This window comes from Mammaliicoccus sp. C-M13, from assembly GCF_022386845.1.
Lineage (GTDB): Bacteria > Bacillota > Bacilli > Staphylococcales > Staphylococcaceae > Mammaliicoccus > Mammaliicoccus lentus.
Map to the genome: position 1 here is coordinate 1 of NZ_JAJNHQ010000018.1, position 46022 is coordinate 46022.

The 46022-nt window shown below is 30.9% G+C and carries 53 protein-coding genes, 1 pseudogene and 1 riboswitch; of the genes and pseudogenes, 7 read left to right on the top strand and 47 right to left on the bottom strand.

Annotated features, from left to right (window positions below):
* Window positions 1-400 precede the first annotated feature (400 nt).
* Together gndA and LQ615_RS12160 are read right to left on the bottom strand one after the other, a co-directional pair.
* Complete coding sequence (gndA, locus tag LQ615_RS12155) at window positions 401-1804, bottom strand: NADP-dependent phosphogluconate dehydrogenase (RefSeq protein ID WP_017000276.1); 1404 nt, start codon at window positions 1802-1804, stop codon at window positions 401-403.
* Window positions 1805-1924: 120 nt separating this feature from the next.
* Window positions 1925-3040: a M20/M25/M40 family metallo-hydrolase gene (locus LQ615_RS12160; protein WP_239704124.1), complete on the bottom strand. Its 1116-nt coding sequence runs from the start codon at window positions 3038-3040 to the stop codon at window positions 1925-1927.
* A 95-nt stretch (window positions 3041-3135) separates the two neighbouring features.
* Here LQ615_RS12160 and prli42 point away from each other — a divergent pair, with 95 nt between their 5' ends.
* The gene (prli42, locus tag LQ615_RS12165) at window positions 3136-3237 is read left to right on the top strand and encodes a stressosome-associated protein Prli42 (RefSeq protein ID WP_017000274.1); all 102 of its coding nucleotides are present in this window, start codon (window positions 3136-3138) and stop codon (window positions 3235-3237) included.
* A 108-nt stretch (window positions 3238-3345) separates the two neighbouring features.
* Here prli42 and LQ615_RS12170 read toward each other — a convergent pair whose 3' ends face one another.
* From LQ615_RS12170 to LQ615_RS12210, 9 genes are all read right to left on the bottom strand, one after another.
* A complete protein-coding gene (locus LQ615_RS12170; RefSeq protein WP_017000273.1) occupies window positions 3346-4311 on the bottom strand; it encodes an aromatic acid exporter family protein in 966 nt (321 codons plus the stop codon).
* A gap of 17 nt (window positions 4312-4328) precedes the next feature.
* Window positions 4329-4766 (bottom strand): BrxA/BrxB family bacilliredoxin, encoded by a 438-nt coding sequence (locus LQ615_RS12175; protein ID WP_017000272.1) that lies wholly within the window; start codon window positions 4764-4766, stop codon window positions 4329-4331.
* 74 nt (window positions 4767-4840) lie between these two features.
* On the bottom strand, window positions 4841-6118 hold the full coding sequence (locus tag LQ615_RS12180) for a dihydrolipoamide acetyltransferase family protein (RefSeq protein ID WP_239704125.1): 1278 nt from the start codon (window positions 6116-6118) through the stop codon (window positions 4841-4843).
* 11 nt (window positions 6119-6129) lie between these two features.
* Window positions 6130-7113, bottom strand: a complete 984-nt coding sequence (locus tag LQ615_RS12185; protein ID WP_017000270.1) for an alpha-ketoacid dehydrogenase subunit beta — start codon at window positions 7111-7113, stop codon at window positions 6130-6132.
* On the bottom strand, window positions 7106-8104 hold the full coding sequence (locus LQ615_RS12190) for a thiamine pyrophosphate-dependent dehydrogenase E1 component subunit alpha (RefSeq protein ID WP_017000269.1): 999 nt from the start codon (window positions 8102-8104) through the stop codon (window positions 7106-7108). The genes LQ615_RS12185 and LQ615_RS12190 overlap by 8 nt, the downstream gene beginning before the upstream one ends.
* A gap of 15 nt (window positions 8105-8119) precedes the next feature.
* Window positions 8120-9532 (bottom strand): dihydrolipoyl dehydrogenase, encoded by a 1413-nt coding sequence (gene lpdA, locus LQ615_RS12195; protein WP_064211253.1) that lies wholly within the window; start codon window positions 9530-9532, stop codon window positions 8120-8122.
* A gap of 11 nt (window positions 9533-9543) precedes the next feature.
* Complete coding sequence (gene buk, locus LQ615_RS12200) at window positions 9544-10605, bottom strand: butyrate kinase (RefSeq protein ID WP_064211252.1); 1062 nt, start codon at window positions 10603-10605, stop codon at window positions 9544-9546.
* Entirely contained in the window at window positions 10605-11705 is a 1101-nt protein-coding gene (locus LQ615_RS12205) for a Glu/Leu/Phe/Val dehydrogenase dimerization domain-containing protein (protein ID WP_017000266.1), read from the bottom strand. Before LQ615_RS12205 ends, buk begins: the two co-directional genes overlap by 1 nt.
* 215 nt (window positions 11706-11920) lie before the next feature.
* The gene (locus LQ615_RS12210; protein WP_239704126.1) at window positions 11921-12811 is read right to left on the bottom strand and encodes a phosphate acyltransferase; all 891 of its coding nucleotides are present in this window, start codon (window positions 12809-12811) and stop codon (window positions 11921-11923) included.
* Between the two features lie 121 nt (window positions 12812-12932).
* Here LQ615_RS12210 and LQ615_RS12215 point away from each other — a divergent pair, with 121 nt between their 5' ends.
* Window positions 12933-13208, top strand: coding sequence for a DUF2627 domain-containing protein (locus LQ615_RS12215; protein WP_017000264.1), 276 nt, complete (start codon window positions 12933-12935; stop codon window positions 13206-13208).
* 9 nt (window positions 13209-13217) lie between these two features.
* On the opposite strand, the gene LQ615_RS12220 is transcribed toward LQ615_RS12215, so the two are convergent.
* From LQ615_RS12220 to LQ615_RS12280, 13 genes are all read right to left on the bottom strand, one after another.
* Complete coding sequence (locus LQ615_RS12220) at window positions 13218-13931, bottom strand: sporulation initiation factor Spo0A C-terminal domain-containing protein (RefSeq protein ID WP_070045399.1); 714 nt, start codon at window positions 13929-13931, stop codon at window positions 13218-13220.
* A gap of 28 nt (window positions 13932-13959) precedes the next feature.
* Window positions 13960-15630 carry a DNA repair protein RecN gene (gene recN, locus LQ615_RS12225; RefSeq protein ID WP_239704127.1) on the bottom strand — a complete coding sequence of 557 codons (1671 nt, stop codon included), beginning with the start codon at window positions 15628-15630 and terminating at the stop codon, window positions 13960-13962.
* Window positions 15631-15647: 17 nt separating this feature from the next.
* Complete coding sequence (ahrC, locus tag LQ615_RS12230) at window positions 15648-16100, bottom strand: transcriptional regulator AhrC/ArgR (protein ID WP_017000261.1); 453 nt, start codon at window positions 16098-16100, stop codon at window positions 15648-15650.
* Window positions 16101-16246: 146 nt separating this feature from the next.
* Window positions 16247-18118 (bottom strand): 1-deoxy-D-xylulose-5-phosphate synthase, encoded by a 1872-nt coding sequence (gene dxs, locus LQ615_RS12235; protein WP_017000260.1) that lies wholly within the window; start codon window positions 18116-18118, stop codon window positions 16247-16249.
* 43 nt (window positions 18119-18161) lie between these two features.
* Window positions 18162-19040 (bottom strand): polyprenyl synthetase family protein, encoded by an 879-nt coding sequence (locus tag LQ615_RS12240; RefSeq protein ID WP_239705535.1) that lies wholly within the window; start codon window positions 19038-19040, stop codon window positions 18162-18164.
* Window positions 19021-19239 carry an exodeoxyribonuclease VII small subunit gene (locus LQ615_RS12245; RefSeq protein ID WP_017000258.1) on the bottom strand — a complete coding sequence of 73 codons (219 nt, stop codon included), beginning with the start codon at window positions 19237-19239 and terminating at the stop codon, window positions 19021-19023. Before LQ615_RS12245 ends, LQ615_RS12240 begins: the two co-directional genes overlap by 20 nt.
* Window positions 19240-19244: 5 nt before the next feature.
* Window positions 19245-20570: an exodeoxyribonuclease VII large subunit gene (gene xseA, locus LQ615_RS12250; protein ID WP_064211058.1), complete on the bottom strand. Its 1326-nt coding sequence runs from the start codon at window positions 20568-20570 to the stop codon at window positions 19245-19247.
* Window positions 20571-20587: 17 nt separating this feature from the next.
* A complete protein-coding gene (nusB, locus tag LQ615_RS12255; protein ID WP_017000256.1) occupies window positions 20588-20977 on the bottom strand; it encodes a transcription antitermination factor NusB in 390 nt (129 codons plus the stop codon).
* A 58-nt stretch (window positions 20978-21035) separates the two neighbouring features.
* Window positions 21036-21395: an Asp23/Gls24 family envelope stress response protein gene (locus tag LQ615_RS12260; protein WP_017000255.1), complete on the bottom strand. Its 360-nt coding sequence runs from the start codon at window positions 21393-21395 to the stop codon at window positions 21036-21038.
* A 12-nt stretch (window positions 21396-21407) separates the two neighbouring features.
* Window positions 21408-22766, bottom strand: a complete 1359-nt coding sequence (gene accC, locus LQ615_RS12265) for an acetyl-CoA carboxylase biotin carboxylase subunit (protein ID WP_017000254.1) — start codon at window positions 22764-22766, stop codon at window positions 21408-21410.
* 1 nt (window position 22767) lies between these two features.
* Window positions 22768-23214: an acetyl-CoA carboxylase biotin carboxyl carrier protein gene (accB, locus tag LQ615_RS12270; RefSeq protein WP_017000253.1), complete on the bottom strand. Its 447-nt coding sequence runs from the start codon at window positions 23212-23214 to the stop codon at window positions 22768-22770.
* 227 nt (window positions 23215-23441) lie between these two features.
* Window positions 23442-23999 (bottom strand): elongation factor P, encoded by a 558-nt coding sequence (gene efp / locus LQ615_RS12275; protein WP_017000252.1) that lies wholly within the window; start codon window positions 23997-23999, stop codon window positions 23442-23444.
* Between the two features lie 24 nt (window positions 24000-24023).
* Window positions 24024-25079, bottom strand: coding sequence for a M24 family metallopeptidase (locus LQ615_RS12280; protein WP_239704129.1), 1056 nt, complete (start codon window positions 25077-25079; stop codon window positions 24024-24026).
* Window positions 25080-25178: 99 nt separating this feature from the next.
* Here LQ615_RS12280 and LQ615_RS12285 point away from each other — a divergent pair, with 99 nt between their 5' ends.
* Entirely contained in the window at window positions 25179-25769 is a 591-nt protein-coding gene (locus LQ615_RS12285; protein WP_017000250.1) for a hypothetical protein, read from the top strand.
* Between the two features lie 55 nt (window positions 25770-25824).
* Window positions 25825-26037, top strand: a complete 213-nt coding sequence (locus LQ615_RS12290) for an SA1362 family protein (protein WP_017000249.1) — start codon at window positions 25825-25827, stop codon at window positions 26035-26037.
* A gap of 80 nt (window positions 26038-26117) precedes the next feature.
* Here LQ615_RS12290 and LQ615_RS12295 read toward each other — a convergent pair whose 3' ends face one another.
* Window positions 26118-26948, bottom strand: a complete 831-nt coding sequence (locus LQ615_RS12295) for a lipoate--protein ligase family protein (protein WP_239704130.1) — start codon at window positions 26946-26948, stop codon at window positions 26118-26120.
* A 120-nt stretch (window positions 26949-27068) separates the two neighbouring features.
* On the opposite strand from LQ615_RS12295, the gene LQ615_RS12300 reads away from it, so the two are divergent.
* Window positions 27069-27449 carry a rhodanese-like domain-containing protein gene (locus LQ615_RS12300; RefSeq protein ID WP_064205408.1) on the top strand — a complete coding sequence of 127 codons (381 nt, stop codon included), beginning with the start codon at window positions 27069-27071 and terminating at the stop codon, window positions 27447-27449.
* Window positions 27450-27545: 96 nt separating this feature from the next.
* Here the strand turns inward: LQ615_RS12300 and gcvPB are convergent, their stop codons facing one another.
* The 10 genes and pseudogenes from gcvPB to LQ615_RS12350 form a co-directional block, all read right to left on the bottom strand.
* Window positions 27546-29021, bottom strand: a complete 1476-nt coding sequence (gene gcvPB / locus LQ615_RS12305; RefSeq protein WP_239704131.1) for an aminomethyl-transferring glycine dehydrogenase subunit GcvPB — start codon at window positions 29019-29021, stop codon at window positions 27546-27548.
* Window positions 29014-30357 (bottom strand): aminomethyl-transferring glycine dehydrogenase subunit GcvPA, encoded by a 1344-nt coding sequence (gcvPA, locus tag LQ615_RS12310; protein ID WP_064205406.1) that lies wholly within the window; start codon window positions 30355-30357, stop codon window positions 29014-29016. The genes gcvPB and gcvPA overlap by 8 nt, the downstream gene beginning before the upstream one ends.
* Window positions 30358-30368: 11 nt before the next feature.
* Window positions 30369-31457 carry a glycine cleavage system aminomethyltransferase GcvT gene (gene gcvT / locus LQ615_RS12315; RefSeq protein ID WP_070045389.1) on the bottom strand — a complete coding sequence of 363 codons (1089 nt, stop codon included), beginning with the start codon at window positions 31455-31457 and terminating at the stop codon, window positions 30369-30371.
* 80 nt (window positions 31458-31537) lie between these two features.
* Window positions 31538-31633: riboswitch (glycine riboswitch) on the bottom strand.
* On the bottom strand, window positions 31620-32138 hold the full coding sequence (locus LQ615_RS12320; RefSeq protein WP_064205405.1) for a shikimate kinase: 519 nt from the start codon (window positions 32136-32138) through the stop codon (window positions 31620-31622). It overlaps the preceding riboswitch by 14 nt.
* 235 nt (window positions 32139-32373) lie before the next feature.
* Window positions 32374-32769, bottom strand: coding sequence for a competence type IV pilus minor pilin ComGF (gene comGF / locus LQ615_RS12325; protein ID WP_237687866.1), 396 nt, complete (start codon window positions 32767-32769; stop codon window positions 32374-32376).
* A 13-nt stretch (window positions 32770-32782) separates the two neighbouring features.
* Window positions 32783-33058: a competence type IV pilus minor pilin ComGE gene (gene comGE, locus LQ615_RS12330; RefSeq protein WP_017000240.1), complete on the bottom strand. Its 276-nt coding sequence runs from the start codon at window positions 33056-33058 to the stop codon at window positions 32783-32785.
* Window positions 33042-33470, bottom strand: a complete 429-nt coding sequence (comGD, locus tag LQ615_RS12335; RefSeq protein WP_064211052.1) for a competence type IV pilus minor pilin ComGD — start codon at window positions 33468-33470, stop codon at window positions 33042-33044. The genes comGE and comGD overlap by 17 nt, the downstream gene beginning before the upstream one ends.
* A complete protein-coding gene (comGC, locus tag LQ615_RS12340; protein WP_070045385.1) occupies window positions 33470-33787 on the bottom strand; it encodes a competence type IV pilus major pilin ComGC in 318 nt (105 codons plus the stop codon). Before comGC ends, comGD begins: the two co-directional genes overlap by 1 nt.
* Window positions 33788-33800: 13 nt before the next feature.
* Window positions 33801-34841, bottom strand: coding sequence for a competence type IV pilus assembly protein ComGB (gene comGB / locus LQ615_RS12345; RefSeq protein ID WP_228064610.1), 1041 nt, complete (start codon window positions 34839-34841; stop codon window positions 33801-33803).
* Window positions 34838-35721: pseudogene (locus LQ615_RS12350) on the bottom strand (ATPase, T2SS/T4P/T4SS family). The gene comGB and the pseudogene LQ615_RS12350 overlap by 4 nt, the downstream one beginning before the upstream one ends.
* Window positions 35722-35873: 152 nt before the next feature.
* On the opposite strand from LQ615_RS12350, the gene LQ615_RS12355 reads away from it, so the two are divergent.
* Window positions 35874-36122, top strand: a complete 249-nt coding sequence (locus LQ615_RS12355) for a DUF2626 family protein (RefSeq protein ID WP_017000234.1) — start codon at window positions 35874-35876, stop codon at window positions 36120-36122.
* 64 nt (window positions 36123-36186) lie between these two features.
* Here the strand turns inward: LQ615_RS12355 and LQ615_RS12360 are convergent, their stop codons facing one another.
* A complete protein-coding gene (locus LQ615_RS12360) occupies window positions 36187-36819 on the bottom strand; it encodes an MBL fold metallo-hydrolase (protein WP_017000233.1) in 633 nt (210 codons plus the stop codon).
* Between the two features lie 97 nt (window positions 36820-36916).
* On the opposite strand from LQ615_RS12360, the gene LQ615_RS12365 reads away from it, so the two are divergent.
* A complete protein-coding gene (locus tag LQ615_RS12365; protein ID WP_017000232.1) occupies window positions 36917-37156 on the top strand; it encodes a DUF2759 domain-containing protein in 240 nt (79 codons plus the stop codon).
* A 28-nt stretch (window positions 37157-37184) separates the two neighbouring features.
* Here the strand turns inward: LQ615_RS12365 and LQ615_RS12370 are convergent, their stop codons facing one another.
* The 11 genes from LQ615_RS12370 to LQ615_RS12420 form a co-directional block, all read right to left on the bottom strand.
* The gene (locus LQ615_RS12370) at window positions 37185-37499 is read right to left on the bottom strand and encodes an MTH1187 family thiamine-binding protein (RefSeq protein ID WP_017000231.1); all 315 of its coding nucleotides are present in this window, start codon (window positions 37497-37499) and stop codon (window positions 37185-37187) included.
* Window positions 37499-38470, bottom strand: a complete 972-nt coding sequence (locus LQ615_RS12375; protein WP_017000230.1) for an ROK family glucokinase — start codon at window positions 38468-38470, stop codon at window positions 37499-37501. The genes LQ615_RS12370 and LQ615_RS12375 overlap by 1 nt, the downstream gene beginning before the upstream one ends.
* Window positions 38467-38658, bottom strand: a complete 192-nt coding sequence (locus tag LQ615_RS12380; protein WP_017000229.1) for a YqgQ family protein — start codon at window positions 38656-38658, stop codon at window positions 38467-38469. Before LQ615_RS12380 ends, LQ615_RS12375 begins: the two co-directional genes overlap by 4 nt.
* 2 nt (window positions 38659-38660) lie before the next feature.
* On the bottom strand, window positions 38661-40109 hold the full coding sequence (locus LQ615_RS12385; protein WP_239704132.1) for a rhomboid family intramembrane serine protease: 1449 nt from the start codon (window positions 40107-40109) through the stop codon (window positions 38661-38663).
* Window positions 40110-40664: a 5-formyltetrahydrofolate cyclo-ligase gene (locus tag LQ615_RS12390; RefSeq protein ID WP_064204534.1), complete on the bottom strand. Its 555-nt coding sequence runs from the start codon at window positions 40662-40664 to the stop codon at window positions 40110-40112.
* Window positions 40665-40832: 168 nt separating this feature from the next.
* The gene (rpmG, locus tag LQ615_RS12395; RefSeq protein ID WP_016911879.1) at window positions 40833-40982 is read right to left on the bottom strand and encodes a 50S ribosomal protein L33; all 150 of its coding nucleotides are present in this window, start codon (window positions 40980-40982) and stop codon (window positions 40833-40835) included.
* 76 nt (window positions 40983-41058) lie between these two features.
* Window positions 41059-41706, bottom strand: coding sequence for a phosphate signaling complex protein PhoU (phoU, locus tag LQ615_RS12400; RefSeq protein ID WP_064211048.1), 648 nt, complete (start codon window positions 41704-41706; stop codon window positions 41059-41061).
* Between the two features lies 1 nt (window position 41707).
* On the bottom strand, window positions 41708-42550 hold the full coding sequence (pstB, locus tag LQ615_RS12405; protein ID WP_017000224.1) for a phosphate ABC transporter ATP-binding protein PstB: 843 nt from the start codon (window positions 42548-42550) through the stop codon (window positions 41708-41710).
* Between the two features lie 22 nt (window positions 42551-42572).
* Window positions 42573-43475 (bottom strand): phosphate ABC transporter permease PstA, encoded by a 903-nt coding sequence (gene pstA, locus LQ615_RS12410; RefSeq protein ID WP_064211047.1) that lies wholly within the window; start codon window positions 43473-43475, stop codon window positions 42573-42575.
* Between the two features lies 1 nt (window position 43476).
* Window positions 43477-44406, bottom strand: a complete 930-nt coding sequence (pstC, locus tag LQ615_RS12415) for a phosphate ABC transporter permease subunit PstC (protein ID WP_017000222.1) — start codon at window positions 44404-44406, stop codon at window positions 43477-43479.
* A 66-nt stretch (window positions 44407-44472) separates the two neighbouring features.
* Complete coding sequence (locus LQ615_RS12420) at window positions 44473-45426, bottom strand: PstS family phosphate ABC transporter substrate-binding protein (protein ID WP_017000221.1); 954 nt, start codon at window positions 45424-45426, stop codon at window positions 44473-44475.
* Between the last annotated feature and the right edge of the window lie 596 nt (window positions 45427-46022).

Here is a 46022-nt window from a genome sequence, read left to right on the forward strand (position 1 = left end):
ACCTCTACAATATTTTCTTAGTCGATTACATTGTACTAAAGTGAGCTATATTTGGCTCTTTTTTTATTACACAATTATATGGACATATTCCGCTTTTATTGGATTTTCTACCTCGTTAATCCAAGTAGACACAACTTTATTGGATTTTCTAACTCATTAATCCAAATAGACACGCTTTTATTGGATTTTCTTTCTCATTAATCCAACTACAGACACCTTTAAGGAACAAGTATGTGTGAGAGACTACAAAATCGAACCATATCATAGACAAGCATGCACGAACAAAATCATAGATTATATAAAAATAACATCTCATTTCTAACTGAATAAATCAGTGAAATGAGATGTTATTTATTTTGAGTTGGGATTTATGTCCTAGTCTCTTGACTATAACTCTTAATTACTTAGTCCATTCTGTATGGAAAATACCTTCTTGATCTTTACGTTCATATGTGTGAGCACCGAAGTAGTCACGTTGTGCTTGGATTAAGTTTGCAGGTAGGTTTTCTGATCTATAACTATCGAAATAGTTAATTGCTGATGAGAAACCAGGTGTAGCAATACCAGCTTTAATAGCTGTAGCTGCAACTTCTCTTAATGAACCTTGGTATTTAGAAACGATATCGTTGAAGTATGGATCTAATAAAAGGTTTGTTAATTCTTTATCATTATCATAAGCTTCTTTAATTTTTTGTAAGAATTGTGCACGGATGATACAGCCTTCTCTCCAAATCATAGCAAGTTCGCCTAATTTTAGGTTCCAATTATTAGTTTCACTAGCTGTCTTCATTTGAGCAAAGCCTTGTGCATAACTACAAATTTTACTCATATAAAGCGCCTGTCTAATTTGTTCTAAGAAAGCTTCTTTATCTCCATCAAATTCTGTAACTTCAGGATTAAATGCTTGGCTTGCTTTCACTCTTTCATCTTTAAATGAAGATATGAATCTAGCAAATACTGATTCTGTGATAATAGTTAATGGGATACCTAATTCTAAAGCATTAATAGATGTCCATTTACCAGTACCTTTTTGACCAGCTTTGTCCATGATTTTTTCTACTAATGGAACACCATCTTCATCCAATTTTTTAAAGATCTCGCCAGTGATTTCGATTAAGTAACTTTCTAATTCACCAACGTTCCAAGATTTGAATGTTTCTGCGATTTCATTATGGTCCATGTGAAGAACACGTTTCATTAAGTCGTAACTTTCAGCAATTAGTTGCATGTCAGCATATTCTATACCGTTATGTACCATTTTCACATAGTGTCCAGCACCATCTGGTCCTACATACGTTACGCAAGGTGCGCCATCTTTTGCTTTAGCAGAAATACTTTCCAATATAGGTGCTACAAGTTTGTAAGCTTCTTCTTGTCCACCTGGCATGATAGATGGTCCAGTTAATGCACCTTCTTCTCCACCAGATACACCTGTACCGATAAAGTTAATGCCACTCTCATCTAGATATTGATTTCTACGAATAGTATCTAAATAGTTAGTGTTACCACCATCGATTAAAATATCACCTTTATCTAATAACGGTAATAAACTATCGATTGTTTTATCAGTTGCTTCACCAGCTTTAACCATTAATAAAATTTTTCTTGGTTTTTCTAATGAATCTACAAATTCTTCTATAGAATAATTCGGATATATATTTTTACCTTTTGACTCTTCAACCATTTGTTCTGTCTTTTCTTTAGAACGGTTAAATACTGATACTGAGTATCCACGTGATTCAATATTCCAAGCTAAGTTTTTACCCATTACAGCTAAACCGACTACACCTATTTGTTGTGTCATGAAATTTACCTCACTTTTTATCGTTTTCATATATATTTTAACATAATTCACAACTGTTTCGCGTCTATGAAAGCTTAATTTTCTTGAAAAACGAAATGAATACGTTTACAATTTATAAAATTACGCTAATTCTGAAATTGCTATAATTTGTTCTGTAATTTTTTGTAATTCTTCAATTGGCATACGCTCATTTTTAGTATGGATATATTCATAACCAACTCCTAAAATAACTGTAGGAATACCGAAACCACTAATTACGTTTCCGTCTGAGCCACCACCTAATTTAACTAATTCTGATGTTCTACCTATTTTTTCAGTTGCTTTTACAGCTAACTTAACAACATCATCTTCTTCACTTAAATTAAAGCTAGGGTACATTATATTGACTTCTACATCAGCGGTACAACCAAATTCTTCAGCAGTTTTTTCGAAAGCTTCTTTCATATGTTCAACTTGTTGTTTCATTTTTTCATCATTTAAAGAACGCGCTTCAGCTAAAATATATACATGGTCACTCACGATATTTGTAGCAGTACCACCTTCAAATCTACCGATGTTAGCTGTAGTTTCTTCATCGATTCTACCTAAACTCATATGACTTATTGCTTTAGCAGCGATATTTATAGCTGAAACACCTTTTTCAGGTTCAAGCCCAGCATGTGCAGTCTTACCTTTAATTGTAGCTTCGATTTTAGCTTGTGTAGGCGCTGCTACAACTGTCGTTCCAACTTTACCAGGAGCATCTATCGCATATCCAAATTTAGCTTTAATATCATCAGGATTTAATGCTTTCGCTCCAACAAGACCTGTTTCTTCCCCTACTGTAATAATGAATTCAATATCTCCATGCTGAATTTCATCTTCTTTCATTACTTCAATTGCTTCTAAAATAGCTGCAAGACCAGCTTTATCATCAGAACCTAAAATTGTTTCACCGTTAGAATAAATATATCCATCATCACGTATTTCTGGTTGAATATTATTACCTGGTGTTACAGTGTCCATATGACTCGTAAAATAAATAGGTGTCTTACTTGTATCTTGTGCGTGTAACGTACAAATTAAATTTCCAGCACCGTATCCCGTTTCATCTTGAGAGTCATCTTCTTTAACATCTACACCTAGTTGAGTGAATTTTTGTTTCAATAAATCTGCAATCTTTCTCTCATTAGAAGATTCAGAGTCGACTTTTACTAATTCTAAAAATGTGTTAATTAAGCGTTCTTCATTGATCATGCTTGTCCCTCGTTTCATTTATTTAATTATCTCACTTTCTAGTGTATAATAGTTGATAAATATATACAAAACTAATGTTCAAAGCGAGGGTAATCATGTTAAACAAAAATGTACGAAAAATTATTATTATTGTAATGTTAGTTGCTATCGTAGCTTCATTAATATTATCGGGCGTATTGCCATTCTTATTATCATAATAAAATAACTTAATAATAATATTTCATAGCAATGGACAAGAAAGTCCTAGAAGCAAAAAGCCGGAGAAAAAATCTTTCTAAAAAGAATTTTCTCCGGCTTTTATTATATTATTTTTTCAAACTTCCGAATTCAGATTTAATATGCAAGTATTCTTCAATTTCATTTAATAATTGGAATACAGAGGCTACACTTTCTAATTCTATATGGTCTTTAGGCAAATCAATCGTTTGTAGTTTAATTCTAATCGCATATAAATCATGTAGTCTCATTAATGAATAATCATTACTTTGAACATGTTGCGATACATCTAAAAGTAATTTGCTGCAGAGTTGATGTGCATGCTGACTATGTTGCATAGATTCTATTAGTTTCTTCATCCGTATAAGTAAGGTTAATTGTTCTTGTCTCATATCAAAATAATGATAATAGGAATTTTCATTTCTTACAAAATGATTTTTTACATCTCTAAAAGCAAGAGATTTTGCTTTCTTAATATTATCTTCAACTTTATCAAAAGAAGGAATATTAAGTTCTTTATTGGGATCTAATAACGCTTGGCTAAAGACAAAAGTTATTAAAATAAAGTCATCTTCAATTTTACGTTTATAATGATTAAGTTTTGTATCTAGACTTGGCATAAACATATTCATAATAAGCGCGATGCCTATACCAATTATCAATAATAATACTTCATTAATAATTAAGTCTAAATCAATTTTAGGTGCTAAAAATAAATGTAATATAATAACACAACTCGTTACAATACCTTCTTGAACACCTATCATGACAGTAATAGGGATGAATAATAATACCATAATCCCAAGAACTACAGGATTAGTACCTAAGAATGTAAAGAATAATGATGCTACTAGAATTGCAATTAAACATGCTATAAATCTGTACATAGCCGCTTCAACTGATTTCACTCTTGTATCTTTAGTACATAACACTACTAAAATAGCGCTTGAAGCATAATTATCAAGTCCTATTAACTTAGAAAGGATGACAGCTAATGTCATCCCTAATGCGGTCTTTAATGTTCTATACCCTATTCTATACGGTCTTATTTGCATGCCTCTATACCAATCCTTTAGATTTCATCACAATGTTCTTCGAATAGAGCTTGAATATTTGTGATAACACTCATAGGGTCATGCCCTTCGATTTCATGTCTTTCTATCATTTTTACAATTTTACCGTCTTTAAGGAAAGCAAATGACGGACTTGAAGGTGGATAACCTTCAAAATAATCTCTTGCTGTTTCTGTTGCTTCTTTATCTTGCCCAGCAAATACTGTAACTAATTGATCTGGTAATTTATCATAATGTAAAGCATGTTGCGCAGCTGGTCTTGCGATTCCACCAGCACAGCCACAAACTGAATTGACCATAACAAATGTTGTACCTGGTTTATTAAAAGTTTCTTCTACTTCTTCTTTTGTTGTTAATTGTTTATATCCTGCTGCTTCAATTTCATTTCTTGCAGAGCTTACAACGTCATTCATATATAAATTGAAATCCATTTCCATAAGAAAAGCCTCCTGTAATAATAGTTATCTTTATTTTACAGGAGATTTCTAGTTAAAACAATGCGTAGGTGTTATTAATATATAGATGTATTTTCAATCGTCATACTTTGTATACGTTCTTTAACAAAGTTTAAAAACTCGCCTGCTAATAAGCCATCTAATATTCTATGATCAATAGATAAAGATAAATTAACCATATCACGAATGCCTATCATGTCATCAATTACTACAGGTCGTTTAACAATAGATTCAATTTGTAATATAGCTGCCTGTGGATGATTGATAATACCCATAGATGATACTGAACCAAATGAACCTGTATTATTAACAGTAAAAGTACCATCTTGCATATCTTGAGATGTTAGTTGATGTTTTCTACCTCTTGTAGCTAAATCATTAATTTCTTTTGCAATTCCTTTAATTGATTTATCATCAGCATTTTTAATAACAGGTACATATAATTTATCTTCACTTGCTACAGCTATAGATATATTAATATCTTTATTAATTTTGATTTCATCTTCATGCCAACTACTATTTAGCATTGGATACTTTTTCAACCCTTCTGCTACTGCTTTTACAAAAAATGCAAAGAAAGTAAGATTGTATCCTTCATTTTGTTTAAACGATGTTTTATGATGTTGTCTTGTTTTTACTAAATCAGTTGCATCAACTTCAACTTGCATCCATGCATGAGGTATTTCATGTACACTTTGTAACATCTTATTTGCAATTGCTCTTCTAACACCATTAACTGGTATTGTATCGCTATTTGAATTTGAACTAGACGCTAAATCTGTACTGTCAGATTGAGTGTTTTGTTTTGTAGAAGCATTTACAATCGGCTCGCTTGTTTCTGTATTCCCTTTATTTTCTATTGCTTTTACAATATCTTTTTTAGTTACTCTTCCCAGATTACCAGTGCCTTCAACATGTTCTAAATTAATCCCGTTTTCACTTGCTAATTTAAATACTACTGGTGAATATTGTCCATTGTTTTTAGGTTTGTTATTAGGTTCATTTACAGACTGGTTCTCATTTTTTTGATGCTCTGATGTGTCTTCGGTAGATTTTTTATTCTCTTGTTTATTATTTGAATCATTTTCTTCCCTAACTTCACCTTCTACTTCCATAGTACATATAACAGTACCTACATCAATCGTTTCTCCCGCTTCTATTTTAATTTCTTTAATTACACCCGCATAAGAAGAAGGAACCTCTGCTGTGACTTTATCTGTAATAACTTCACAAAGTGCGTCATATTCTTCGACATGATCGCCAGGTTTAACTAGCCACTGTTCAATTGTGCCTTCGTGGACGCTCTCCCCGAGTTTCGGCATTTTTACTTCCATTTTTTTACCTCCTAAAATTCAGCTAATGTTCTCATTTTTTGTTCTATCTTTTCTGGATTCATCATAAAGAAATCTTCCATTGGTGGTGAAAATGGCATAGCTGGAACATCAGGCCCTGCTAATCTAGCAATCGGAGCATCTAAATCAAATAAGCAATGCTCTGCTATAATAGCTGATACTTCACTCATAACACTACCTTCAAGGTTGTCTTCTGTAACAAGTAATACTTTACCTGTTTTCTTAGCACAGTTAATTATCGTTTCTTTATCTAATGGATATAAAGTTCGTAAATCTACTACTTCTACATCTATATCTTCAGTAGATAGGATTTCTGCAGCTTGTAATGCATAATTCACGCATAGTCCATAAGTAAACACTGTAATGTCTGAACCTTCACGTTTTACGTCTGCTTTGTCGATTGGTACCGTATAATATTCTTCAGGTACTTCTTCTTTCAATAAGCGATAAGCTTTTTTATGTTCAAAATATAATACAGGGTCATTCTCTTCAATAGACGCTAGTAATAAACCTTTTGCATCATAAGGTGTTGATGGAATAACAACACGTAGACCTGGTGTGGAACAAAAAATACTTTCAATACTTTGCGAATGATATAAAGCGCCATGTATTCCTCCACCAAAAGGACTGCGTATTGTCATCGGACAATCCCAATCATTATTTGAACGGTAACGAATTTTTGCTGCTTCATTAATAATTTGATTTGTAGCAGGCACGATATATTCTGCAAATTGAATTTCTGCAACTGGTCTTTTCCCTAACATTGCTGCACCTATAGAAGCACCTACAATATTTGATTCAGCTAATGGTGAATCTAGAACACGACTTGCACCATATTTATTAAACAGATTTTTTGTTGCTCCGAATACGCCGCCTTTAAGACCAACATCTTCGCCGATAACAAAGACATTATTATCTTTTTCCATAGCTTGATCCATCGCTTGATTAATAGCGTCTAGATAAGATAATTTAGGCATTTGATTCGCCTCCTTGATCATATACATGTGTTAAAGCTTCTTCAGGTCGTGGATAAGGTGCTTTTTCTGCATTTTTTGTCGCCGTATTAATTTCTTGTTTAATTTCTTCTTCTATCTGATTAAACCACTCTTCATCTGCAACTTCATTTTCAATCAAATATTCTTTGAATTTGATATTACAATCATTTTCTTTTTCTTCTTTTAATTCTTCGGCTGGACGATAGTTATCATTATCATCTGAAGAATGTGGTGTTAAACGGCTACAAATTGCTTCAATTAAAGTTGGACCTTCTCCATTTATTGCACGTTCTCTCGCTTTTTTAACAGCTTTATATACTGCTATTGGGTCATTCCCATCTACTTGTTCACCAAAAGCGCCATATCCTTCAGCTCTTTTAGATAAATCATCTGTCGCAAACTGTAATTCAGTTGGAACTGATATAGCATATTTATTATTTTCTATTATGCAAATATAAGGTAGTTTATGTACACCAGCAAAGTTCATCGCTTCATGGAAATCACCTTGACTCGTACTACCTTCACCTAGAGTTGCAAGTGCTATGTTCTTTTTATTATCCATTTTTAAAGATAAGCTTGCTCCAGCTGCGTGTAATACTTGTGTAGTTACACATGAACCCTGAGTTAATATATTTAAGTCTTTCTTGCTGAAATGTGAAGGCATTTGCTTACCACCACTTGAAGTGTCTCCTTCTTTTGCAAAAGCAGCTAGCATCGATTCTTCTGCAGTTATGCCTCTAGCTGTAACTAAAGCTAAATCTCGATAATATGGTGCTAATACATCATCATCTTGTAATGCATAATAAGTACCGATTTGGGTTGCTTCTTGACCTTGGCAACTAATAACAAACGGAAGTTTACCCGCTCTATTCAAAAGCCACATTCTTTCGTCGATTTTTCTACCGAGCAACATCCATTTATATATTTCTTTTAAATCTTCATGTGTTAAACCAACAGTTTTGTAATCTAACATTTCGTCACTCCTTTTTTAGACGTGAATTGCACGGTTTTCTGATTTTAATCCTAATTCCATTAATACTTCTCCAATTGAAGGATGAGCATGTACTGCTGTTGCTAATTCTTCAGTAGAACCATTCATAAAAGTAAATAAAGACACTTCATTAATTAACTCAGTTACTTTAGCACCAACCATATGAATGCCTAACACACGGTCATTTTCCATGTCTTTTATTAATATGCATTCTCCTAATCCATTGTTTTCTATAACAGATTTACCTATGGCTTTAAAAGGTACTTTGAATTTCTTATAATTTATATTTTCATTTTTAGCATCTTGTTCTGTCATACCAATTGAAGCTACTTCAGGATTTGTATAAATACATCTAGGCACCGTTAAGTAATCTAACTGAATTGGATTTTGATCAAACATGTTTTCCACAGATATGGTTCCTTCTTTAGTTGCAACATGAGCTAATTGATAATTACCTATTACATCACCTACTGCATATATATGTTTGTCTTCTGTTTGATATACATTGTTTGTAACGATATAGCCTTTATCATCTGTTTTAATCTTTGTATTTTGAATTCCAATATCTTCAGTATTTGGCTTTCTGCCAACAGCTACTAGTACTTTATCAAACGTTATTTCATCATCTCGTAATTGTACTTTAATATTTTGGTCAGTAATTGATATATTTTCTTCGCTTAATGGTAAATCTTCATAGATTTTAATACCACTTTCTTGAAAATCCTTTTTGATTATTTTACTAATTTCTTGCTGTTCATTTGGAATAATCGAAGCCCCTGCTTCTACTACTGTCACATCTACCCCTAAATCGTTGAGTAAAGATGCAAACTCAAGACCTATAACGCCACCGCCTATAATTAAAATATTATTAGGTAAAGTTTCCATATTCATCATGTCATCACTAGAAATGATTGTTTTATGATTGAACTTTAAGAATGGTAATTCCACAGGTTTAGAACCTGTAGCAATTAAAACATTTTGGTTAACAAGTAATTCAGATTCACCATTTTCTAATTCTACTGACACAGTGCCAGCTTGTGGTGAGAAAAGTGATGGTCCAAGTAATCTTCCATTTCCTTGATATACATCAATTTTATATTTTTTCATTAAACTTTGTACACCTGTGTACATAGCTGTAACGGTTTCATCTTTTTTAGCGACAACATCTTGGATATCAAAATTCGCGGAAGCTTGTTTGATACCATATTGATCTGCATGATTAATATATCTTAATATTTCAGCGGTTTTTAAGTAAGATTTAGTAGGTATACATCCTTTATGTAAACATGTACCACCTAATTTATATTTTTCGACAATTGCGACTTTTTTTCCAAGTTGAGCAGCACGAATAGCAGATACATAACCTGCCGTTCCACCGCCTAGAATAACTAAATCGTATTCTTTAGACATAGTATTACTCCTTATTCATATGACTTGGTACTAATTTTACCTTGTAAAAGGTCCAAAATGCCAACATTTAGGGCTTGCATTTCTTTTTCTCCTTTGTATATCGTAACATTTTGTAGCCAAGATACATATTTTTTTACTTTATTTACTAAATATTCAGAATAACTTAACCCACCAGTTATAATGATTTGATCAACTTCACCTTCTAATGGTACAGCGCAAGCACTGATTGATTTTGCTATTTGGTAAGCCATAGCATCTAATACTAATTTGGCTTCTTTGTTTCCTTCGTTTATCATTCTTACTACTTCTCTACAATCATTTGTCCCAAAATATGAAAGTAAACCAGATGATTTACTGAGTTGATTATTTGCTTCTTCAACAGTGAAGTTGTTTTCTTTCACCCATTTAATTAAAGCATCATTGGGTATTGAGCCGGCTCTTTCAGGACTAAATGGTCCTTCTCCAAGTAACCCGTCATTTACTTCAACGACACGGCCTTTCTTATGTGCCCCTACGCTAATTCCACCACCTAAATGTGCAACGATAACATTTATATCATCGTATACTTTATTATTATCTTCAGCATATTGTTTTGCAACAGATTTTTGGTTTAATGCGTGGAAAATACTTTTTCTTTCTATTCCTTTAATACCTGTTATTCTTGCCTCTGGAATTAATTCATCTACAACAACAGGATCAACTATGTATGCTTTAATTTTGAACTTTTTAGATAATTCATAACCTATCAAACCACTTAAGTTAGATGCATGAAATCCATATTTAAACGTCTTTAAATCTTCTAACATCTTTTCATTTATAAGATAAGTACCACCTTGTATAGGCTTCAACACACCACCTCTACAAGCAATAGCGTCTATTGCTTGTAGAGAAACATTGTGTTGATTCATAGAATTCTTGATACTTTCAAGTCTATATGGAACTTGATCAATTAGTGGAAGATTTGTCACATTCATATCATGTCTTATAACATCTTCGTATAGCATTTCATAATCAGTAAATACTGCTACTTTAGATGAAGTGCTTCCTAAATTAAGTACAAGAATATTTTTCATTAACGTTTACCTCTAGATAAAATAGATTTTTCTGTACTTAAGTAAGTACTTCTTACATTCATCATTTGGTTAATACGTTCTTCAGCTAAAATTTCAGCAGCTCTAGCCGATGTAATTTTATCACGCTTGCTTATTTCAAATACTTTATCCATTTGATCATAAATTTTTTCAATATTAGCAATTGCACGCGCTTCGTTATAGCCATCTAATTCATCAGCAACATTGATAACACCACCGGAATTAGTAACAAAGTCTGGTGCATATACTATACCTTTATTTTCAAGTTGGTCAGCATGTTTATCAATATCTTCTAATTGGTTATTTGCACTACCGCAAACAACTTTAACTTTTAATCTGTTAATTGTGTCGTCATTTAATACTCCACCTAATGCACAAGGTGCAAATACGTCAGCTTCAACATCATAAATTTCATCGATACCTACACTTTTAGCGTTAAAATCATTTACAACTCTGTCTACAGCTTCTTGATTAATATCTGTAACGACTAAATGAGCACCTGCTTCATTTAAATAGCGACAAAGTTCGTAAGCAACATGACCTACACCTTGAACTGCTACAGTTTTACCTTCTAGATCATCTGAACCGAAAGCTTCTTTAACTGCACGTTTCATTGATACAAATACACCTAAAGAAGTTTTCGGACTTGGATTACCACTTGAATGGTGACTTTCTGATAAACCAACAACATAATTTGTTTCTTCAAAAATAGTATCCATATCCATTTCCGTAGTGCCCACATCTTCTGCAGTGATATATCTACCATTTAAGCTTTCTACATATCTACCTAATGCTCTAAATAATGCTTCTGATTTATCTTTTTTCGGATCTCCGATCACAACTGTTTTACCTCCACCAAGGTTTAAACCGGCAGCAGCATTTTTATATGTCATACCTCTTGATAAACGCAGTGCATCGTTTATCGCTTCTTCTTCACTTTCATATGGCCACATTCTACAACCACCTAATGCAGGTCCTAATGTTGTATCATGAATAGCAATGATTGCTTTCAAACCTGAACTTTTATCATGACAAAAAACGATTTGTTCATAGTCATATTTTTCAATTGTTTCGAATAACATAATAATCCCCTTTTCATTCTATATATAATAAACTTCATCTTTAATTTTACATCAAATGTTTTATTTATCAAATAAATTCATGCAAAATGATAGCGCTTACAAAAAGTAAAAATTTTTAGAATATTCTAAATAACTTGGTATCTATAGATTGTAATAACTTTCCAGTTATTCTAAATTAAAGCATAATTAACATTTTATTATTTAAATATACTAAATTATACTAATGTTAATGCACAGCAAATTGAATGAAATTTATCTTTAGATGAATCTGAACGAGAAGTTAATATGACAGGAACTTTAGCACCTACTATTACTGAAGCAACATCAGCATTAGCTAAATACACTAGAGACTTATACAATATATTTCCACTTTCAATTTGTGGAACAATAGCAGCATCAATATTCCCAGAAACATTTGAAGATATTTTTTTTATAATAGAAGCTCGTTTATTAATCGCAGCATCAAAAGCTAATGGGCCTTCAATTTCAACATCTGTTTTTTCTTTTTTAATATAATCTACTATTTCCTTTGCATCAACTGAAGATTGCATTTTAGGGTTAACTGTTTCAATAGCAGATAATACAGCAATTTTAGGTGTATCAATGCCTAATTTCTTTAAATTTGATATTACGTTTTCAGTAATTTCTATTTTTTGATTTACGTCAGGTGCAATATTCATTGCAACATCTGAAATTGCTAACATTTTATGATATGTTGGGATTTTGAAGAAAGATAGGTGACTAATTCTCTGAGTCGTTTTTAAAGAATATTTATCTTTAAGTATTTCTTTTAAAATTTCTGACGACGATACTAATCCTTTCATTATTAAATTTGCAGTGCCTTCATTAACCGCCCTAACGCATTCTGAAATCGTATGTTCATAATCTCTTGTTTGAACAATTTTAATCTTTTCGAATTCCTCATGACTTAAATTAAAAGAACGTATTAATTCGTCTTGTGGTTCTTCATCAAATAAAATAAATTTAGCTCTTGTCTGTTTAATACATTTTATAATCGCTTTAATAATACCTTCATCATTTGATTTGCAAACTGCTATAGTAGCATCTATATTTTGACCTTTATTTATCATTTCATTAAATTGCATATAAACCCCTCCTAATATTAATCATAATCAAATTTCACCGATTATTCCATCTTTTCCTTGTTTACTTTCATTCATCATCTCATATATAATATAAGTTATTAATAAATAGGAGTTTTCAATTATGCAAAAATATATTGCATTAATCATTTTAGTTATTCCGGGAATTTTAGCAGGCTTAGGTATTAAATGGATGCGAGATGCTGTCTTTGGAGAGCTCGTCCCCCAATTACAATTTATATGGCTACAGTTTTTACTAGGTCTTATATTTTTTGTGTTTGGTGTTGTTTTCATCGGTGGATATATATTGCATAGAGAAAAGAAAAATAAACGCGCTCAAGAATACTTTTTAAACAAAGATAATCAAAGGAAACAATCAAAAAAAGCTGACAAATCTTAAATAGATTTATCAGCTTTTTTTAATTTGATCGTCTTTATATAATTGATATAAATGAATAATAAATTCACCATTTGTAGGTCTTACATATGAATTTTCTTGTTTATACCAATATTTTTTTAAATCTTTATCCCACGCTAATTTAATTGCATGTCTAATTGAACGTTCTACATTATTCGATTGTACATTAAAATATTCTGATATACGTGGATACAATTCTTTTGTAAGTTGCATATTATGTGAGTGTTCTAGCATTATTTGTACGCCATATTTGATATATTTATAACCATTAAGATTATAAGAAAAACCTATTTTCTCTAATAATAAATCTATAGCATCTATTTCAGCTATAATAGGTTTATTATTATTAAGAACACGTTGAATTGTATTAAGTAATACATCAAATTCTACCGGTTTGATAAGAAAATAATCTACGCCTAAGGAAACAGATTCCTTTAATAGGTCATCACTGACAAATGCACTCATACAAATTACTTTATACTTTTTATTAGGTTTTATATATTTTTTTAGCAAAGTCATGCCATCAATATGAGGTAAAATTAAGTCTAATAAAAGAACGTCGAAAGTATCTGTATTAAGAATCTCCAGTGCTTCTTTACCATTGTAACCTATATTAACTATTTCAATATCATGTGTTTTCAAATAATGAGACACTTCGCTCACATAAGCTTTCGAATCCTCTATTATCGCTACCTTAATACTCATATTTAACACCCTATCAAATCATACTATTTTAATTTTTATTTTGAATTATCATTTCTTTAGCATGTTGTTTTGTTAATTCTGTCACTTCAACACCCGAAATCATTCTAGCTATTTCATCTATTTTATCGTCTCCGACTAATTGTTTGATAGATGTAATCGTCCGATCGTTTACAGTTTCTTTAGTAATGTATAAATGATTATCACTAATCGCAGCGACTTGTGGTAAATGGGAAATACATATCACTTGTATTGATTGAGATATTTGATACATTTTTTCTGCCATTTTTTGAGCTACACGACCAGAAACACCAGTATCTACTTCATCAAATAAGATTGCTGTCTGACCTTTATTAGATACAAATATGCTTTTTAATGCTAACATTATTCTTGATAATTCACCACCTGAAGCGATTTTATTTAAACTTTTCAGTGGTTCACCTTTATTCGGACTGATTAGAAATTCAATTTCTTCTAAACCATTTTTACCTGGTGATGTTTCAGTAAATGCTATTTCAATATTAGCATCTTGCATATGCAAGTTTTGAACTTCATCAATAAGTCTATCTCTTAACTTCAATGCGATTTTTCGTCTTTTTGTAGATAATAACTTTCCTTTTTCAAGAACTTCTTCATGTAAGCTTTGAATTTCTTCTCTTAGTTGAGTAGTACTTTGTTCGTAATTTTCAATTTTGAAAATTTCATCATCAATTTTGTCACGATACTTAATAAGCTCAGGAATACTTTTACCATATTTCCGATTTAAATCATTTAAAACATTTAATCGAGATTCGTATTCATTTAATAATGATTCATCAAACTCATTATTTGTTAAATCATTATATAATTCATGTTTATAATCTTCTAACGTATAATACATTTGATCTAATTCTTCACTAAAAGCAGTATATTTATCTGGTATTATATCATTAATATTTTGAATTTCTTGATTAAGTTCATAAATTTTATCTGGTATATTTTCTTCACTACTTAAAAATAAATGAGCTTTATTTAAACTTTCGCTAATTTTCTCATGATTTTGTAGCTTTTTAATTTCTTGGTTTAAAAAGTCTAATTCATCTTCTTTTAAATTAGCATCATGTAATTCATCACGTTGAAATTTTATCAAGTCTAATCTTTGTAGTAAAGCCTGGTCTTGAGATTCTAACTTCTCTAACTCTTGCTTTTTAATTCTATAAGATTCATAAACATTAATATAATTATCAATTTCTTTTTGGTATTTACCATCAGCATAATTATCTAAAAGTGTTAAATGATATTTGGGCTTTAATAGAACTTGTGTTTCGTGCTGTCCATGTATATCCAACAATTCTTGCATAACTGTTTTTAATTCAGCTAAAGTTACATTTTGGTTATTTAATTTACAAAGACTCTTACCTGATGCGAATATTTCTCGTTTCACAAATAGAAAATCTTCATCAACGTCAATGTCTAAATTTCGAAGGATTTTATTGACGTTTGGAACATTATCAATGTCAAACACACCTTCAATTGTTGATTTTTGTTCACCATGTCTTACAAAACTTTGTGACGCCCTCGCACCTACTAACTGACCTATAGCATCTATAATAATAGACTTACCTGCACCCGTTTCACCACTTAGTACAGTTAAACCATTTGAAAAATTTATTTCTAAAGATTCAATTATTGCGAATTGTTTGATTGTAAGTGCTTGTAACATAGTTTATTAAATCTCCTTTAAAGCATATTGAAAATTCTATCTGTAATAATTTCTCCAGATTCTTTGTCTTTACAGATAATTAAGCACGTGTCATCACCACAGATTGTGCCTAAAACTTCTTTCCAGTCAATTTGATCTATAATAGCACCGATTGATTGAGCGTTCCCGGGTAATGTTTTTAGTACAAGTAAATTATCTGCACCATCGATTTTCACAAATGAATCCATTAAATATCTACCTAATTTATCAATTGGGTGATATTTTCTATCTCTAGGTAAACTATATATATATTGACCTGATGGAGCTGGGACTTTGATTAATTGCAACTCTTTAATGTCACGAGAAATAGTAGCTTGCGTGATGTTTAAATCGAGCTCGTTTAACCTTCTAACTAATTCTTCTTGTGTTTCTATTTGTTCGTTTGAAATAATTTCTCTTATTTTAATTTGTCGCATTGTTTTATTTGCCATTTATAACACCTCAACTAATGAATATTTATACAATTATAATAGCATAAAATTTGTAAAATGAGTAATGTAAGCGCTATTAAATATTTAAAAGACGCTTTATTATTACTAAAGCGTCCTTTTTATCATAATTATTCATCTGTTTATAATTATTTTTTTATTATTGATTTAGCAACTGATTTTATATTTGCTTTGGAGATACCTATATCTTCTAATAATAAATTAACATCTCCATGTTCTATATATTCATCATTTATACCGATTCTTCGCAGTTTATTTTCATAATCGTTTTCTATAATGAATGTTGCAATTTGTGTACCTAAACCACCAGTTAACATAGATTCCTCTATCGTAATAAACGGTATACCTTTTTCACCTAGTTCATGTAACAACTCTACATCCATCGGCTTAATAAATCTAGCATTTACTACGGTAGCATTTATTCCTTCTTTCAATAATTCATCGGCTACTTCAGTAATTAATTCTAAAGTTGGACCGTAACTTATTAATGTTACATCATTGCCTTCTCGTTCCTTTGTCCAACTTCCTATGGATAATACTTTTATTTCTTCTCTATCTTCTACTGCTGGTGCATTACCTCTAGGATATCTAATCGCCATTGGACCATGTTCGGTTTCAAAGGCAGTTTTAAGCATGTCCTTTGCTTCATTACCGTCTTTAGGCATCATAATCGTGAAATTGGGAAATTGATTTAAAAATCCTATGTCAAAGACGCCTTGGTGTGTTTCTCCATCTGCACCAACTAAACCAGAACGATCAACACCAAATAAAACGCCAAGATTTTGTCTATCAACATCATGTAGTAACTGATCATAAGCTCTTTGCATGAAAGTTGAATATATAGCTACATATGGTTTCATACCTTGAGTCGCTAATCCAGCAGACATTGTTACAGCGTGCTGTTCTGCAATACCTACATCAAAAAATTGTTCAGGTAGTTCTTGCTGAAACTTCGTTAATTTTGAACCAACTGGCATTGCTGGTGTAATAGCTACTACACGTTTATCTTGTTTCGCATAATTAAGTACTTCATTGCTCATTAAAGCACTCCAGGCAGGGCCTTCTGCTTTTCCTTTAATCACTTCACCAGTTTCAAGTTTATATGGTCCTAAACCATGCCAAGTGCCTACTGTATCAATTTCTGCGGGTTTATAACCTTTACCCTTTTTAGTGACAACATGAATCAATACAGGTTTATTTATTTGTTTAGAAGCATTTATTGCTTCGTCTAATTCTTTAAAATTATGACCATCTACTGGACCAATATATTTGATACCTAACTCTTCAAAAAATATACCATCAACGACTAAATATTTTAAACTGTCTTTAATTTTATCAGCTGAGTCCCTCAATTTATCTCCACCTGGTAATCTTGTGATAAAGCTCTCAGCATCAAATTTAAAACGATTATAATTATGATTTGTTCTAATTCGTCCAAACATATTATGCATCGCACCTACATTCGGAGCAATACTCATTTCATTATCATTTAATATAATTGTTAAATCAGTTTTGTCGTGACCGATATGATTTAATGCTTCTAAAGCCATACCACCTGTCAAAGCACCGTCTCCAATAACTGGAACGATGTGATTTGTGTTTCCAAGAATATCGCGTGCTTTTGCCATCCCCATGGCAGCTGATAATGAAGTGGAACTATGTCCTGCTTCCCAAACATCATGTTCAGATTCTTTCATTTTAGGAAAGCCACATAATCCTTTATATTGTCTTAGAGAATCAAACTCGTGTCCTCTTCCAGTCAAAATTTTATGGATATAAGCTTGATGACCAACATCCCAAATAATTTTATCTGTTGGGCTGTTAAAGTGTTTATGTAAACTCAGTGTTAATTCAACAACACCTAAATTCGCCCCGATGTGTCCCCCAGTTATAGAACATGTTTCAATTAAAAATTTTCTGATTTCTGCGCTTAATTCCTCAAGTTCAGAGTTTGATAGTCCTTTTATAAAGGAAGGATTTTTTATTTTTGAAACATCCATTATTTTACCACCTTTAGCCCTATTACCTATAAGTTCGAGATTATTACTTTTCCCTATTTGCAAATAATTTAGTTAACGATTTAAGTTCTTCAGTATTATAATCTTTACCTAATTGCTCAAGTAAATATAACGCTTGGTTAACATGTTGCTCTAGAGCAATTTTTGTATTAGTTGTCCCAAGTATACTTATATATGTACTCTTATTATTTGTTTCATCGCTTCCAACAGCTTTTCCAATTTTATCAAAGTCACCTTCGATATCTAATAAATCATCTTTTATTTGGAAAATTAAACCTAATTCTTGGCTAAATGAATCTAATAATAAAAATGTTTTACTATTTACTTTAGCAATTGTACAAGCTGCAACAACAGAAAAACGTATAAGCGCTCCAGTTTTATATCTGTGAATTTTACGTAGAGTATCTAATGAAATATCTTTATTTTCACTATCCATATCGAGAATTTGGCCACCTACCATACCTTGATGCCCAGCTGCTTCAGATAATAATCTTATTAATTTAACTTTTTCTTCAGAGGCTAACTCTTTATCTTTAGAAATAAGTTCGAATGCCTTCGTTAATAAAGCGTCTCCTGCTAAGATAGCTGTTGCCTCGCCAAATAATTTATGGTTTGTCTTTTTACCACGTCTATAATCGTCGTCATCCATTGCAGGTAGATCATCATGGATTAATGAATACGTATGTATCATTTCTAGAGCTTTGGCAGTTTCCATACCTTTATTTATGTCAGTCTTCAACATAGTTAACGTCATTAATAATAAAACAGGTCTAATTCGTTTACCACCAGCAGAAAGAGAATAGCGCATACTTTCTTCTAATTGAGTCTCAACTATAGGGATAAGTTTGGTGTTATTGAGTGATTCATTAAATTGTTCAACATAATTATTCATTATCTGATTCATTAGAATCACCTTCTTTTTTTACTAGCTTGTTAACTTTATCTTCAGCTTCTTTAAGTTTTGTTTCACATTTACTGCTCAATTCAATGCCACGTTGATAAAGTTCTATAGATTCTTCTAATGAAATATTCTCTTCATCTAATTTACCTACAACTTTTTCAAGTTCTGTCATCATTTCTTCAAATGTCTGTTCTTTAGTCACAATCATCACCTAATTTCTTTAACATTAGCTTTTATTTTACCATCTTTTAAGTTAACCGTAATTTCATCTTCTACACTTAAATCATCTTTACTTGTGATTATTTTATCATCTTTCTCAATAATAGAATAACCTCGTAACATTGTTTGTGTAGGACTTAAAGTATCTAATTGTACAAGCTTATTAGCTAATAGTTGCTTTTTATCAGTCAAAATACGATTAATCAGCTGATTCTGTTCATATTTCAAACGATCAAAATCTTGTCTGTATTGAAAAATTCTATTGGAAATTGGTCCAATTCTTAATTTATTCTGTAATATATCCATTCGATGTTTATATCGGAGTATTGTTTGCTCGAGATTTCTATTTAATTGCTTTTGATAATCATCTAGTAATTGAGTTTCCTGATCATATAATAATGATGGTGTTTTCAATTTATAGTAAGATGATAACTGATTCAGCCTTTGTTTTTCTCTTTGAATATCTTGTGTGATATGTTTCGTCAAATATTGACGTGCATTCTGAATAAGTTGATACAACGCATTTATATCTGGCGTTGCAATAACAGCGGCTTGTGTAGGTGTAGCAGCTCTAACATCACTTACAAAATCACTTAATGTCGTATCAGTTTCATGTCCTACTGCAGAAATAATAGGAGTAGAACAATTATATATAGCTTCAACTACTTCTTTCTCGTTAAAACTCCATAAATCTTCAATTGATCCACCACCACGGCCAACGATAATAACATCAACACCCATAGAGTCCGCCTCTTTAATATTGTTAATAATATTATCCTTAGCTCCTTTACCTTGAACTAAAGTACTTATGAGTACTTGTTCAGCAAGCGGGTAACGCTTGTCTAGGGTAGAACAAATATCTCTTATTGCTGCACCTGTTGAAGCAGTTAAAACTGCTATCTTTTTAGGATATTTTGGAATACTTAATTTATGATCGGCATTAAAATAACCTTTCTCAGCAAGCTCTTTTTTAAGTGCTTCAAATTTCTCATATAGCAAACCAATACCGTCTAATTGCATAGTTTGGACATAAATTTGATATGAACCTCTTGACTCATAAACGCCTATACGTCCCTCAATTAAAACTTGATCGCCTTCTTTTGGCTCAAATGATAATTGGTTAGCATTGGATTTAAACATCATTGCGCTTAATACACCTTTATCGTCTTTTAAAGCAAAATAAAGGTGCCCGCTTGAATGTCTTTTGAAATTTGATATTTCTCCTTTAATAAATACATTTTGGAGATGAGGGTCTTGGTCAAATTTATATTTTATATATTTTGTTATAGCTGTAACTGTTAAATACTTATCCATTTAATTATCACTCTTTATTATTTTGATAGGCTGCTTAGTACACCATTAATAAATTTATAATGATCATCATCACTATAAGTTTTTGATATTTCTACCGCTTCGTTAAATACGACCTTTTCAGGTGTATCTGTATATTCTAATTCATATGTGGCCATTCTTAAAATAATTCTATCTGTTTTCAGTAATCGTTCAAGCGTCCAATTTTTCAAATGTGGTTTGAAAATATCATCTAATTCGTTAGATTTTTCAATAACTTGATTGACATAGTTTTTTACATATAAATATTGTTCACCTTTAAAATCTTCAACTAAATAAGAAATAGCTTCTTCTACAGTTAATTCAGTTTTGTTGTTTTCTAATTGATACAAAGTTTTGAACACAATTTCTCTTAATTCTTGTCTTTTCATATTCTTCTCCTTCAAAGAATAAGAGGATGCACGCATCCTCTTAATTAATCATTGTTTATTATTGAAAGTGTATATTGACGATATGAACATTAACTTCTTTAGGTGTTAATGCAGTCATTGTATTTAATGCTTGTTTAATTTCTGATTGGACTTTTCTCGCTGTTTCAGAAATTTTTGTTCCGTAGTCAAATGTACAGTAAACATTAATATAAATACCATCTTCTTTTATATCGACTTTAATACCTTTACCAAAATTCTTTTTCCCGAATTTTTCTAAGGAATTCTTATTAAAAACGGATTGCATGTGAGAGACACCTTTGATATCTGTAGTTGCTATACTTGCTATTACCTCAATTACTTCTGGCGCGATCTCTATTTTACCTAAAGAAGGCTTTTCATTTTCAATTGTTTTAGCCACTTGAATCCCTCCTTAATTATCTTCATTATTTATAATATCATGAATCTCGAGGAAATTGGTATTAAAATCACCTGATTTGAAAACATGATTTTCTAATAATCTTAGATGGAAAGGGATAGTTGTATCTATACCAGTTACTAAAAATTCTGTTAAAGCTCTTTTACCAATTTGTATTGCTTCAGTACGGTCTGAACCATATACAATTAGCTTAGCAACCATGGAATCATAATAAGGCGGTATAGTGTAACCTGCATAACAAGCTGAATCTATACGTACACCAAATCCACCAGGTGTTAAGTATTGATTGATTTTACCAGGTGAAGGCATAAAGTTTTTAAATGGACTTTCTGCATTGATTCTAAACTCAATAGCGTGACCTGATAAATCTACATCTTCTTGCGTCAATGGTAATGCTTCACCACTTGCAACTTTTAATTGTAATTTAACTAAATCCATACCCGTTACCATTTCAGTAACAGGATGTTCTACTTGGATACGTGTATTCATTTCCATGAAATAAAATGTATCTTCATCTAAATCATAAATGAATTCAATCGTACCTGCATTTTCATATTCAACGGCTTTAGCAGCTCTGACAGCTGCCTCTCCCATTTCTTTTCTCATTTCCTCTGATAATACAGGTGAAGGTGATTCTTCTACTAATTTTTGCATACGACGTTGAATCGTACAATCACGTTCTCCTAAATGAATCACGTTTCCAAATGAATCGCCTAATACTTGAATTTCAATATGTCTAAAGTTTTCTATGAATTTTTCTAAATAAACGCCTTTGTTACCAAACGCTGTTTCAGCTTCTTGTTGAGTCATTCTAAATCCAGTAACAAGCTCTTCTTCATCGCGTGCTATTCTAATACCCTTACCGCCGCCGCCAGCTGTTGCTTTAATAATTACTGGATAACCAATTTTTTTCGCGCATTTTTTTGCGATTTTAACCGTATCTACTAACCCGTCACTACCTGGTACAACAGGTACATTAGCTTTTATCATTTCCTCTTTAGCAACATCTTTAATCCCCATTTTTTGAATGGATTTGTAACTAGGGCCGATAAATTTAATTTGGCAAGCTTCACACATTTCTGCAAAGTCGCCATTTTCAGCTAAAAATCCGTATCCAGGATGTATGCCATCACAACCTGTAGATTTAGCAATTGATAGAATGTTAGGTATGTGTAGATATGAATCTTTAGATTGTGTTGGACCAACACAATATGCTTCATCAGCAATTTGAGTATGTAATGCTTCTTTATCTGCTTCAGAATAAATGGCTACTGTTTGTATATCAAGTTCTCTACAAGCTCTAATAATTCTTACGGCTATTTCCCCTCTATTTGCTATTAATACTTTTTTCATATTATTTCACCTTGAACAACGGTTGGCCATACTCTACCATTTGTCCGTCTTCAACTAATATTTCAGTTATTTCACCTGATACTTCGGCTTGTATTTCATTAAATAGTTTCATAGCTTCCAATATACATACAGTAGTATCAGACTCAACTCTAGATCCAACTTGTACATATGGGCCTTCATCTGGTGATGGAGATTTGTAGAAAGTACCTACCATTGGTGCATTAATAGTGATGCTATTATCTACTTCAGTTTCAGGAGCAGGTTGTGTGTCAGCTTGATTTGTAACTGGTGCAGGCTCTGCTACACGTGTAGGTTCTTGATTATAGATAACTTCTTGTTTAATTTCTTTTTTTAAAGTCAGTTTAAATTCTTTATCATTAATGTCAATTTCAGTTAAAGAAGAATTGTCTAGTACGTCAACAAGTTCTTTAATTTGTTTCAAGTTCATGTAAAAAAACTCCTTTTAAATTCAAATTCATGATACTTCATACATTTTACTTTAGTGGTCATACCAATTCAAGCGATTTTAATATTTAATTAAAATTTGGGAGTGTAATACAAATTTTGAATTTTAAAAAGCCTTATATAAATACATTTACAAAACAGTCGCACACTATCCATATAATAATTTAGGCTGAGACACTTATTTATGTCTCAGCCTAAATTGTTTAAATATTATCCTCTTGATACGTAACTTCCATCACTTGTATTAATAACAAGTTGGTCACCTTCGTTAACGAATAAAGGAACATTTAAAGTATATCCTGTTTCTACAGTAGCTTGTTTAGTAGCACCAGTTGCTGTATCACCTTTAATACCTGGTTCAGTTTCAGTGACTGTTAAAGTAACTGTGTTAGGCATTTCGATACCGATTGTTTCACCTTCGTACGTTTGAATATGAACTTCCATATTTTCTTTAATAAATTTAAGTTCATTTTCTAAAGTGTCGCCAGGTAATTCTAATTGATCATATGTTTCATTATCCATAAATACATGGCTGTCACCATTAGCATATAAATATTGCATACGGTGGTTATCGATTTGTGCTCTTTCTACTTTTTCACCAGCTCTAAATGTCTTTTCTTGAATGGCACCAGTTCTTAAGTTTCTTAACTTAGAACGAACAAATGCTGCACCTTTACCAGGTTTAACGTGTTGGAAGTCCATAACTTTCCAAATACCATTATCTACTTTAACTGTTAAGCCTGTTTTAAAATCGTTTACTGAAATCATTCATTTTCCTCCTAATTATCCTTCTTATAAAATAATAAGGTCTTTTGTGGATTTAGTAAAGCGCTGTAAGCCATTTTTTGTTACTAATACGTCATCTTCTATTCTTACACCACCAAGTCCTTCTACATATATACCTGGTTCTAACGTAACGCACATATTTTCTTCAAGAACTATATCAGATTTTTGTGATAATGCAGGACCTTCATGTACTTCTAATCCTATACCGTGTCCAAGAGAATGTCCAAATTGCTCGCCGTAACCATAACTAGAGATAATGTCGCGTGCGATAGAGTCTGCTTCTTTACCAGTCATACCTGGTTTAATTTGCTCTAAAGCTGCTAATTGTGATTCTAATACAATATTATATATTTTTTTCATTTCTTCTTTAGGTTCACCAATAGCAAATGTTCTCGTAATATCACTAACGTAACCTTCATATAACGCACCAAAATCTAAAGTAATCATGTCTCCTTCTTCAATTACTTTATTACTTGCAACACCATGAGGTAAAGCGCCACGATGTCCAGATGCTACTATTGTATCGAATGAAGAGCATGTTGCACCTTTACTACGCATGAACATTTCCATTTCATTATTTACTTCGTTCTCAGTCATACCTGGTTTAACCCACTTAAGAATATGTTCATATGTTTCATCAACGATATCAGCTGCTTTTTGGATTTGTTTAATTTCAAAATCATCTTTAATCATACGAATTGTTTCAATTACACCTTCAATAGAAGATAATTGTACTTCGTCTGTATTTAAAGCTTGATATTCATTATACGTAATTAAATCTGCTTCAACACCTAGATTTTTATAATCACCGTGTTGAATTAATTCATTAATTTTATTAATCATAGGACCATTTTGATTAATAATTTCAAAATCTTCAGCTTGCGAATTCGCTTGTTGTATATATCTGAAATCAGTAATTAATTGTTTCGTATCCTGGGTGATTAATAAACTCCCGCTTGTACCAGTAAATCCAGAAAGGTATCTTCTATTGTATGGCGAAAGAACAACAATAGCATCTAACCCTTTTTGTTCCATTACTTTTCTTAAGTTTGTAAATTTCATATTTATCCCCTTTCTATTTGTACAATAAATCTATATACATTAAAATAATATCATACATAGTTTAAATTTTTCAGAGTAAAACATTGGGAGTTAAAAAATATGAAAAAAATAATAACAATATTAATGACGAGTACAATCATATTATCAGCATGTGGCAATGATAAAATAGATCAATTAGAACAAAAGAAATCAAAATTAAAAAAAGAAAATAGAAAAGCTAAACAAGAAATTACGAATCTAGAAGATAAAAATCAAACATATAAACAAAAGGAAAAAACATTAGAAAATTCTATTAAAAACAAAGAAAGCCAAGTAACATCACAATTTTCTATTACATATTTACGTTCTTCTACTCAATTTATAAATGAAACAAGATCGAACATATCTGAATATAATAAAATAAATGATGATATTAAGAAAAAACTTGGAGACGAAAATATTAAAAATAAAATAGAAAATATATATACAAATCAAAAGACAATTTCAAATGAGTATAAAAATGAAATGAAAGGCAAAACCATTCCAAAAGATTTTAAAAATTTACATGAAAATTTGGAAAGTCTATCTAAAAATATAGAAAATGTTTTCAAAGATTTAAAAGACGCTTATGAGAAAAAAGATAAAAAGAAAATAGAAGAATCTATTAATAAATTAAATGGTTTGAAGGATGAAATAGGTCAAATTAAGTGAGGTATTATCTAAAATATGATATATTAAATAGACTAATAAACTAAGGTGAGATTTTATGAAAAAGTTTTTGTTTTATTTAATTATAATAATTGCATTGTTTGGATTAATTATGAATCTTGATTTCTTTATTATGGGATTCATTAGAATGGTTATTTCATTAATCATATTTGGTATTATCATTTATTTAATTTATTATTTCTTCTTCTTAACACCCGATCAAAGAAAATACAAAAAAGCAGTTCGTAAAAACAAAAGAAAAAATAGATAAATATGAAATCGGGAGTTAAATTCCCTTCTCAATATTAAAATCCCAATCCGTTGATTTTTTTACTTCGGATTGGGATTTTTTTATTTTCTATAAGTCCATTCTTCTGATCGATATTTATCTTCTAAGTGTTTTATTTCTTCTTTTTGAGATTCTGTGAATTCTAATGGTTTAAATTCAATATTTAGTCCTTTTTTAAAACCTTCATAGAATGCTGTTTCCATTTCTTCTAATGTAATGTGACGATCTGAAATATCATTTATAGCGATTGCTTTATCCATAAATGCAGCTTTCATTTTTTCTTTTAATCTATCATTTCTATATGTAAACATATCGAACAATTCATCTACATTAATATCTTGAAGAATTGAACCGTGTTGTAAGATAACACCTTTTTGTCTAGTTTGGGCGCTACCAGCTATCTTTCTACCTTCAACTACAAGTTCATACCAACTCGGTGCATCAAAACAAACTGAGCTTCTTGGACTTTTTAACTTTTCTCTTGCTTCTTTAGATTTCGGAACCGAAAAGTAAGCTTTAAAACCTAATGCTTTAAAACCTTCGAGCAACCCTTCAGATATAACTCTATATGCTTCAGTTACAGTCTGAGGCATGTTTGGATGCGACTCTGGTACGATAACACTATAAGTTAATTCTTTGTCATGTAAGACACCTCTGCCTCCTGTTGCGCGTCTTACTAAACCAAATTCTTTTTCTTTAACCTTTTCAATATCTATTTCTTTAGTGAGTTTTTGAAAATAACCGATTGATAAAGTTGCTGGATTCCAAGTATAAAACCTTATTACAGGATCAATTTCCTCCCTGCTTACAAAATTCATAAGCGCTTCATCAACAGCCATATTATAAAACGGATTGCTAGATTTTGTATTTACAAAATGCCAAGTTTCTTTCACAATAAAAACTCCTATTCGATAAATTCTATATACTTTATTATTTTAGCAAATATATTTTGATAAATCTCACAATAAATCTTATAATAGTAGTTATAGAGTTAAATTGGGAGGAATTAGACCATGAATTATTGGTACATCGCGCTCATCGTCCTAGTTTTGATTATCATTTATATGGCAATAAACTACACTTTAAATAAGCGCGCAGTCACAGAATTAGATCAAAATGAGTTTCACAAAGGATTAAGAAAGGCGCAAGTCATAGACTTAAGGGAAAAAGCCGATTTTGACTATGGTCATATCGTTGGTGCTAGAAACATACCAATGAGTGTTTTCCGCACAAGATATCAAGGGTTACGTAAAGATCAACCTATATACTTTTGTGATGCCAATGGCGTAGCAAGTTATAGAGCCGCAAAAATGATGAAGAAAAAAGGTTACACAGATCTTTACATGTTAAAAGGCGGATATAAAAAATGGACAGGAAAAGTTAAATCTAAATAGATTAAAAACGTCCAGATTAAAAGCTTTAATATTTAAAAAATAGCAGTGAAAAATTCCGTTTTTTTGGAATTCATCACTGCTATTTTTATTTTATTATTATACCTTTTCTTCTTTTAAAAGTTCGAATTTTAATACTGGTTTTCTAGCTGCTTGAGTTTCGTCTAGTCTACCAATAACAGTTGTATGCGGTGCATCTAATACCAATTCTGGATCTTCTTCAACTTCTTTTGAAATTTGAATTAATGTATCACAGAATGCATCTAGTGTTTCTTTTGATTCTGTTTCTGTTGGTTCAATCATCATACATTCCTCAACATTTATCGGGAAGTAAATTGTAGGTGGATGGAAATTGAAATCAAGCAAACGTTTTGCCATATCTAAAGTTCTTACACCTAGCTTTTTCTGTCTTGAACCACTAATTACAAATTCGTGTTTACAATGTTGCGTATATGGTGTATCAAAATGATCTTGTAATCTTCTCAACATGTAATTAGCATTTAATACTGCTGCTTCAGATACTGCTTTTAGACCATCAGGACCCATAGTTCTAATATAAGTATAAGCACGTAAATATATACCAAAGTTGCCGAAGAATGGTTTTACTCGACCAATAGAATTTGGCATATCATGTTCAAATTTATATACATCATTCTCTTTAATAACAGTTGGTTTTGGTAAATATGGAATTAAATCAGATTTGACTCCAACCGGACCTGAACCAGGACCGCCACCTCCATGAGGACCAGTAAACGTTTTGTGTAAGTTTAAATGAACAGCATCGAATCCCATATCTCCCGGACGTACTTTACTCATAATTGCGTTTAAATTTGCGCCATCATAATAAAGTTTACCGCCTGCTTTATGAACAATTTCTCTTATTTCAAGTATATCTTCTTCGAATAAACCTAAAGTATTCGGGTTCGTTAACATAATAGCTGCAGTATCATCACCTACAACCTTTTTCAAATCTTCTATATCGACTAATCCTTTATCATTAGATTTTACAGTGACAGTATCAAAACCTGCGACTTTTGCAGAAGCTGGGTTCGTGCCATGAGCAGTATCTGGTACGATAACCTTCGTTCTATTATAGTCACCGTTTGCTTCATGATAAGCTTTAATCATTAATAATGCAGTCCATTCACCATGTGCACCTGCTGCTGGTTGTAATGTTACTTCATCCATACCTGTAATTTCTTTTAAGTGTTCTTGTAAATCATAAATGATTTCTAAAGAACCTTGAACAGTTGCTTCATCTTGAAGTGGATGAGCATTTGCAAACCCAGACATTCTTGCTACTTTTTCATTAACTTTAGGATTATATTTCATCGTACATGAACCAAGTGGATAAAAACCTGTATCAACCCCATGGTTTTTATTAGATAGCTCAGTATAATGTCTCATTAAATCCAATTCACTAACTTCAGGTAACTCGGCTTTTTGTTTTCTAGTGAATTTATCCCCTAAAATTTCTTTTATGTTTTGATTGTCTACTTCTTTTTCAGGTAATGAATATGCAAATCTGTCTTCTCTTGATCTTTCAAAAATTAATTCACTTGATGGTTTACGCATTATATTCACCTACTTTTTCAATAAATGTATCTATTTCATCTTTCGTTCTTAGTTCAGTTACAGCAATTAACATATGATTTTTTAAATTGTCATCTACAAATCCTAAATCAAAACCACCAATAAAGCCATCTTGCAATAGTTTTTCATTAATTTCTGCAATAGGCTGGCTAAATTTAACAACAAATTCATTAAATGAAATGCCTTCTAAAACTTCAAAACCATTTTCTTTTAATTTATTTTTCATATAATACGTGTTTTCCATGTTCATTTCAGCCATTTCATAGACACCATTTTTGCCTAATGCACTCATACATACTGAAGCTGCTAATGCGTTCAATGCTTGGTTTGAACATATATTAGAAGTTGCTTTATCTCTTCTAATATGTTGCTCGCGAGCTTGTAATGTTAATACAAAACCTCTGTTCCCGTCATCATCTTGAGTTTGTCCAACTAATCTACCTGGTAATTTACGCATTAATTTTTTAGTTGAAGCAAAGTAACCACAATGAGGTCCTCCATATTGAGCTGGAATACCAAATACTTGTGCATCACCGACTACAATATCTGCACCAAAATCTCCAGGAGGAGTAATTAAACCTAAAGCTAATGGGTTACTAGAAACAATAAATAAAGCTTTTTTGTCTTCAATTAATGTTTGGATTTTTTCTAAATCTTCTAAAGAACCAAAGAAGTTTGGATACTGAACACAAACTGCTGCTGTATCATCATCTATTGCAGCTTCTAATTTCTCTAAATCCGTAACAGTGCCATCTAAATCTATTTCTACAACATCAATATCTTGAGCTTTCGTATATGTTTTAAGTACTTCGATAGATTGATAATGTACAGATTTAGAAACAATAACTTTTTTCTTTTTTGTATGACCAGCTGCTAATACAGCTGCTTCTGCAAATGCTGTCCCGCCATCATACATTGATGAGTTTGCAACATCCATACCTGTAAGTTCGCAGATTAATGTTTGGAACTCAAAAATCGCTTGTAACTCGCCTTGAGAAATTTCTGGTTGGTATGGTGTATATGCAGTATAAAATTCCGATCTAGAAATTACATGGTCAACAACCGTAGGAATATAATGATCGTATACGCCTGCTCCTAAAAATGAAGCATGAGTTTCACTCGTAATATTTTTATTAGCTAGTTGAGACAGTTCCCTTAATAAAGCTGTTTCTGATTTCTTTTCTTTAATATTTAAAGGTTGATTAAACCTAACTGACTCAGGGATGTCAGTAAATAATTCATCTACTGATTTAATACCAATTACATCTAACATTTCTGATTTATCCTTCTCTGTTAAAGGAATATAACGATGACCCATTTTTTTCACTCCTATGATTTAAATGATGATTTTTTAACAATTTTAGCTTTAACTTGTCTTTTTCTTACTTGAATAAGTAGTTCTTTATCCAATTCAAACTCTTCTTTTTTAATTAAGCCCATAGCAATTGATTTACCTGTAGAAGGTGATTGAGTACCTGATGTTACATAACCTATTTCATTACCATCAGTATCTAAAATTTCATAATCAGTTCTTGGTATACCTTTATCAATCATTTCAATTCCAATTGATTTTCTGTCAGCACCATTTTCTTTTTGCTCTTTTAAAACTTCTTTTCCGATAAAGTCATCTTCAATCAATGGCTTTACAGCAAAACCTATCCCGGCTTCATATGGTGTAATATCTTCAGATAAATCTTGTCCATGTAATGGTAGACCCGCTTCTAATCTTAAAGTGTCACGTGCACCAAGACCACATGGTGTTACACCTTCTTTTATAAAACCATCCCAAATTAATTTCGTATCTTCAGAATGACAATATACTTCAAAACCATCTTCACCTGTATAGCCTGATTGAGAAAGTATAACTTCTTTACCAAATATCGTTACATTTTGTTTGAATTCAAACATTTTCATTTCACTAATATCAACGTCTACTAGTTTTTGAACAATTGATCTAGCTTTAGGTCCTTGAATCGCTAATTGACCATAATCTGATGATTTATTTTCTACTTTTGCGTTAAATCCTTTTATTTCTTTCAACCATTCATAATCTTTATCAGTATTACCAGCGTTAACAACTAATAAATATACAGAATCCTTCAGTTTATAAATCACTAAGTCATCAATAATACCGCCTTCTTCAGTACAAAGGGCTGTATATTGAGCTTTAGAATCGTTAAGTTTTGTAATGTCATTTGTAAGTGCATATTGTACAAAATTAGACGCTTCTTCCCCAGTTACTAAAATTTCTCCCATGTGACTAACATCAAAAATACCGACTTCATTTCTTACTGCATTATGTTCTTCCTTAATACTTGTAAATTGGACTGGTAAAGCCCAACCTGAAAAATCAATCACTTTTGCACCTTGATCAAGATACGTTTGATATAACGGTGTCTTTTTTAATTCATTAGCCATTATTTTTCTTCCCTTCTTGTTATGTATAATAAAAAAACAGGGTAGCTTAAGCTACCCTGTTGAAGTACTCTTCAGGAATGCGTCACAAAGTTATCCTTTTGCCTGAGAGATTCACACTAACATGGCTTGCTCCTTCGGCGATGAATTATTCATTCATTCTCTCTAACTTTGATCATTCGCAAATATATCTTTGTCCAGAGAATTAATAATCTCTGTAACAACTACTTCTTTAGGTCTATCTGCATCAATATGTATGAATGCGATATCATTATAACTTGATTCTCGTTTTGAATACAAGCTTTTTAAATCTTCTAGTGATTTTCCATTAGCATTTGGTCTGTTTGGGTCATGATTAATTCTCTCATAAACTGTATCAACATCGCATTTTAACCAAATGTTATGAGGATTACCTTTCATAACATTTCTTGATGCCTCAGACTCAATAATACCACCACCAGTTGAAATAATAACGTCTTTATCAATCCATTCTTCCAGTGATTTTTTTTCCAAATCTCGAAAATGTGATTCTCCATACTTAGCAAAAATTTCTGGAATTGATAGTTTAGTTGTTTCAACGATATAAGTATCGATATCAACTAAAGGTTTGTCATAATGTTCACCTAAATAATTACCGATTGAAGTTTTACCTACGCCCATAAATCCTATTAATACTACTGACATTATATCGACTCCTTAGTTGCTATATTCCAACTTAAACTATATTCTATCTCATTATTCAGAAAATAAAAAGACTATAAATCATTTATTTAAAATAATTTTTATTTCGTTTTTGTAGTATTCTTCTAGATGATTATAGATTTTTATTTTATAACTATATTGAACGAGATAAAATGATAAAAAAGCAGAATAGACAAATAATATACTAAGAAGAAATGGTAAAATAAATCCATCATTTTTAAATAAATATCGTTTCACGAATTGTGATTCTCCCCTTAATGATTTCTAAGTCAATCTGTATATTACCATTATCGTTTTTATTGATTTTAAAAGATTTAACTTTATTTAATAAAGTTATATTTCCTCTGCCATTTATACTTTTATAAATTTTAGAATTTAATAAGGTATACTCAGAACTCGAGTGTTTATGGGTAAAAATTATTTTATTATGAACCTGATTAAGTTTGATTTCAGCCTCTTTGCTCTCTTCTATAATATCTTTTCTAAACATTATTAATTCATATTCACTATGATTAAAAGCATTTTCTTTCAGAGCATATATACTTTGAATTAAGAATGGTATTAACGCTAATATAATCATTAAAAATGATAAAGATAATAACATTTCTAACATCGTAAACCCTTTGTTATTTCTGAACACAAACTTTTTCATAACTATACACGTCTTCCAAGCATACTTTGTCATTCAAATGACTTAATTTTATTTTAGTAGTATCGTACTTTATTTGTTTGGATTGTACTGATTGATATAGAATTTGATAAAGCTTAATTTGTTTCTGTTCACTTTGTATATGTTTATTTAATGTATGAACTATCGGTAATAAAGTGCCTCCTAACAATACGATAATAAATATAGATAACATTAAATCTATAAATACATAACCATTATTTTTCTTCAACAATTCTATACCTCCCTTTTTCAATACGAAATATGACAAGATAACGTTTATTATTAAACTCTAGTTTTAATGTTCCAAATTGATTGATATTACCTTCTCCATCGTAAACTAATGTAGTGAATTTATTATCTTTAGATATTTTTCCTTTATATAGATTAATTGAATGTATATTTCCGTTATTAATTTGATATTGTATTTTGGTTGAATTTGGTTTAAACCATACAAGTATAGGTTGTTTAGTTGATAAAGATTTGGTTTCTAAATATTCTAATTTTGTTTCAAAATCATTAATGCCACTTGTTAAACCAAATTTATCTACAGAATTAATTGAAATGTGTATTGTTATGAGAACAATAATACTTAGAATACTCAACACAATTACCATTTCTATTAACGTGAAGCCTTTATTATTCATTATTGAGCTACTACTTCTCCGTTATTTAAAACAATGTTCTGACCAGATTTACAAGTCAATTGATTCTCTTTTATGAACCCATCACTTACTAAATCATTAATTGAATTTGGCTTAGCATCGTGTTTTAATGTATATGCTTCTACCTGGCCAGCAACCATTTTAACTTGTGCCTGACAACCAGTACTTTTCACGGTTTCAGACTGCTTGCTTATGTTAGGGATTATAATTATAAGTAAAATACTTATAATTAATAATACGATTAACATCTCAATCAACGTGAAGCCTTCTTCTTTTTTAAAAAACTTTATATTTTTCATTTATTTCATCCTTTCATTTAATGCCATCAACCATTTGTAGCATTGGTAAAATAATAATTAAATATAATGTGACGATTAGGAATGCCAAAGTTCCAAAGACGATAGGTTGTACCCACTTTAAATGTTTGATAATAGATTTTTCTAGTTTCTCAAGCATATATACACTAAAATAATATAATTCTAAGTCTAATTTAGATTTATGTTCTCCATGTGTAATATATTGAATCAGAGTACTATCAAAACAATTCAAGTTATTAATCGCTTGAGGTAAGGAGTCTCCTGATTTCATCGATTGTTGAATAAATAATCCGATATATTTTAATACATCGTCTTTAGTCTGCATAATATAAATTTCAATTATTTTATGAAGCGGTATACCATTTTGAATAAAAAATGAAAAGTCTCTAGATAATCTATATGAGCGATACATCGAAATATATTGATTCAAAATAGGAATTTTATTAAAAAAATAGATTTTCTTTGATACTTCTATACCTATATAGAAAAAATAACCTAATAACAATGTGAGAATTGCGATTAAAAATATAATTAATAACGAAGTTGGTAAGTAAGAAAATATTGTAGATAATACTTTTAATGAGGTAGAGACATTTATGTTCATTGATTGATAAATTTCATTGAATTGAGGGATAATTGTGTGATTAACTGCGGTTAGTAACATGAAAAATATAAAAAATAAAAGTGTTGGATATTGAATCGTTTTTATAAATTTTTGTTTCACTTGTTCTATCTTTTTTAAATACAAAATTGAGTGATCTATAGAATCAATCATATTGCCATATTGTTCACCAAAATAAATTTGAGTGATAATAACTTGAGGATAATTTAAAAATGAAACAACTTCATGAAGTTGACCAGTATTTTTTACTATTTCAATAAGCTTTTCCTTAATACGTAACCTTGATAATTGCGAAAATTGATCTGTTAGTAATTGTACTGATTCCATTAATGTGAAACCTTGCTTTAACATATCTGATAAGCGTGTTAAAAATAGTATTTGGTCTTTCTTTAATATATTGCCTTTCTTCATCATGATTTATTTTCTAAATATAGATTAATTTCATGACTAAATATATAAGTCATTTGTCTATATCTATTTCCTAATTGGTCATTTAAAAGTCTTTGATTGGCTATACATGCGATACCTTGTTTTATTTGCTCTTTAGATATTCCAAGTTCTAAAAGTCTATAAATAGCCCCTAAATTATCTTTCGCATGCATTGTAGATAATATTAAATGACCACTTAAACTTGCTTGGCTGTTTCTTCATCTCTAATTTCTCCTATCATGACAACATCTGGATCACATCTTAAAATGGCTTTAAAAGAATTATGATAATTTATGTTTGCTTTTTCATTTACAGAAACTTGTACTACACCATCTAAAACTTGTTCAACTGGGTCTTCAATCGTAATAATATGTTTATCTTTAATTTGTTGTAAGTCATATAAAAATTGGTACATAATCGTCGATTTACCCGAACCGGTTGGTCCTGTGAACAAAAATAAGCCTTCGGAATTAAACATTTCTTCTTTAATCATTTTATAATTGTCATCAATATTATGGTCAATATATTCTTCGAAATATTTAGGTGTTAACCTAATTGAGCAAGACTCAATTCCTAGACTTAAAGGTAAAGTGGATATTCTTAAATAATATTTATATATGTCATCAAATATATATTGACCACTTTGAGCTTTATTCCTTTCACTTACATCTAGATGAGCAATAAACTTCATATAAATTAATAAACGGTTATATAAAGCGTTATTAATATCACAATCATAAATCGTGTTCTTACCACTTATCCTCAACTGAACTTTAACCCGATCCTCTTTCACTGGAATAAAATGAATGTCAGTTGCTTTCAAAATAATAGCATCTTTGATAATTGTCTTAAATAAAGTTTCCATAATCGCCTCCTAATATATATAAACGTAATGAAAACCTTGTTTTACTTACTATATACTTTATATTTTGTAGTAATGCCTATTTACTTTTACACATAGTAACTTTATAATTGTAAGTGACTAAGAAAGTAAACACAGAGGGGGTTCATAAGAAGATGGATAAAGTTTTTAAAACTCTAGGCTTCTGGACTGCTATATTTGCTACAATGTTTTATGTTGGCGGTATGAACATGATGGCTTATTTCTTCGTAGCTCAAACAGGATTTTTCGTATTGTTGGGATACTTAAAATTAACAGAAAGAATGTATATGTATATATTCGCACTATATTTAGTTGTATGCTTTGTTGGATTTACATATTATTCAACATTCTTACTAGAGCCAAGTTTCGGACATCATGGTTAATAGAAGTTCATCTCAACCTAAAAACACCAATTCGTTATTTAACGAATTGGTGTTTTTTATAGCTTTAACTAAAACCATTTAAATAAGGATTGCTCATTTCTTCTTGTTCTATTGTAGTATCTGGACCATGGCCAGGGAACACGGTTGTATCTGGATTTAAAGATAGAAGTTTATCTTCAATAGAATTTAATAAAGTTTGAGTATCTCCTTTATATAAATCTGTTCTACCTATTCCACCTTTAAACAGTGTATCTCCAACGATTGCAAAGTCATCAAATACAAACGTTAAACTACCTGGTGAATGACCAGGTGTATGCAGAGCTTCAAACTCAAACTCACCTATAACATGATGTCCTTCATCAATCACTGTTGGTATTGTTTTTTGTACTACTTGAGGTAACTGATATGCTTCAAACTTTTTAGAACCATTTTTTACAGTATCAGTTAACCAAGATTTTTCTTCGTTATGAACATAAACTTCAACGCCCTGCTTGTTGACCACTGCATCTATTCCACCAATATGGTCAAAGTGTGCATGTGTTAATAATATGGCAGCTAATTTTTTATTAAATTTTTTTATACGTTCATTTATAAATTCACCGTTATCACCTGGATCGATAACTAATAGTTCACTTTCACCTTCAATTATATAACAATTTGTTTCAACTATTCCTAAAGAATAACTATGGACTTTCATTTTCTTTCCTCCTCTTGTAAAAAGTATCTCGACAAAACACAATATTAATTATACAATTAATATGATAATAAAAGAAAAATGTATTGGGGGTAATGGAATGCCATTTATCGACACAGGGGAACTATTTGAATTATTCGGAGTAAAGATACATATCGGTGTTAATATTTTCTCATTGTTAATGCTAGCGGTATTTATACTCGGAATATTCGGTTTAATTTCAGCATTCAAAAACAAAAATGTTTTAGGCATTCTTTTTGGTGCGATTACAGTAGTAGCATTTGGTTTCTTTTCACTTGCTACAATATTCACTTATGGATATCCAATATTAAGTCATTAAAGAAAGACGAGTTAAAACTCGTCTTTTTTTATTTGTCTAAATGTCTTTGTACTGAATCTAATTTTTCATTCATTTTTCTCGATTTGTCTCTTCTATCATCAATCCTAATATTTGTACAAACTCTATCTAGTCCTTTATTAAATGGACTTTCATGAATCTCTTGTACAACTTCTAATAAATCTTTTAAGTCACCTTCAATTAATGTGTTCATTGGTGTTAATTGAAAATCTATTTTACCAGCTTCTTTATGTTTTTCCAAAATTAATTGAATATCAGCGATATACTCACTTACACTTGGTCCTTCAGTCCCGACTGGAATTACTACGACATCTACAATTGCCATTATGCATTCTCCTTATCTATTACATATGTTTTAATCAATCCTGCTGCACCAATAATCCCTGCATCATTACCTAAACTCGCAACAACAATTTCTGTGTCTTCTTTAGCAGGCTTAAACGTCATTTTTTCATAATGCTCTTTGATATATTCAATTAAAATATCACCGGCTTTACTAACGCCTCCCCCAATTATAATATATTTAGGGTTACTCATGACACTCATAATACTTGCCGCATACGCAATATAATTAGCAACTTTATCAATTATAAATAAACTAAACTCGTCTCCTATTTTTGCTGCATCAAAAACATCTTTTGCTGAAACATTTTTAGTTGTGATTAAGTCGTGGATACTAGATTTAACACTCATATTTGAATAATAATGGTGTACTAAATTAATAACACCAGTAGCAGAAGCTACAGTTTCTAAGCAACCTTTCATACCACAATTACATCGGAACCTTTTTTCATGATCTACTACGAAATGCCCAATTTCAGCTCCCGAACCATTATGTCCATGAACTAATTCATCGTTAGAGACGATTCCGCCTCCAACACCAGTTCCTAATGTGATGCAAACAACATCACTTTCGTTTTGTCCGCCACCTTTAAACTTCTCTCCTAAAGCAGCTACATTAGCATCATTATCTACATAAATTGGGCCATCAAAATATTGTTGCATGATTTTTCTAACTTCAATTTTACCTGTCCAATTTAAATTTACCGCTCCATGAACTATGCCATTATCAAAATCTATTGGCCCAGGTACTCCAATTCCCATTCCAAGTACATCTGATAAAGTAATATCATGTTTTTTTAAATGTACGTTGAAAGAATCGGAGATATTCTCTAATATTCCTTCCCCTGCTTTATTAGTCGCTATTTCCCATTTTTCAACTATGTCTAATTTTTCATCGAAAATCCCTAATTTACAAGTAGTTCCGCCAATATCAGCTGATAGTATATATGTCATTTATTTTCAATCCTTCTCTGATTTATAATTAATCTTGCTTGTAAAAATGTTTCCTTCGAAATTAACATCGATTTGTATAAATCTTTAATTTCTTGCTCCATCATTTCTAATTGATCATCTTCATTTTTAAAATATATTATATAACCAAATTTTTTCAACAATTGTTGTACATCATATAAATTATTCATCTTTAACTCCTAAATGCTGCGATTTCTTTTTTCAAAGCACTGTAATTTTTATTATTTCCATTTAATTTTATCGCTTTGTTATTAAATTTCTCTGCTTTATCGTAATCATCTTTTGCACGATAACCTAATGCGAGTTGATAATTTAAATCTGCTGAGTCTGGAAAAGCTTTTAATCCTTTTTCCCATTCTAGTATAGCCTCGTCTAATGACTTATCATTAGCTTTAATTAGACCGCTAAGTATATATGTTTCATCTGACTCAAAGTGCTTATTTTTTATATGAGTAATCATCTTTTCAGCGCTATTAAAATTCCCTTGATTCATAGCATCTTTCGTTAATTCATCATAAATATAATGTTGTTGCCTATTAAAAATTATGATTATGAGAATAATAGTTAATACGAAAAATCCAATGAAATATAACCATTTACGCTTATCATTGTCCATCCATTTTTGAATGCAATACATAATGATAGCACCACCGATAAATCCACCTAAATGAGCAAAATGGTTAACATTATTTATGAATAACGTAAATAATGAAATAATCAAAATACCTATAAATGTTTGTAAAACAAATTGTTTATTAATATTACTTTTAGTAAATAGATAAACGATAAACGCACCAATTAACCCGAATATTGCGCCACTAGCACCAATCGAAATAGAAGTTGTATCAATACTTAAAGAAACGATGCCAGCGAATAAACCGGAAATTAAGTATATCGTCCCCATCTTTATAGAACCTATGGCTCCTTCTATCAATTTACCAAATACGATTAACGAGAACATATTCATCAGTAAATGTGTGATGTCTGCATGTAAAAACATGGAGGTAAACAATCTATACCATTCGCCGTGCACCACATTGAAATGAACGAGTCCTCCATAATCTATTAAGCTAATTTGTGAATCTCGCTTAAACACTAGAACTATTGATAACCATACAATGACATTAATTGCGATTAAAAAATATGTTACTGGTGAAAATTTCAACATAAATTTATCTATAAAACTAGCGTTTAATAATTTATTTTTATATGTTGTAACAGACATTAATTTATTACGTTTAATTTGATGTTTTGTCACTACATGTGATGTTACTTTCTCAAAATCTTTAATTTCATTAATAACATAGTATTTAATTTTAGGACGACTAGTTTGCTTAAACTCTGTTAAGTCCATCTCTTTATCAGATATATAAAATACATCTAACTGTTCAAAACTAAACCCTATAAACTCTATTAAATTACTAAGATGGTCTGTGACTTTTTTAAAGTCAAAGTCCACTTCTTGATGAGTTGGTGTTTTATGTATAAATCGTTTAACTGTTTTTTTAGCTTCATGAGTCAGCCAAATTTCGTCATTATCCTCATCAATTGATAATATTGTATAACCTTCTGTGTACACTAAATAATAAATTGACTTCCACATTCTTTTTAATTTTTCCATTTATTTTTCTCCATATACTTCTCTTGGTAATAATAATTCTTGTACTGGTACATCATGACTTTCTATATCAAAACCATGAATTTGTATTGGATATACTAAACTTAAAGTTGAACCAGTATAATCCGCAAGATATTTGTCAAAATATCCTCCACCATAACCAATCCGATAACCATCATGACGAAATACAACACCAGGTACAATAATTAAATCGATATCATCACTTATTTCCGTTTCTTTAGTAATAAATCTTATTCCTTTTGAATCGAATGATATAGAATTCATATCGTATAATCGCTGAAACTTCATTTCTTTTGTTAAGTAATTTGTCGTCGGTACATAAACTTCTTTATTTAATTTAAGCAATTCTTCGATAATAGGATCCGTATTCACTTCATGGTCCATGCTCAAAACAATTGCTACAGATTTAGCTTGTATAAAATAATCATGTTTAAATAATTGTTCATATAAGTCTTCATCAAAAGTTAATTTTTGAGCTTTAGTTTGTTCTTTCATTTCTTGAAGTACTTTTTTTCTAAGTAATTTTTTAGTAGTCATGGTCTTCTACACTTCCTAAACAAATTATTTAAAACCACGTTAGACACCTTTAATAATAACATAAGAAATACAGGGTAAGGTAGTTGTTGCACCTTATAAATTCATTTTCATTATATAAAAATAAAAAACACATAACTATAAAATAGCCATGTGTTTTCATTCGTTTTATTATTTAGTTTCTCTATGAAGAGTGTGTTTACCGTCGCGAGCACAATATTTTTTCATTTCGATTCGCTCTGGGTTATTACGTTTATTCTTTTTAGAGATGTAGTTTCTTTCACCACAATCAGTACATGCTAAAGTTACGTTTACGCGCATGATGAACCCTCCTGTTCTTATTTCAATTAATATACGACCTTTTTATAATACCATCTATGGTTACAGAATTCCAGTATTATTTTTCAATAGATTCATAGTGTTCACCTGTTATATAGTAATAACAACTTTCACTTATATTTTTTATATGGTCGCCTATTCTTTCTAAATACCTTGCAGCTAAATGTGCTTGAGTCGAAATAAATGGATCATCATCTATTAAATAAGTTGTATTACTAATTTCTCTATACAAATCATCAATATCTGTATCTCTTTCAATAATCTCTTTGATTAATAATATATCTTTATTTCGAATTGCATTTTCTAAATCTTTTAACATTAACATCGCTAATTTACCCATTGTTTTTAATCTTGTAAGAATAAAATAATCAGTAATAATAACACGCTTCCTAATTTGTGCAATGTTCGTTGAGTTGTCCGCCATTCTTTCTAGTTCAGAAGCAATTTTAAGTGCAGAAATCATAACGCGCAAATCTGTAGCCATTGGTTGTTGTTTTGTAATTAACATTACTACTTTTTCATTAATATCATATTCCATTTTATTAATTTTACTATCATAAGCAATAAGTGCTCTAGCGTTTTTTTTATCTTCATCGCTTAACACTGACACAGACTGTTCTATCATATTATATACTTCTTTACCTAATTCAAATAAATCTTCTATAAGTGCTTTCAGTTCGCCTTCGTACTTTTCTCTTATAACCATATTAACCAAATCTCCCTGAAATGTAATCTTCAGTTTGTTTGTCAGCCGGATTAGAAAAGATTTTGTCAGTGTTATCAAATTCATTTACGTATCCATTTAAGAAGAAAGCTGTTTTATCAGAAATTCTAGCTGCTTGTTGCATGTTATGTGTAACAATAATGATAGAGTATTTTGATTTTAAGTCTTGTACTAACTCTTCAACTTTAAGAGTTGATATTGGATCTAAAGCCGATGTAGGTTCATCCATTAAAATAACATCAGGTTCTATTGCTAAACAACGTGCAATACAAATTCTTTGCTGTTGTCCCCCAGATAAACTGTAAGCATTTTGATCTAATTTATCTTTACACTCGTCCCAAATTGCAGCGCCTTTTAAAGAACGTTCTACAATTTCATCGAGAATTTTTTTATCTGTAATACCATGAATTCTAGGTCCATAAGTTATGTTATCATATATTGATTTAGGGAATGGATTTGGCTTTTGGAACACCATACCAACATTCGTTCTTAATTCTTCAACACTATATTTCTTATCAAAAATATTTTTATCTCTATAAATAATTTCTCCAGATGTTTTTACACTTGGAATTAATTCAATCATACGATTTAACGTTTTGATATAAGTTGATTTACCACAACCAGATGGTCCTATAATTGCTGTAACTTCATTTTCAGCAATATCTAAATTTATATTTTTTAAAGCATGGAAATCACCATACCATAAATCTAAATTGTTTGTTTTGTATACAATATTTTTTTCTTGTTCTATAATCTTTTTATTTTCTAAGTTTTCATTTGATGTAGCATTTTGAGATAACTCTCTTATTTTAACGTCTGTCATCATTATGACCCCTCTTCATTTTGATTTAAAGTTTACGTTGATATTTATTTCTAATATATATAGCTATTGAGTTCATTATTATGAGTATGATTAACAATACAATAATTGCCGCTGATGAGACCAATTGAAATTCAGCTTGTGGCAGTTTAGCCCAGTTGTATATTTGCATTGGTAAGGCCTGGAATGAATCAAATATACTATTTGGTGTTTTCATTAATATGGCTGGTATACCGATTACTACTAATGGAGCAGTTTCTCCTAACGCTCTCGATAAAGCTAATATGGTACCAGTTAATATTCCTGGTATAGAAGCTGGCAATACAACATTTTTAATTGTTTGCCACTTAGTACTGCCTAAGCCTAAAGAAGCTTCTCTAATAGACGAAGGCACTGATTTTAGCGCTTCTTGACTAGCTACAATGATAATTGGCAATATCATTAAAGACATCGTTAGTGCTGCTGCTATTACCGATTTCCCTAATGATAAATTCTCAAATCCTGCGCCTCGAACAAATATTGTTAGCCCTAATAAACCAAAGACTACTGATGGTACACCTGCTAAGTTAGAGATGTTCACTCTAATGAATTTTGTGAACCAATTTTCTTTAGCATATTCCACCATGTATATAGCTGTTCCTACTCCAAGAATGATTGATATTGGTGCAATCGTCATCATTAACCAAAGTGTACCAATTAACGCACCTTTAATACCTGCACTGCTTGGTGTCGTAGATGAGAAATTAGTAAAGAAATCCACATTAAGATGTGTCATTCCTTTTCTAAATATATCAAATAACAAAATAGCTAATACGACTAAACCTATTAGTGTACAAATTAAAAATACACTTTTAATAACTTTATTTTTCATTAGCCTAGTAGGTAATTTTTTGCGAACTATTGATTGATCTACTAAATTTGTATTTGACATATTAATACTCCTCTCTAAAGCGCTTCGTTACCCACTGAGAAATGATGTTCATAATAAATGTGAATAAGAACAATGTGAAACCAACCGCATATATACTGTAATAAATATCAGAACCATATGTTGCGTCACCAGTTGCAACTTGAACAATAAACCCTGTCATGGTTTGTATAGAACCTATTAAACTAAATGATGAATCCGGTGTGCTACCAGCTGCTAGTGAAACAATCATTGTTTCCCCAATTGCTCTAGAAATCGCTAATACAATTGAAGCAATGATGCCTGATAACGCTGCAGGAAACACTATTTTTGTAGCAAGTTCAAATTTAGTAGCTCCTAAACCTAATGCACCCTCTTTAATAGAATCAGGTACTGAACTCATAGCATCTTCACTCATACTTGTAATCATTGGTATAATCATGACCCCCACGACTAAACCTGGACTAATTGAGTTAAAGCTGCCTAATTCTGGGAAAACGCTTCTTAATATTGGTGTAACAAAAGTTAAAGCAAAGAAACCATAAACAATAGTTGGTATACCCGCTAAAATTTCTAAAATCGGCTTAATAATTCTTCTTGATTTATCCGATGCATACTCACTTAAATACAGTGCTGCTCCTAATCCAACTGGTACAGCAAAGACTGTTGCAACTGCAGTTACTTTTAAAGTACCGAGAATTAGAGAGAAAATTCCGTATTTAGGATCAGAAGAAAACGGTGCCCATTCTTTTGATAGTAGGAATTCCATTGGATTTACTCTTGTAAAGAAAGTTACTGTCTCAGTTAAAAGTGTAAATAATATCCCGATAGTTGTAAGTACTGAAACAGAGGCAATAAGTAGCAATACAATTGGAACTGCTTTATCAGCAAATACTTTTCCTTTATTATTATTATTTTTCTTTATTAATTCTTGAACAGAAGTTTGTTCTTTCATACAATTGACTCCTTCATTTTGAAAAAGGGCGACATTAAGACGCCCTTAGCTTTGATTGATTTTTAATTATTTTTTAAACTTTTCTAATGTTTCTTTATCTTTGTCATATTCTTCATCTTTAAGTGGAACATATCCTGCATCTTTAGATGCTTTCTTAGAATGTTCAATTACATATTCCATAAATCCGTGGAATGCATCATTTTCTTCTAGTGATTTATTTTTAGCGTATACAAACAATGGTCTACTTAAAGGATAAGAATTATCATTTATTGTTTTTTCTTCTGGTGCTATTGCTTTATCTTTATCGTCTTTAATTTTCACTGCTTTTAATGAATCTTTATTTTCTTGATAGAAGTTATATCCAAAGAACCCGATTGAATCTTTGTTATCTTGCACTGATTTAACAATAACGTTTGTATCAGCATTTTTTTCTGATTTTAAATCTTTCTCATCTAATACTTCTTCACTAAAGAAATCGTAAGTACCGTGAGATTGGTCTGGTGAAAAAGCTTTTATTTTTTTATCTGGGAATTTAGAATTTACATCTTTCCAAGTTTTAGCTTCACCATTATAAATTTTTGCTAGTTCATCTTTACTCAATTCGTCTACAAAATCATTTTCTTTATTAACTGCTACTGTTAAACCATCTTGAGCTACTTTAAATTCTGTATATTCTATGTTTTCTTTTTTAAGTTTCTCTTTTTCTTCATCTTTAATTTCTCGAGATGCATTCGAAAAGTCTGTTTCACCAGCGATAAATTTTTCAAATCCTCCACCAGTTCCCGAAACCCCGATTGATACTGACACATCAGGCTGATCCTTTGAGAATTCTTCATTTATTTTTTCCATTACAGGTGCTACTGTTGAAGAACCATCACCTTTAACTTCACCACTTAATTTATCGTCTCCAGAAGATTTGCTTTCTCCTGAACTAGATTTTTCTGCTGCGCCTCCACAAGCACCTAATAATAGTGCAGAACTTAATGCAGTTGTAGTTCCAATCAATTGCCATTTTTTCATGTCAAATCCTCCTATTAATTACACCCTTAATCTTTATTACATCTTCACTTTACAATTACTTTATTAATTACAAATAAACCTAATGTAAAGTTTGTGTTAAGACGTTATGAAAACGTTTATATCGTCATTAGTTGTGACAAATATAAGTCGAAAAGGCATAAAACGGCTAAATATAGCTGATAAAATAAAATAGGAGCTTGGAAAATAAATCCTAACTCAAAATAAATAAGTCCTCACTTTACTGATTTATTCAGTTAGAAATGAGATATTATTTTTATATAAACTTCAATTTTGTTCGTACATGTTTGCCTAGAGTATCTACTCTCTTCTTATCCTTCATAAACAATAAGCGCGAGTAGTAGATTGGTTATATTGCACGTGGACCTCGTCTTGCAACATTCAGAGTCTTTATATTGCACGTGCGCCTTCTCTTGCAACATTCAGAGTCTTTATATTGCACGTGCGCCTTCTCTTGCAACATTCAGAGGCTTTATGTTGCACGTGGAAGTCAAGTCCATATTTATGTGTAATATCTTTAGAAGTAATCAACCATTGGTTTTTTAGAATGTATTAACAAAATAAATCTGTTTGATTTT

Coding starts and splice junctions, on each gene's coding strand:
- gndA (WP_017000276.1), bottom strand. CDS start 1,804: ATGACACAACAAATAGGTGTAGTCGGTTTAGCTGTAATGGGTAAAAAC.
- LQ615_RS12160 (WP_239704124.1), bottom strand. CDS start 3,040: ATGATCAATGAAGAACGCTTAATTAACACATTTTTAGAATTAGTAAAA.
- prli42 (WP_017000274.1), top strand. CDS start 3,136: ATGTTAAACAAAAATGTACGAAAAATTATTATTATTGTAATGTTAGTT.
- LQ615_RS12170 (WP_017000273.1), bottom strand. CDS start 4,311: ATGCAAATAAGACCGTATAGAATAGGGTATAGAACATTAAAGACCGCA.
- LQ615_RS12175 (WP_017000272.1), bottom strand. CDS start 4,766: ATGGAAATGGATTTCAATTTATATATGAATGACGTTGTAAGCTCTGCA.
- LQ615_RS12180 (WP_239704125.1), bottom strand. CDS start 6,118: ATGGAAGTAAAAATGCCGAAACTCGGGGAGAGCGTCCACGAAGGCACA.
- LQ615_RS12185 (WP_017000270.1), bottom strand. CDS start 7,113: ATGCCTAAATTATCTTATCTAGACGCTATTAATCAAGCGATGGATCAA.
- LQ615_RS12190 (WP_017000269.1), bottom strand. CDS start 8,104: ATGTTAGATTACAAAACTGTTGGTTTAACACATGAAGATTTAAAAGAA.
- lpdA (WP_064211253.1), bottom strand. CDS start 9,532: ATGTCTAAAGAATACGATTTAGTTATTCTAGGCGGTGGAACGGCAGGT.
- buk (WP_064211252.1), bottom strand. CDS start 10,605: ATGAAAAATATTCTTGTACTTAATTTAGGAAGCACTTCATCTAAAGTA.
- LQ615_RS12205 (WP_017000266.1), bottom strand. CDS start 11,705: ATGTTATTCGAAACAATTGAAAAATATGACTATGAACAAATCGTTTTT.
- LQ615_RS12210 (WP_239704126.1), bottom strand. CDS start 12,811: ATGCAATTTAATGAAATGATAAATAAAGGTCAAAATATAGATGCTACT.
- LQ615_RS12215 (WP_017000264.1), top strand. CDS start 12,933: ATGCAAAAATATATTGCATTAATCATTTTAGTTATTCCGGGAATTTTA.
- LQ615_RS12220 (WP_070045399.1), bottom strand. CDS start 13,931: ATGAGTATTAAGGTAGCGATAATAGAGGATTCGAAAGCTTATGTGAGC.
- recN (WP_239704127.1), bottom strand. CDS start 15,630: ATGTTACAAGCACTTACAATCAAACAATTCGCAATAATTGAATCTTTA.
- ahrC (WP_017000261.1), bottom strand. CDS start 16,100: ATGGCAAATAAAACAATGCGACAAATTAAAATAAGAGAAATTATTTCA.
- dxs (WP_017000260.1), bottom strand. CDS start 18,118: ATGGATGTTTCAAAAATAAAAAATCCTTCCTTTATAAAAGGACTATCA.
- LQ615_RS12240 (WP_239705535.1), bottom strand. CDS start 19,040: ATGAATCAGATAATGAATAATTATGTTGAACAATTTAATGAATCACTC.
- xseA (WP_064211058.1), bottom strand. CDS start 20,570: ATGGATAAGTATTTAACAGTTACAGCTATAACAAAATATATAAAATAT.
- nusB (WP_017000256.1), bottom strand. CDS start 20,977: ATGAAAAGACAAGAATTAAGAGAAATTGTGTTCAAAACTTTGTATCAA.
- accC (WP_017000254.1), bottom strand. CDS start 22,766: ATGAAAAAAGTATTAATAGCAAATAGAGGGGAAATAGCCGTAAGAATT.
- accB (WP_017000253.1), bottom strand. CDS start 23,214: ATGAACTTGAAACAAATTAAAGAACTTGTTGACGTACTAGACAATTCT.
- efp (WP_017000252.1), bottom strand. CDS start 23,999: ATGATTTCAGTAAACGATTTTAAAACAGGCTTAACAGTTAAAGTAGAT.
- LQ615_RS12280 (WP_239704129.1), bottom strand. CDS start 25,079: ATGAAATTTACAAACTTAAGAAAAGTAATGGAACAAAAAGGGTTAGAT.
- LQ615_RS12285 (WP_017000250.1), top strand. CDS start 25,179: ATGAAAAAAATAATAACAATATTAATGACGAGTACAATCATATTATCA.
- LQ615_RS12290 (WP_017000249.1), top strand. CDS start 25,825: ATGAAAAAGTTTTTGTTTTATTTAATTATAATAATTGCATTGTTTGGA.
- LQ615_RS12300 (WP_064205408.1), top strand. CDS start 27,069: ATGAATTATTGGTACATCGCGCTCATCGTCCTAGTTTTGATTATCATT.
- gcvPB (WP_239704131.1), bottom strand. CDS start 29,021: ATGCGTAAACCATCAAGTGAATTAATTTTTGAAAGATCAAGAGAAGAC.
- gcvPA (WP_064205406.1), bottom strand. CDS start 30,357: ATGGGTCATCGTTATATTCCTTTAACAGAGAAGGATAAATCAGAAATG.
- gcvT (WP_070045389.1), bottom strand. CDS start 31,457: ATGGCTAATGAATTAAAAAAGACACCGTTATATCAAACGTATCTTGAT.
- LQ615_RS12320 (WP_064205405.1), bottom strand. CDS start 32,138: ATGTCAGTAGTATTAATAGGATTTATGGGCGTAGGTAAAACTTCAATC.
- comGF (WP_237687866.1), bottom strand. CDS start 32,769: ATGTTAGAAATGTTATTATCTTTATCATTTTTAATGATTATATTAGCG.
- comGD (WP_064211052.1), bottom strand. CDS start 33,470: ATGAATAATAAAGGCTTCACGTTAATAGAAATGGTAATTGTGTTGAGT.
- comGC (WP_070045385.1), bottom strand. CDS start 33,787: ATGAAAAATATAAAGTTTTTTAAAAAAGAAGAAGGCTTCACGTTGATT.
- comGB (WP_228064610.1), bottom strand. CDS start 34,841: ATGATGAAGAAAGGCAATATATTAAAGAAAGACCAAATACTATTTTTA.
- LQ615_RS12355 (WP_017000234.1), top strand. CDS start 35,874: ATGGATAAAGTTTTTAAAACTCTAGGCTTCTGGACTGCTATATTTGCT.
- LQ615_RS12360 (WP_017000233.1), bottom strand. CDS start 36,819: ATGAAAGTCCATAGTTATTCTTTAGGAATAGTTGAAACAAATTGTTAT.
- LQ615_RS12365 (WP_017000232.1), top strand. CDS start 36,917: ATGCCATTTATCGACACAGGGGAACTATTTGAATTATTCGGAGTAAAG.
- LQ615_RS12370 (WP_017000231.1), bottom strand. CDS start 37,499: ATGGCAATTGTAGATGTCGTAGTAATTCCAGTCGGGACTGAAGGACCA.
- LQ615_RS12375 (WP_017000230.1), bottom strand. CDS start 38,470: ATGACATATATACTATCAGCTGATATTGGCGGAACTACTTGTAAATTA.
- LQ615_RS12380 (WP_017000229.1), bottom strand. CDS start 38,658: ATGAATAATTTATATGATGTACAACAATTGTTGAAAAAATTTGGTTAT.
- LQ615_RS12385 (WP_239704132.1), bottom strand. CDS start 40,109: ATGGAAAAATTAAAAAGAATGTGGAAGTCAATTTATTATTTAGTGTAC.
- LQ615_RS12390 (WP_064204534.1), bottom strand. CDS start 40,664: ATGACTACTAAAAAATTACTTAGAAAAAAAGTACTTCAAGAAATGAAA.
- rpmG (WP_016911879.1), bottom strand. CDS start 40,982: ATGCGCGTAAACGTAACTTTAGCATGTACTGATTGTGGTGAAAGAAAC.
- phoU (WP_064211048.1), bottom strand. CDS start 41,706: ATGGTTATAAGAGAAAAGTACGAAGGCGAACTGAAAGCACTTATAGAA.
- pstB (WP_017000224.1), bottom strand. CDS start 42,550: ATGATGACAGACGTTAAAATAAGAGAGTTATCTCAAAATGCTACATCA.
- pstA (WP_064211047.1), bottom strand. CDS start 43,475: ATGTCAAATACAAATTTAGTAGATCAATCAATAGTTCGCAAAAAATTA.
- pstC (WP_017000222.1), bottom strand. CDS start 44,406: ATGAAAGAACAAACTTCTGTTCAAGAATTAATAAAGAAAAATAATAAT.
- LQ615_RS12420 (WP_017000221.1), bottom strand. CDS start 45,426: ATGAAAAAATGGCAATTGATTGGAACTACAACTGCATTAAGTTCTGCA.